Below are 57,671 nucleotides of genomic sequence, written 5' to 3'. Positions count from 1 at the left end.
CGCAGCATCGGGCTGGACATGCTGAAGCAGCGAGGCGAGCACCTCGTCCGGCCGGCCCGCCTGCCTGCGGTCGAGGCCGATCAGCCCGAAGGCGTCGTCCGCGGCATGCATGGAGTCGAAATCCCGGCGGCCGGGCTGGCCGGTTCCCGCCAGGTCACGCAGGTCGAATGCGCTGTCGTCGATCGGCGCCTCCCTGGCCTGCGGCGCCATCGGCGCCCAGGCCTCCGGAACGACGGCCGCCGGCCACACCTCTCCCCGCTCAATGGCCAGGCGCAGCAGGCCGACTTCCAGGATGTCACCCGGTACCAGGCTGCGCAGCACGCCCGGCCGCAGGCGCCGTCCATTCAAGGTGCAGACGAGCGCAACGCCCTCGTCGCACCATTGCCACGCATCCTCGGCGGCATTCCAGCGCAGATGGCAGGCCCCCGGCAGCGCCAGTTCCGCATCGTGCGCCGGCTCGCCGAGTGCGTGCAGCAGGTCCACCAGGGCCATGCCGTCGACGCCAAGGTCGACCGCCGCGTCGCGCGCTTGCCCGAAGCTGTGAAGCAGCCGAACGCGCAGCGGCATGGGGGCCACGTGATGCGGCCAGGGGGTGGCCTGCGATGTCATGAGGCCACCTTCCACAGAGGTTGCAGGCGTTCCGCGGCCATGACGATGCGCCCGTGTGCATCCTGCTGCCAGAACGCCGCACGTGGTTGGGCGCCATGGAGGCGCTGCGGCCAGTCAGGCCAGGGCAGATGCTGCACACCGTGCAGACTCGCGGCCGGATCGTCCGCCAGCACTTCGCCGTCTGTGCCCGGGTGCATGGCGGTTGTTTCGGGAACCGGTGGACGCACCTGGCCTGGGCTCCGCCCAGAGCCGCCAGACCACAGGCGCCACTGGTCTTCGACCTCTTCCGCCAGCAGGCTCAGCGTGCAGCCGGCGTCGGACCGTGTGCGGCGGGCCAACAGGCGCGCCAGCATCCACTGCCAGCCAAGCGCGCCGCCATCCGCCTGCGAGAAGTGCCGCACCAGCCACTGGCGGGACGCCCGCCGGTACACGATCAACGGGTGCTGGCGCCCCACCTTGTCCTGCGACGCCACCATCGCGCCCAGCACGGCGCCACCGGCACCCAGGCCCAGGCTGGCGGCAGGAAGCACGAAGGCGATCGGCAGCCCGGCGATGCCGGCCCGCGTCACGCCGAGGCCATCCGGTGGCGCTTCCGAAGGCGCCGGCTGCACGGCGCGCAACCAGCCCTCCCAGGCCTCGGCTTCGCGATGGCGAACGCCGCTGCGCACGAAGTCGGCATGCGCGGGAAGACGGCCCCAGATGGCCGGCGGGCTGATCCGCGCAAGAAAGAAACGGCCCCACATCTCAGCCGGCCACCCCGGGGCAGCGAAAGCCGCTCAGCAGATCGCTGTTGAAGGGATTGGGTTGGCTGCCGCTGCTGACATCGAGCACGGCCCGGCGGCCGTCCAGGTTGTATTCCACCGCCGTGTGGCCCGGCGTCGCGGTGCTCACGATCCGCCCCTTGCGCAGCAGACGGACGATGGCCCAGGGGCCCTGGGCCAGGATGGTCGAGCCGGCGGCGGAAATGCGCGGCTGCGCCGTGATCTGCGCCGACACACCCCCGCGCGGCCCCGGCCACTTGACCGCCAGCGGCTCTACCGGCCCGTGCACGTAGCGCTGCGCCTGGCCGTCGATGTCGATGATGAGTTCAGTGATGCTGGGTTCGAGCTCCGTCACGCGCAGATCCATCTTCCAGGACAGCCGGCGCCCATCCGCATCGCGGAACAGCAGATCGCGGACCTGCTGCGCGCGCTGGAAGAACGCCAGGTCCGGGCCGCCCTGCGCCAGCAGCTTGAGCAGTTCGCCCAGCAGCGTGGGGCCTGAGACGGCCGGCGCCGGCGCCACACCGGCGGCGGCGTTCTCCACCCCGACGAGCGCGTTGCCCGTTGCAGGATTCTTGTAGCGCCAGGGGCGCACGCTGGCGTCGACGAACGGCGCCAGGTACTTGGTGAAATAGCTGTCGACGGCGCCGCCCGCACTGAACATCAGCGACACGTCCTCGGCCGACGCGTCCTCGCCGGCGTCGACGAAGGGATAGCGCCCCTGGATGCCGCGCCGGCAGGGCTCGGTGACGTTCAATGCGAACAGGCCCATCAGCCGGTCGAACTGCTGCTGGGCCTGTTTGCGCAGAATGGCCGTGGTGCCATCCAGGACCTTGTCGGCGGCGTTGGTCGCGAGCGCGGTGAGCACCTCACGAAAAGGGGCCGGCAATTTGCCGGCCTCCAGCTTCATGCGTGCGCCCACGTCGGCGCCCCCTGGCGGCAGGCTGCCGGCAGTCATGGCCGTGTCGGCCACCACCAGCACTGTGTAGAGCTCGTTGATCACGCCCAGAATGCTGTCCAGGCTCGCGCGGCCGGTGCCCGGGCCGGTGGCCACCGCCGTCAGGTCGGGCTGGCCGGTCACGATCTCGCGCAGTGCCGCGAACCGGTCGTCGACCAACTGGCGCTCCAGGCGCTCTTCAGGACGGATGCCCAGGTTGCGGGTGAGCTCGCGCGTCTGGCGGTCGATCTGCTCGGTGGCCTTGTCCAGCAGGCCCTTGTTGTCCTGCGGCCCGCCCCCCAGCGGTCGCGACAGGCTGGTTTCTCGCGCCGCGGCACGCGCCAGGCGGGCCAGGGGCGAATCGGGCGCGGCCAGCTGACGCAGCACACTGAGGTCGAAGCCGAGACTGCCGCCGCCCCCCTGGGCACCCACGACGCGGACCGATTCGAGGAAGGTGGTCCAGCGGGCGGCGTACTCGCTCAGGTACTGCCGGCGTACATCCTCCAGCAGCGCCGCATCGCGCGGCGGTCGGCCATCGGCGCCCAACGCCTCGGCCTTGCCATTCGCCATGCTCCGGCCCATCACCCATGCGTCGTCCTGCTGGGCGCGGGCCACGAACTCGGTCAGCCGTTTGTCGAATACCCCGTGGTAGCCGTCATAGGTGAAGAGGCCGGGAATGCCGCTCTCCAGCGGCTCGCCCTCGGCCCTGGCAAAGACTGTGCCGACCTGCGGGCCCACCGCCCGGACGAGGGTGAACTCGGCAGGCGCTTCCAGCGCCATGGCCGACTTGGCACGCTCGTAGACCCGCTGGCTCGAGGTGCTGCTTCCCAGGAAGGCCTGGACTTCGCGCACCAGCACCTCCTTGGGCAGCGATGGCGACTGCACGAGCCGCGCACCCGAGAAGAGCCGCTCGACATGGCCCACCATGGCAGCCCGGCCGCCGAACACTGCTGCGCTCTCGCGTGTTTCCCAGTCCTTGAGCACCCAGGCCCGGACCTCGGCCGCGCCGCCCTGCATGTAGCGCTGCGGATCGTGCAGCAGCTTGTAGGCCCGCAGCGCGGCATAGGCGGCGCGCGCATCCTGCTCCCGAAGGCTGCGCGACAGTTCGTCCTCCATGCGGCCGAGCACCAGCGGCAGCAGCAATTCGTCCTCCAGGCGTGCATACAGCTTGCCGGAGGCATCGACGACCGGCGACGCGCTGTAGAGACCGTACTGGTAGGTCGACGGCGGATTCGACAGGTCCAGCCCTGGATAGGCCGGCAGATCGTAGGCGTCGTCCAGCACCTGCGGCATGGCGGCAGGCGGCACCGGACGGCCGGCCTGCGCAAGCGTGGCGGACAACGCCTTGGCCTTCTGCTCGATGGTCTGCAGGTAGTTGCCGTTGCTGCGGAAGCTCAGTGCGAGGGCTGCCGCGATCCAGAGCAACACGACCACCGACAACGCATGCCCCAGCGTCTGCAGCAGGCGGAAGCGCACTTCCCACCGCAGGTTTGGACGGACGAGATGGGCCTCGGGGATGACGATGCGTGCGAACAGGTCCTGCAGGAAAAAGCCGCGATGGACAAAAGTGCCTGTGCCGTCGGGCGGCACCGGCGCTGACCCGGCGTCCTGCTCCGTCGTTTTTTTCTGGTCGACGGTCCCCTGCCCTTGCTTCTGCCTTTCTTTCTCGGCGGCCTTGATCGTGGCGATCCTCGCGAGCAACCGCTTGAGAATGCCACCCTCCGGCAAGGGCATCGACTGCACCTGGGCGGCACTGGTGAAGTAGACCCCCCGCAGCATGGCCCCGGCCTGGGTGTCGTCGAAGCGAGAGTCGAGGAAGATGCCGTCCAGCACCTCGAACAGTGGCTCGCGCAGTTGCGCGAGTTCCTGCGGCAGGGCGAAGAGCCGCCGCCGCCGCTGGACGTCGAACTCCTCCACCAGCCGGCCGCGCAGCCCGTCGGCAACCCGGCGGTGGATGAGGTCGAACTCGGCCTCCACCTGCTGTCGAATCGCCGAGCGGCCATCCTCCGCGTCGGACGTCCGGCGAGCCGGACGGGCCGCGGCAAAGGGCAAGGTGAAGCCCCAGACCTGTGCGCGGCCTTCGCTGGTGAGCGACTGGAAATATTCCTCGAAGCCACCGAGCTGATCCGCCATGGTGACCATGACATAGACCGGGAAACGGATGCCGAGCTCGCTGCGCAACTCGGCAAGCCGGTCGCGCAGCTGGGCCGCATGGTCGATGCGCTCGTCGGGACTGAGGCGCCTGAGCTCCTTCACGCTCAGCACCACGATGACGCCGTTGATCGGCGCACGGGGCCGGTGCTTGCGCAGCAAGGCGAGGAAGCCGCCCCACTCCGCCGCATCCCGCTGCCTGTCGCTCTGCTGCGTCGTGTAGCGGCCGGCGGTGTCGATGAAGACCGCCTCGTTGGCGATCCACCAGCTGCAGTTCATCGTCCCGCTGTTGGCACTCAGCGCCGCGGCCCGTGTGATGTGCCCCGTCTGTCGCGAGGCAGGGAACTGCAGGCCGGCGTTCAACAGCGCCGTGGTCTTGCCGGCGCCCGGACTGCCCACGATCATGTACCAGGGCAACTCGTAGACGAATCGCCGGGCCTCGAAGACGCGGCGCAGGAAGCCGCCGCGCAACTGCAAGCCCTTGAGCTGTCGCAGCGCCTGGTAGACCGATTCGTTGACCGCCTTCAGCCCTTCGGTGCCCTGCTCCGCCGCACTGGCGCCGGAGCCGAAGTTCAACACCTTCTTCAGGAACTCGGTGTCGGTCCGCATGGCCTGCCAGAGCCGATAGATGCCGTACAGCAGGCACAGGCCAAGGATCAGCCCGATGAGGCCCAGCCTGGGCCCTACGGCCTTCAACGGCGCCACGTTGCCAAGGGCGAGCAAGGGTCCGACTTCCCACACGAGCAGGCAGAGCGCGGGAATGGCTGCCAGCCTGACCGGCCAGGCCGCCAGCCACAGGCCGAGCGTGAGCAGCAGCATCAGGATGAGCGCCACGCGCAGCATGGGCGATGCCAAGGGGCGGGCACCGGCGAAGACCAGCAGCGGACCGACGAACCAGATGGCGAGCGCCAGCGCAGCCACCACGAGGAAGCCGAGGACCTGGCGGCTGACCAGGAACTTGAGAAACTGAATGAGCTGTTGCATGGATGTGGATGTCTTTTTCAGCGCGGGACCGCCGCGGGTGCCAGCCCTGCGGCACTGCCCGGCACCGGGCCGGTCGTACGCACCGTGGAACCCGACGCAGGCGTCTTCGTAGTGACCGATGCGGCGGATACTGGCGTCCGCGCTGCGTCGGTGGCGGGCGCCGTCGCCGTCGGCACCCGCACTTCATCCACCACGATGTCGACCCGGCGGTTCTTGGCCCGGCCCGAAGGCGTGGCGTTGTCCGCCACAGGCTGGCTGTCGCCACGGCCCTCGACGCGGATGCGGGCGGACTCGACGCCGCGCTGCTTGAACAGCGCGGCCACCGCCTGTGCGCGCCGCTCGCTGAGCACCTGGTTGCTGGCGAATTCGGAGGTGCGGATCGGCACGCTGTCCGTGTGGCCGATGATCTGCACCGTGCCGGGCACGCGCCGGATCTCGTCGGCGACCTTGTTCAACACCGGCTGGATCTGCGCCGTCAGCAGGGCCCGGCCGGGCATGAACATGCCGTCGCCGGCGAAGCTCACGGCACTGTGGTTGCGCTCCTCCTGGACGCTGACGAGGCCCGCGGTGATCTCCGAAGCCAGAAGCTGCCGCAGCCGCAGCGGCGCCACGGCCGGCACCCCCGGCTGCGCGGCGGCCTCCCCCTCGGCCACGCGCACGGACGAGATGCGCTGCTCGACCGCCTGGATGCGGTGCTCCAGCTGGTAGCGGTACCACGCGAAAAGCCCCATGGCCGCTGCACAGGCTGCCATGGCCGTGAGCCAGACGGGAATCCGGCGCAGAAGGCCAAGCTGGCCGGCAGCCTCGCCACGCCAGTGCGGGGACAGCGCCTGAGGCACTTCGCCGCGGGTCGCCGTCAGCTGGCTGTACAGCCGCTGGCGGATGGTCTCCAGCTGCCGCGGCCCGTTGCCGGGCGTGCTGAAGCGGCCTTCGAAACCCAGTCCGAGCAACTGGTACATGAGTTCGAGCAGATCGGCATGGTCCTGCGGACTCGCCGCCAGCCGGCCGATGAGCAGGAAGAACTTGTCGCCGCCCTTGGTGTCGCCATGGAACTGGTCGGCCAGGGGGTCTGCGGCCCATACGCCGGCGTGGCTCGTCACGGCACCGCCCCAGGCTGTGCTGCTGGCCGCTTCGTCCAGCGCCGTACAGAGCGCATAGCTCGCCGCCACCGCATGCTCGTGCCGGATGCGCGCATCGCTGCACAGCGCCTGAAAGCTTGCCACCTCGCGCTCCAGCAGCTTGCGCAGAAGGTCCACGCCTTCAGGCTCGAGCGTCTCGGGCATGTCCGTGAGCATGCGAAGCAGCGGCTGCGCGGCTTCCAGCAGCGGGTTGGGCGCGGAGCGCACGGCATGCAGACGCTCGGCAGGCACGGGCCCCGGCTCGAAGCCGACGAAGGCGTCGGACGCGCGGCCCGGTTCCTTGCCTCGGCCCGGCGCAGCACCGTCGCTGTCTGTCTCGGCATGCCGAACGTCATCAGTCTCTGGAAAGGAATCGTTCGATTGCATAAATCACGGATCAACGGAAGAAAGGAGCGCGCTACAGTGCCGGCCCGACAACTCGAGGGTCATGCAGCGCATTCGGAGCCGTCATTGACGATCCGACCGAAACGGCTGTTGCGGATGTGGCTGGTCTTCATGCGGCCCTCGACCATTCGCCAGAGCCCGCTGCCTTGGCAGCCGTCGATCACCAGCGTCGCCGCCAGCGGGGCCCCGCGCCCTGCCCGACGACCTATGGCGAAGCTCATGTCCGAGAAGCGGCAGCCTTCCAGCGACATGGCCGTCCCTCCGACCAGCACCTCGCCGCTGCCTGTGCAGTTGCGAAAGACGACTTCGCCGGTGCAGCCGATGCCGCGGAAAGACTGCGGTGCCGCTGAGCCGCCGTTGAAACTGCAGTTCTGGAACAGGACATCGCTGCTGCCGTCGCGGCCGCAGAAGACCGAACGGCCCTGGCTGCTGCAGTCCATGAACTTCACCGCCGTCATGACGCCGAAATCGTGGTCCGGGCCGGTGAAGCGGCAGTTCATGAATTTGCAGCCGCTCATGGCCGCGAGGGCCACATTGCCGTCGCCCCCGAAGACGCAGTCGACGAAGCTGATGTCGCTCCAGGCGATGCCGGAGAACATGCCGGGCGTCATGTCGGCACCAGCCACGGTGATGCCGCCGCCGCCGGCAGACAGCACGGCATATTCCTTGGCCATGGCCGTGATGGGCGTGCTCATGCGCCGCCTCCGCGCTGCGACCGGGCGTGAGGAGCGTGGTGCCGGACCATCAACGCTCCCGAACGCCCCACAACTCGAGCTGCAGCCCAGGGAACTCACCCGCCAGGTGCAGCGCCAGGCCGCCCGACTTGAGCAACTGGTCCCACAAAGGTCCTCTGCCGTCGAGTTGGAAGTAGACGAATCCCGCGTTGAACGGGATCTGGCGCGGCGCAACGGGCAAGCCCTGCAACGCGATACCCGGCAGATGCGAGCGCAGCAACTCGGTCAGCCGGTCGCTCGGCCCGACCTTGCAGCGCGCCGCGAACTGCGCGGCCAACTGGTCGGCGGGCAGGTGCGCCGCCACGGCGAGGACCAGGGCCGCGTATTCCTTCAACTGCGTCGGCTCGATGCTCGCCACCCGCACGCCGTTGGGCCGCGGCTCCAGCGCGATGCTCTGCGCGCTGCGCACCAGCACATCGTTGAGCTGCGACTGCAGGTCCGAAATGAGGTGGCGGAACGACGCATAGGGCTGCAGATGCGCATACGACGGCAGTACGGCCGGCCGGCGCGTCGCGCCACGCACATAGGTCGACAGCTCGCCGCTCATCATCCGCAGCGCGGTGTGAATCTGCTCCGGCGCGGTTTCGCGCACCAGCGTCCAGTGCTCCAGCAGCGGCTCGTAGCGGTTGAGGATCTGCAACAGCAGGAAGTCGGAAACCTCGGCCGCCTGCGACGCCTTGCCATCGCTGGCCGTCAAACGGTGGGCCAGCGATTGCGCGCGCAGCCGGCACAGTCCATGCAGGTGAACGATCCAGTCGGTCAGCAGGCCGCTGGCGCCGTAGCCCGTCACCGGCGGAATGAGGTCGGGATCGAGCGCGATGCTGCCGTCCGAGCGGATCTGCGTGACACGGGCGAGCGGCAGGCCGATCCAGCCTTCGGTAAGTTCGCGCTCGGGCAGCAGGCGCAGCCGGAGATGCGAAAGCTGGACCGTCTTCGGGCCCTGGCCGAAGGAATTGGAATCACGCAGTTCGGTGTCGAAGACCGCGAAGCGAGCGAGCGACGTCCCCGCGTTGCCTGGGTCCTCGAATGCCGTCTCCTCGCCATTGGGCATGCGGATGGGAACGGCCAGATGAATGACCTGCTCGAGGTGCTCAGGCCGGATGGTCAGGGGCGGTGGCAGCGGCGCATGCGCCGGTGTCTCGAACGGCGTGCCATCCGCAAAGACGCCACTCGCGCCCGCGAGCACCACTTTGCCCAGCGCCAGCGATTCGCTGTCGATGGCGAAATGGCTGAAGCCCCAGAAGAATGCAGTCAGCGTCGCCGCGCGGCGGTGCGCCACATGCTCGAGGTAACGCTCCTGCTGCTGAAACAGCTGGGGGCGAAGAAACAGGCCTTCGCTCCATGCGACCTTGTTGTACCAACTCATCGGGACATCCGTGAAACTTTGGGGGAGCCGCTAGTCCAGCGGAACGATGCGGATGCCGCGGGCCTGCAACTGGATCTGCAGCTTGGCCTTGTTGGCGGGCAGCACGGCCCGATACCACGCGGCTTCGGGGGCCGGGTCGATCTTCTGGACGGCTCGCCAGTCGGACTGCGCCAGGTTCTTGTAGCCCGCGATCACGCCGATGGCGGCGACGTCCGGGTGCGACCAGCGGCGCACCACACGCACCTCGCCAGGGCGCATCACGAATTCGTCGCGCACCAGCAGGTCGTCCCCGAGCACGGCCTTGTCGTTCTTCTGCAGCGAGAAATAGTCGGTGGACTGAAAAGTGCCCTCCGACTTGAGTTCGTAGATGCGCACGGCAATGGGCGCGCCCTGCCCTTTCTCGTCCTGGTTGACGTCGTCCGCCGCAGCGATGCGCAGCTCGAGGCGGGTCTGTTCGCGGGCATGGGCGAACTGGGCAGTGGCCGTACCGGCCAAGGCCAGAAGAAGTGCGCCGCCCAGCAGGCGCGCGCGCAAAAGGAAGAACGCAGGAAATGCGAGCATGTGATACCCATTGCTGTCTACGAGACGGCCCCAGGCGCAGGAGATGCAGCATCCCCACCGCCCAGGACCGCGGCAGCGCCGCCACGTGCCGTGGCGGCGCCGTTCTCCGGGCCTTACATTTCCTTGTTGGCCTTGATGTCATAGCCCGCGGTAACAGCGCCGCCGCTGCCACCCTGCGCGTTCTGCACGGCGTACTCCTGCTTCACCTTGGTGAAGGACAGGCCAACGCGCTCGCGCACGCGCAGGTCGTCCGTGTTGGAGCCGTGGGGCTGCACGCTCGTGATGATCACGTCGGTGAAGGTGAACTTCAGGTACTCGAGCGGACTGCCGCCCGCCTTGCGAACTACCAGTTTGGCCTCGGGCACGTGCTTGCCGGTCAGGCAGTACTTCATGAGGTTGGGACTGGCGCGGTCGACATAGTGCGTGAACTCCAGGTCTTCGACCGTGGCCTTGCCTGCACCACCGCCGGAGCCCGAATGCATCATCGATTCCTGCATCACCTTCCATTCGAAGGCGAGCACCTCGATCTCGTTCTTGTGGTCGGCGTCGAGGGCCTCGCCTTCGATGCCGTTGATCTTCAGAAAGATGTCCTGAGACATGGTTTACTCCCTGGGCGATTTCGCCCTGTTGTGAAAAACGAAAGACGACGAAAGGGAAAGCGCGCGTGCTCAGCCGGCCTCGCGCAGTGACGGCAGCTTCGCCACCAGCCGCAGCGACACCGTCAGCCCCTCCAGCTGGAAGTGCGGCCGCAGGAAGAACTTGGCGTTGTAGTAGCCGGGGTTGCCCTCCAGCTCCTCAACCACCACCTCGGCAGCAGCCAGGGGTCGGCGGGCCTTGGTGTCCTGCGAGGAGTTGGACGGGTCGGCGTCGACGTAATTCATGATCCAGCCGTTCAGCCAGCGCTGCATGTCGTCGCGCTCCTTGAAGGTGCCGATCTTGTCGCGCACGATGCACTTGAGGTAATGCGCGAAGCGCGTGGTCGCGAACAGGTACGGCAGGCGCGCCGACAGGTTCGCGTTGGCCGTCGCATCGGGGTCGTGGTACTCCTGCGGCCGCTGCAGCGACTGCGCGCCGATGAAGGCCGCGTGGTCGGTGTTCTTGCGGTGCACCAGCGGGATCAGGCCGGCCTTGGCCAGTTCGGCCTCGCGCCGGTCGGAGATGGCGATCTCGGTCGGGCACTTCATGTCGATGCCGCCGTCGTCCGTGGGGAAGGTGTGGCAGGGCAGGTTCTGCACGGTGCCGCCCGACTCCACGCCGCGGATCATGGTGCACCAGCCGTAGAGCTTGAAGCTGCGGTTGATGTTGACGGCCATGGCATAGGCCGCATTGCTCCACACGTAGTGGCGGTGATCGGCACCGTCGGTCTCTTCCTCGAAATCGAACTCATCGACGGGGTTGGTCTTGGCGCCGTAGGGCAGGCGCGCCAGGAAGCGCGGCATGGCCAGGCCGACGTAGCGCGAGTCCTCGGTGTCGCGCAGCGAGTTCCAGGGCGCATGCTCCAGGTTCGACGTGATCTTGGCCAGGTCGCGCGGATTGGCCAGCTCCTGCCACGACTCCATGCCCAGCAGCGAGGGCGAGGCGCCGGCGATGAAGGGCGTGTGCGCTGCGGCCGACACCTTGGCCATGGCGCTCAGCAGTTCGACGTCCGGCGGCGTGTGGTCGAAGTAGTAGTCGGCCACCAGGCAGCCGTAGGGCTCGCCGCCCAGCTGGCCGTATTCCTCTTCGTACACGCGCTTGAAGATGGGGCTTTGGTCCCAGGCCACGCCCTTGTGGCGCCGCAGCGTGCGCCGCACCTCGTCCTTGGAGATGTCGAGGAAGCGGATCTTCAGCTTCTCGTCGGTTTCGGTGTTGGAGACCAGGTGGTGCATGCCGCGCCAGGCCGACTCCAGCTTCTGGAACTCCTCCTTGTGCAGCACCAGGTTGATCTGCTCGGACAGCTTGCGGTCGATCTCGGCGATGACGGCCTCGATGCTGCTGTAGGCATCGTCGGAGATGGTGACGGCGTTGACCAGCGCCTGCTCGGCCAGCGTGCGGACGGCGGCTTCGACGGCCTCGCGGGCCTCGTCGGTCTTGGGCTTGAATTCGCGGTCCAGCAGCGAGGCGAATTCGTTCGGGTCGGCCAGCAGCTCGCGCGTGCCGGCGGGGGATTCGAGGGTGGCGGTACTCATGGCGATGGGTTCTCCCTGAGGGTTCTTGGCGAAGGTGTGGAAAACGGGCGGTGGCTCAACGCTCGGCGGCGGGTTCGGCCTCGGTGCGCTTGGGCGCGGCCACCAGGGCCTTGAGCAGCGCCGGGTCCTGCATCAGCTGGTTGATCAGGCTTTCGGCGCCGGCCTTGCCGTCCATGTAGGTCTGCAGATTGGCCAGCTGGGTACGGGCCTCCAGCAGGCGGCGCAGCGGTTCGACCTGGCGCGCCACGGCGGCCGGCGAAAAGTCCTCGATGCTGTCGAAGCTGATGTCGACCATCAGTTGACCTTCGCCCGTCAGCGTGTTGGGGACCGAGAAGGCCACGCGCGGCTGGATGGCCTTCATGCGCTCGTCGAAGTTGTCGATGTCGATGTCGAGGAACTTGCGCTCGCCGACGGCGGGCAGCGGCTCGACCGGCTTGCCGGAGAGGTCGGCGAGCACGCCCATCACGAAGGGCAACTCGACCTTCTTCTCGGACCCGTAGATTTCCACGTCGTACTCGATCTGCACGCGGGGCGCGCGGTTGCGCGCGATGAACTTCTGGCTGCTGTTGCTCATAGGCTCCCTTGAGGGTTGGTGACGAAGCGTCGGTGGGTGGAAGAAAAGCGGAAGACGGAATGCGGCGCGTCGCGCGCGTCAGCCGGGCACGTCGGCGTAGTGCGGCATGCAGCGGATGCGCGGCATGGCCGTTGCCGTGTCCTGGGTCGGGGCTTCGGCCAGGCCCAGGGCGATCGCTTCGAGCGCCCGCCCCTCGGCCAGGGCCTCGAGCCAGCAGCGCGCGAGTTCGGGCAGCAGGTCCTGCTCGATGAGCGTGATGAGCCGGCGCACGCCGGTCTCGTGGGCGCCGCAGGCGCGCACCAGGTGCGCGGCCACGTCCGCGTCGTGCCTCAGGGCGATGCCGTGCTGCTCCTGCAGGCGCCGTGCGACGCGCGCCAGTTGCAGGCCGACGATGGTGTCGAGCGCGGAATCCTCCAGCGGCCGGTACGGGATGACGGTCGTGCGGCCCAGGAAGGCCGCGGGAAACACGCGGCGCAGCGAGGGCAGCACCAGGTCCTGCAGTTCGCGCTGCGGCCGGTCGAGGGCGCCGCGTTCGTGGGCGTCCATCAATGCCTCGGCCCCCGCATTGCTGGTCAGCAGGATGGTGCAGTTGCGGAAGTCGATGCGCCGGCCCTCGCCATCTTCCATCCAGCCTTTGTCGAAGACCTGGAAGAACAGCTCGTGCACGTCCGGATGGGCTTTCTCCACCTCGTCGAGCAGCACCACGCTGTAGGGCCTGCGGCGCACGGCCTCGGTGAGCACCCCGCCTTCGCCGTAGCCCACGTAGCCCGGCGGCGAGCCCTTGAGCGTGGAGACGGTGTGCGGCTCCTGGAACTCGCTCATGTTGATGGTCACCATGTTCTGCGGGCCACCGTAGAGCGCGTCCGCGAGCGCCAGGGCCGTCTCGGTCTTGCCGACACCGGAAGGGCCGACGAGCAGGAACACGCCCACGGGCTTGTCCGGGTCGGTGAGCCCCGCCTTGGCGGCCTGCACCCGGTCGGCGATGGCGCGCGTGGCGGCAGGCTGGCCGATGACACGGGCCTCCAGTTGCGGATGCAGCCCGAAGACGGCCTGCACGTCGTCGCGCACCATGCGGCGTACCGGGATCCCGGTCCAGTCCGCGAGCACATCCGCCACCACCGCCTGCCCCACTTCCGCCAGGGCGAGCGGCTCGCCGGACACGGCGTCGCGCCATTGCCGTTCCAGATCGGCCAGCATGGTGCGGCTGCCGGCAGCGGCCGTCCTGGTGTCCGGCTGCGGCGTGGCTGGACTGTCCAGCAGGGTCTGGCGCACGGCGGCGATGCGGCTGGCCAGATCGGCCTGCTGCTGCCAGCGGGCATGGGCCTGGGCCAGTTCGGTGCGGACGGCCACCAGGGCCTGTTCGGCGACGCCGAGCGTCGCGGCCGCTTCGGCACCGCCCAGACCCAGCGCCGCCTGCTGGCCCAGCAAGGCGGTCTCGGCTTCGAGCGCGGCCACGCGGTGGCGCAGGCGCTCCACGGCGGCGGGCGGCGCATGGACCGACAGGGCCACGCGGGCGCAGGCCGTGTCAAGCAGGCTGATCGCCTTGTCGGGCAGCTGCCGCGCTGGCAGGTAGCGGCGCGAGAGCGTCACCGCGGCGCGGATCGCTTCGTCCAGGATCAGCACCCCATGGTGCGCGGCGAAGGCGCCGGTAAGGCCGCGCACCATCTCGATGGCCAGCTCCTCCCCGGGCTCGGCCACCTGGAGCACCTGGAAGCGCCGGGTGAGCGCGGGATCCTTTTCGATGTGGCGCTTGTACTCGGCCCAGGTCGTCGCCCCGATGGTGCGCAATGCGCCACGCGCCAATGCGGGCTTGAGCAGGTTGGCCGCGTCGCCTGTGCCGGCCTGGCCACCGGCGCCCACCAGCGTGTGGACCTCGTCCACGAACAGGATCACCGGCGGCACGGCCTGGGTCGCGGCTTCGAGCAGAGCCTTGAGGCGGGACTCGAATTCGCCGCGCACCCCGGCCCCGGCCAGCATGGCGCCCAGGTCCACGCCCAGCAGGCGATGGTTGGCCAGCGCGGGCGGCACCTCGCCGCGGGCGATGGCTAGCGCCAGCCCTTCGACCACGGCCGTCTTGCCCACACCCGCCTCGCCGGTGAGCAGCGGATTGTTCTGCCGGCGCCGCAGCAGGATGTCGACGAGGCCGCGCACCTCCAGCTGGCGCCCGATGACGGGATCGATCCTGCCCTCACGGGCTCGCGCGGTGAGGTCGGTGCAGTAGCGGTCCAGCGCCGAGGCGCCACCGCCCGTGGCGCCGGCCAGCGCCGGGCCATCCGCAGCGGCGGGCTCGGTGGCCGCAGCCCCGCCGGCCTGCGCGCCTTCGCGGCTCTCGGGCGAATCTTGCGTGATGGCCGGCAGCGCCTCGACCAGCCGCTGTGCATCGATGCGGCGCAGCGCCGGCACGATGCGCAACAGCTGGGCACGCCGCTCCGGCGCCTGGAGCATGGCCACCAGCAGCCAGGCACTGCGGATGCTCTCGCCGCCGAATTCCAGGCTGGCGACCACCCACGCCTGTTCGACCGCCTCGCTCACGTGGTGCGAGATGTCGGTGAGCGAACTGGCGCCGGCGGGCAGCGCGGCGAGGGCGGCGGCCAGCCCCGCATCCACTTCGTCGGGCCGGATGTCGAAGTGCCGCACCACCCGGTGCATGTCGCTGTCCGCCGCCTGCCAGAGCTGGTGCAGCCAGTGCGTCACCTCGACGTAGGGATTGCCGCGCAAGCGGGCAAAGGCCGCTGCCGACTCGATGGCGCGGAACAGCGTGGTGTTCAGCTTGCCGAACAGGGCGCGTCGGGAGATGGCCATCAGCGTGCCCCGCCTTCGACACGCGCCCGCCCAGGCGGGGACATCCGGCACCCGGCGTCCGACCGCGGGCCATTGCGCGACACGGGCCGGTGATCGACACCGGCTTCTGCGACGGCCACGGCCGCCCGCACGAGGACCTCCACGATCCTGGTTGAAGCACGCACCTGGTTTTCTCCCTGATTTGTTGTTGCCGCTCTTCGGCGACGCCACGATTTAAGCGGAGAAGAAGGCGCCTTCAGCCCTGGCCGCTGAAGAATCCAGGCATCCCGTGACTTAATGCACGGCTTTAACAATCACCACTTGGTGTCCCACTCAGCAGCATGTTGAACACCGTTTCCCATTCGTGAAAACGCACGGAAATGACTCACGAGGCGGCGCAGAAGCGTCATGAAAAAGCCCGTTGCCGGCGCCAAAACAAAAAGGCCGCCGGCCCTGTGGGACCGGCGGCCTTCGCTGGCGCGAGCACGCAGACTTCAGTATTTCAGCGTCGCACTTTCCCGCAGTTCCTCGGCCGTTGCCGTGCCGAAGCCGAAGAACTCCAGGTAGGCCGGAATCATCTCGAACAGCATGTCCGTGCCCACCTGCACCTGGCAACCGCGCGCCATGGCGGCCTTGAGCAGCGGCGTGTATTCGGTCTTCATCACGACCTCGCCGACGAAGGTGGTGGGCGCGATGCGCTCGACGTCGAAGGGCAGCGGGTCGCCTTCCTTCATGCCGAGCGGCGTGGCGTTGACCACCACGTCGTAACCCGCCGGGTCGTTGGAGCCGGTGCTCACCGTCAGTTGGGGATAGTGCGCTCGCAGCCGTTCGGCCAGGCCTTCGACCGAGGCCGTGTTCAGGTCGAACAGCGACAGGTGCGCCGCACCCGCTGCAGCGATGGAGGCAGCGATGGCGCAGCCCACGCCACCCGAACCCGAGACCAGCACGCGCGCACCGCGGAAGCTTCGGCCCTTGCGCTCCACGCCGCGCACGAAGCCGGCCCCATCGAACTGGTCGCCCAGGAGCGTGCCGTCCGCACGCAGCAGCACGGCATTGCACGCACCCGCGATTCGCGCGGTGGGCGTGGTCTCGTGCACCAGCGACATGGTCGTGACCTTGTGCGGCATGGTGACCAGCGCGCCGCGGATGTTGCTCATGCGGAACAGCAGCGGCAGGAAGGCCGCATAGTCCTCGGGCTTCACGCCCATCGGCACCACCACCGCATCGATGCCCTTCTTGTCGAACCAGGGGTTATAGATCATCGGAGCCTTGAAGCTCTCGGTGGGATAGCCGATGTGGGCGATGAGGGTGGTCTTGCCGGAAATCATGGATGCAGTCGTGGGGGGGCGGAAAACGCTGAAAGCGATCAGCCCTGGCGGCCCCGGGGCGCCTGGGCGATCTCGGCCTGGAGTTCGGCCGGGTAGATGATCTGCCGCAGGAAGCCGGCGTCCTCGCGCACGAGGGCCGCGGCCTGCGGCAGGTCGAAGTAGTCGAAGTAGTGGGCCATCTGCTGGATCAGCATCTCGAAGCCCGGCTGCGCCTGCAGCCCGCGCGCACGCGCGGCGCGCACCAGGGGCGTGGGCTGGCCGCGCAGCAGGATGTCGAAGACGGCCGCATGCGGCGCCAGGCGGGCCACGTCGCAGGGCAAGGTCTCTTCGCCCTGCAGGCCCACCTGGGTGGCATTGATGACCAGGTCATAGCCCGACGGATCGGCCGAGGCCGCAGCGACCACCTCGGCATCGAAGGCGGCGTCGATGCGCGCCGCGGTGCCCGCCGCCTTGCCCGCCGCCGGGTCGTAGAAGGCGATGTGGCGTGCGCCATCGTCGCCGCCGCCTTCCGCCAGCGAGACCCCGATGGCGGCCGCGCTCACGCCCGCGCCCAGGATCAGCACGCGCTGCCCGCGGAAGGGAATGCCGAACCAGTCCAGCGCACCGACGATGCCTTCGCCGTCGAACAGATCGCCTTCGAGTTCGCCGCTCTTCGTGCGCCGCACGATGTTGACCGAGCCCGCCACGCGCGCGAACAGGCCGCAGCCGTCGAGCAGGTCCACCGCCAGCGGCTTGTGCGGCGGCGCGATCAGCATGCCGCGGACGTTGTGGCCCAGGAAGCTTGCCTTGAGCCACACCGCGAAGTCGCGTGCGCGCACCTGCACCGGCACCATCACGGCGTCGATGCCGCAGCGCTCGAAGACGGCGTTGAACATGCGCGGCAGGCGCACGTTGGTGACGGGGTCGCCAGGGATGAGGTAGAGGTCGGTCTTGCCGGTGATGGAAGCCATCGGGTCGTTCACTCCAGGGGTCGGGATGCGCCAGTGGAAACGGGATCACGGCCGCAGAACAACGGCCGCGACTGTAGAAGGCAGGTCGGCCGCGCGTCAGGCAGCGGCGGGGTATCGCGTTCGATAATCGCCCAACACTGAACGATCAACGAACGTCTTAAGGGTTTGTACGTGGTCTCCCAACGCCGTGCACCTGCACCCGCCGCCGAATCGCTGCACGCGGACGACAGCGTCGATTCTCCGCCCTCCGCCGACGCCCTGGGGCAGGACGAGCACGCGCCCGCCGGCCTCGACCGCCGCGACTGGATCGCCGGCCTGGAGCGCGGCGTCGGCATCATCGAAGCCTTCGACGACGCCCATCCGCGCATGACCGCCAGCGAGGCCGGCCAGCGCACCGGGCTCACCCGCACCGCCGCGCGCCGCTACCTGCTGACGCTGCAGCACATGGGCTACGTGGCGAGCGACGGCAAGCTGTTCTGGCTCACGCCACGGGTGCTGCGGCTGGGCCAGTCCTACCTGGATTCGGCGCGGCTGCCGCGCATCGCGCAGCCCTTCCTGCAGCGCGTGGCGGTGGGCACGCACGAGACGGCCTACCTCAGCGTGCTGGACGGCGACGACGTGGTCTACATCGCCCGCAACGGCCCGCAGCGGCAGATGAGCACCGGCTACGTGCTGGGCGCGCGCGTGCCGGCGCAGACCACGGCCGCGGGCCTGCTCATGCTGGCCTTGCTGCCGGACGCCGCGGCGCAGGCCTGGTGGGCGGGCCGCAAGCTGCAGGTGTTCACCTCGTTCACGCTGGCCGACCCGGACGCCCTGCAGCGCGAGATGGCGCGCATCCGTGCCCAGGACTGGGCCCTGTCCGAGCAGCAGCTGGACCTGAACTCGCGCGGCATCGCCGTGCCGCTGCGCGACCACCACGGCGAGGTGCACGGCGCACTCAACGTCACGATGCCGATGGGCCAGGAGGGCAGCGAGGCCGCCGTGGCCCGCGTGCTGCCCGTGCTGCGCGAGGCGGCCCAGGCGATGCGCAACCTCATCTGACGGCAGCTCGCACGGCCCCATGAAAAACGCCCGCCGGCCGGAGCCGGCGGGCGGGCGCGTCGATGCGGGAGCGACGTCGGGTCAGGCCACCAGGCGGCGGCGCGCGTCCTCGTACTCCTTGCGCAGCTGCGCGATGAAGTCGGCCGCCGGCTGCACCTTCTTGATGGCGCCGATGCCCTGCCCCGAACCCCAGATGTCCTTCCAGGCCTTGGCCTTGCTGCCTTCGCCGGTGGCGAAGTTCATGGTCTTGACGTCGCCTTCCGGCAGATTGGCCGGGTCCATGCCGGCCGCCACGATGCTGGGCGCCAGGTAGTTGCCGTGCACGCCGGTGAACAGGTTCGAATAGACGATGTCGTCCGAGGTGCCGTCGACGATGCCCTGCTTGTAGGCCTCGCTGGCGCGCGCTTCCTCGGTGGCGATGAAGGCGCTGCCGATGTAGGCGAAGTCGGCACCCATGGCCTGCGCGGCCAGCACGGCACTGCCCGTGGCGATGGAACCCGACAGCGCCACCGGGCCGTCGAACCATTCCCGGATTTCCTGGACCAGCGCGAAGGGGCTCTTCACGCCCGCATGGCCGCCGGCACCGGCCGCCACGGCGATCAGGCCGTCGGCGCCCTTCTCGATCGCCTTCTTCGCGAAGCTGTTGTTGATCACGTCGTGCAGCGTCACGCCGCCGTAGCTGTGCACCGCGTCATTGACGTCGGTGCGCGCGCCGAGGGACGTGATGATGATCGGCACCTTGTACTTCACCACCAGTTCCATGTCGTGCTCGAGCCGGTCGTTGCTCTTGTGCACGATCTGGTTGATGGCGAAGGGCGCGGCCGGCTTGTCGGGGTTGGCCTTGTTGTGGGCCGCCAGCGCTTCGGTGATCTCGGCCAGCCATTCGTCCAGCTGCGCCGCCGGGCGCGCGTTGAGGGCGGGCATCGAGCCGACCACGCCGGCCTTGCATTGCGCGATCACCAGCTGGGGATTGCTGATGATGAACAGGGGCGAGCCGATGATGGGCAGCGGCAGGTGCGCGAGCGCGCCGGGCAGTCTGGACATGGGAAGTCTCCTCTCGGGTGAATCGATGGTTCGGGGCAAGTTATAGGGGCCGGCCGCCGCGCCTGCCGTCCGATGGGCGACAGGCGGGCATCGCCGGCGGCGGACTCAGAAGGCGTCGAGCGGCAGGGCCGTGACGCTGGCGGCGCCGCCGACGATGGCATCGCGCGTGGCGCCGGCCTTCACCAGGATGTGCTCGGCATAGAAGCGCGCGGTGGCCACCTTGGCCTGCATGAAGGCCGCGTCCTGCGCCTGCGCCTCGGGCGTCAGCGCCACCAGCAGCGAACGGGCGAGCTGCCAGCCCGCCACCAGGTTGCCGGCCAGCATCAGGTAGGGGACGCTGCCCGCGTACGCGGCATTGGGGTCGGCCTTGGCCTGGCTGGCGATGAAGTCCACCACGTCCAGGTAGGCCTGGCGGGCGGCCTTCAGGCGCAGGGCCACGGCCTTGGCATCGTCGCTGGGGCTGGCCAGCAGCTCGGCCTCGGTCGTCTCGACCTGCGCGGCGATGGCGCGTGCGGCCTGGCCGCCGTCGCGGGCCGTCTTGCGGCCCACCAGGTCGTTGGCCTGGATGGCGGTCGTGCCTTCGTAGATGGTCAGGATCTTGGCGTCGCGGTAGTACTGGGCGGCGCCCGTCTCCTCGATGAAGCCCATGCCGCCATGCACCTGCACGCCCAGGCTGGTCACTTCCAGGCTCATCTCGGTGCTGTAGCCCTTGACCAGCGGCACCAGGAATTCATAGAAGGCCTGGTTCTGCCTGCGCACCTCCGCGTCTTCATGGTGGTGCGCGGCGTCGTAGGCGGCGGCGGCCACGGTTGCCATGGCGCGGCAGCCTTCGGTGAAGGCACGCATGGTCATCAGCATGCGGCGCACGTCGGGGTGATGGATGATCGGCGCGCTCTTCATCATCGACCCGTCGACCGGCCGGCTCTGTACGCGTTCGCGCGCATAGGCCACGGCGTGCTGGTAGGCCCGCTCGGCCACCGCGATGCCCTGCACGCCCACGGCATAGCGGGCGGCGTTCATCATGATGAACATGTACTCCAGGCCGCGGTTTTCCTCGCCGACCAGGTAGCCGATGGCACCGCCGTGGTCCCCGTACTGGAGCACGGCGGTGGGGCTGGCCTTGATGCCCAGCTTGTGCTCGATGCTGACGCAGTGAACGTCGTTGCGCGCGCCCAGCGAGCCATCGTCATTGACCATGAACTTGGGCACCACGAACAGGCTGATGCCCTTGACGCCCTCCGGCGCGCCGCTCACGCGGGCCAGCACCAGGTGCACGATGTTCGGCGCCATGTCGTGCTCGCCGTAGGTGATGTAGATCTTGGTGCCGAAGACCTTGTAGCTGCCGTCGGCCTGCGGCTCGGCGCGGGTGCGCACCAGCGCCAGGTCGCTGCCGGCCTGGGGCTCGGTCAGGTTCATGGTGCCGGTCCATTCGCCGCTCACCAGCTTCTCGAGGTAGGTGCTCTTGAGCTGGTCGGAGCCAGCAGTGAGCAGCGCCTCGATGGCGCCGTCAGTCAGCAGCGGGCACAGCGCGAAGCTGAGGTTGGCGCTGTTGACCATCTCGCCGCAGGCCGCGCCGATGGTCTTGGGCAGGCCCTGGCCGCCGAAGTCGACGGGATGCTGCAGGCCCTGCCAGCCGCCCTCGGCGTACTGGCGGAAGGCCTCCTTGAAGCCGGGCGTGGTGCGCACCGCGCCGTCCTTGAAGGACGAGGGGTCGCGGTCGCCCGCCACGTTCAGCGGCGCGATCACGTCCTGCGTCAGCTTGGCGCATTCCTCCAGCACGGCGGCGGCGGTGTCCAGGCCCGCGTCGCCGAATCCCGGCATCCGGGCAATCTCGTCGATGCGCGCCAGATGCTGGATGTCGAACAGCATGTCCTTGATGGGCGCGGTGTAGCTCATGGTGTCTCCTCGAATGGCGATGGCGGATGGAAGCGTCGGCCGAGCATTCGGACGACGAAGCTGCACGCGGCGCCCGTCGGCCCGCAGCGAAGAAAAAAGGGCATCGCGAACGATGCCCTTGCGTCAGTGCGCTGGCGCGGGGCCGGGCCTCAGAGCGCCTTCACCAGCTCCGGCACGGCCGTGAACAGGTCGGCTTCGAGGCCGTAGTCGGCCACGCTGAAGATCGGCGCCTCGGGGTCCTTGTTGATCGCCACGATCACCTTGGAGTCCTTCATGCCCGCCAAGTGCTGGATGGCGCCCGAGATGCCCGCGGCCACGTACAGTTGCGGCGCCACGATCTTGCCCGTCTGGCCGACCTGCAGGTCGTTGGGCGCGTAGCCCGCGTCCACCGCGGCGCGGCTGGCACCGATGGCAGCGCCCAGCTTGTCGGCCAGCGGCGTCATCACTTCCTGGAACTTCTCGCTGCTGCCCAGGGCGCGGCCACCCGAGACGATGATCTTGGCGGCGGTCAGTTCGGGGCGGTCGCTCTTGCTCACCTCGCGGCCCACGAAGGCGCTCTTGCCGCTGTCGGCCGCGGCGTCCTTGGTCTCGACCTGCGCGCTGCCGCCGGTGGCAGCCGCCGCATCGAAGCCGGTGGTGCGCACGGTGATCACCTTCTTGGCATCGGCCGATTGCACGGTGGCGATGGCGTTGCCGGCGTAGATCGGGCGCTCGAAGGTGTCGGGGCTGTCCACCTTGGTGATGTCGCTGATCTGGGCCACGTCCAGCTTGGCGGCCACGCGGGGGGCCACGTTCTTGCCGGCGGCGGTGGCCGGGAACAGGATGTGGCTGTAGTCGCCGGCCAGCGCCAGTACCTGGGCCGCGACGTTCTCGGCCAGGCCGTCGGCCAGACTCGCGCCGTCGGCATGGATCACCTTGGCCACGCCGGCGATCTGCGCGGCGGCCTGGGCGGCGGCGCCGGCGTTCTGGCCGGCCACCAGCACGTGCACCTCGCCGCCGCAGGCAGCGGCGGCCGTGACGGTGTTCAGCGTGGCGGGCTTGATCGACTGGTTGTCGTGTTCGGCAATGACGAGTGCGGACATGTTCAGATCACCTTGGCTTCGTTCTTGAGCTTGTCGACCAGTGCGGCGACGTCGGGCACCTTCACGCCGGCGCCGCGCTTGGGCGGCTCGCTGACCTTCAGGGTCTTCAGGCGCGGCTTCACGTCCACGCCCAGGTCCTCGGGCTTGACGGTGTCCAGCGGCTTCTTCTTGGCCTTCATGATGTTGGGCAGCGTGACGTAGCGCGGCTCGTTCAGGCGCAGGTCGGTGGTGACCACGGCCGGCAGGCCGATGCTCAGGGTTTCCAGGCCGCCGTCGACTTCGCGCGTGACCTTGGCCTTGTCGCCTTCGACCTCGACCTTGCTGGCGAAGGCGGCTTGCGGCAGGTCGGCCAGGGCGGCGAGCATCTGGCCGGTCTGGTTGGCGTCGTCGTCGATGGCCTGCTTGCCCAGGATGATGAGCGAGGGCTGCTCCTTGTCGACCAGGGCCTTGAGCAGCTTGGCGACGGCCAGGGGCTGCAGCTCTTCGGTGGTCTCGACCAGGATGCCGCGGTCGGCACCGATGGCCATGGCGGTGCGCAGGGTCTCCTGGCACTTGGCTTCGCCGCAGCTGACGGCGATGACTTCTGTGGCCACGCCCTTTTCCTTCAGACGCACCGCCTCTTCCACGGCGATCTCGTCGAAGGGGTTCATGCTCATCTTGACGTTGGCGATGTCCACCCCGCTGCCGTCGCTCTTGACGCGCACTTTCACGTTGTAGTCGACGACCCGCTTGACGGGGACCAGGATCTTCATTGGTTTGACTCCGTTGATGGCAAAAGGCGTGTTGCAGTGCAACCCAACTCAACATTCTAGGACTCGCCCTTGCGCGCATGCCCGATGCGGGTCGGGCTGCTGCCGAGCGAGTGCGACGGGCAACAATCGAAAAAGAACGATCGTGCTTTTTTGAAGATTATAGTGACGCAATCGCCTGGCGCTGCAGCATTGGCGACAGGCGCCGAGGGGCAAAGCCCGAAAGGCGGCGCGCCTGGCGCTACGCCGCCTCCGCGCGGCTGCCGCTTCCGTCCGCCGCGTCACGCATCGGCAAACCAGCGCCCGGCGGCACCGACGCCACATGCACCACGCGCTGCGGATAGGGAATGTCCACCCCCGCCTGCCGCAAACCCTGCAGCACCGCGACGTTGACCGCCGAGCGCACGCTGTCCTTGCCCTTGTCCGGGTCGCTGATCCAGTAATTGAGCGTGAACTCCAGCCCGTCGGCCGCGAAGTTGGTGAGAAAGGCCACGGGCCTGGGGTCCTCCAGCACCCGGTCCTGGGCGGCGGCTGCCTCGCACAGGATGGCCTGCACCTGCGCCACGTCGCTGTCGTAGCCGACGGCGATCACGGTGTTGAGGTTGGTCTTCAGGTCGGCCTGCGTCAGGTTCTCGACGCGGTTGGTGATGATCGTCTCGTTGGGCACGATGGCTTGGCGGCCGTTGCCCGCGCGGATGAGCGTGTAGCGGGTCTTGATGTCCGTGATGCGGCCCTCGAAGGTGTCCACCTTCACGCTGTCGCCGATGCGGATGGAGCGCTCCAGCAGGATCACGAAGCCGCTCACGTAATTGGCCGCCAGCTTCTGCAGGCCCAGGCCCAGGCCGACGCCCAGCGCGCCGCCGAGCACCGACAGCGCCGTCAGGTCCACGCCCACGGCCGACAGCGCGAACAGCAGGCCGATCAGCAGCAGGCCCGCGCGCACCGCGTTCGAGGCCACCTTGCGCATCGACAGGTCGCTCACCGCCGGCGTGAGCAGCCGCTTCTCGATGGTGGACGAGATCCACAGCGTGATCATCAGCACCACGCCGCACGACAGCACGCCTTCGAACAGCGTGCGCAGGCTGACGCGCGTCTTGCCGAAGCCCAGGTTGATGGCCTCCAGTTCGGCCAGCACCGGCGGCAGCAGCCCGACGATCCACAGGATGGCCGCCGCCCAGGCGACCCAGGAGATGGTGCGCTCCACCAGCCGCACCAGCGCCGAAGCCGGAAACACGCGCCGCAGCACCCGCGCGAAGAGGCGGATGGCGAGCAGCGCCAGGAAGATCGACACCGCCACCCGCAAGAGCAGCGTGGGCTGCACCGTGAGCAGCAGCCGGCGGGCCAGGTCGGTGAAGGCCAGCGCCAGCAGCGGGAAGAGCAGGCCGTCGAAGCTGCGTTCGCCGAACCAGATCGAGTCCGCCGGCTGGTCGCGGCCGAACCAGCGGGTCACGCCCCAGGCCAGCAGCAGGCACAGGGCCAGGGCGGCGATCTCGATCCACAGCGTGCGGGCATGCACCTCGGAGAGGCGCTGTACGAATCCATTCCAGTCGAGCATGCGCTGGCGGCTTTCCCTCCAGGGGAAAGGTCACGGGAGTTGCGGAATCGGCGAGGGTACCAAGCCGTGTCGCCTGCGCCATCGAGCGCCGACGGCCGGCCGCGCCGCACGGCACGGCGCCGACGCACAATCGCCGGCCCATGCCGCGCCGACGCTCACGCGACCACCACCACGTCTACGTCGTGCTGCTGTCCGAGCGCGTGTGGAACGAGCCGGCCTTCCGCCGCGCCAATCCCGACCACGACATCCTCAAGCCCTGCGTCTACGTCGGCATGACGGGCCTGGACCCGGACCTGCGCTTCGACCGGCACATGGCCGGCGTGCAGGCCAACCGCTTCGTGCTGAAGTACGGCGTGCGGCTCATGCCCGAGCTGTACGAGGCCTACAACCCCATGCCCTACCGGGCGGCCGCCGAGATGGAAGTGGAACTGGCCATCGGCCTGCGCGAGGCGGGCTACGGCGTGTGGCAGGCCTGATGCGATGCCTGAAACTCAGAGATCGGCCAGCACCCGCACGTGCGCCTCGACGCTGCGCGCCAGCGCGTCGAGGTTGTAGCCGCCTTCCAGCAGCGAGACGATGCGGCCCTTGGCATGCCGGTCGGCCACCTCGCGGATGCGGCTGGTGATCCAGACGTAGTCGTTCTCGTTGAGGCCGAGCTGGCCCAGGTCGTCCTCGCGATGGGCGTCGAAGCCGGCGCTCACGATCACCAGCTCGGGCCGGAAGGCCTCCAGCCGGGGCATCCAGACGGCCTCGATCATCTCGCGCACGTCCATGCCGCGGGTGTAGGCCGGGATGGGCACGTTGACCATGTTGTCGGCCGGATGGTCGGTGCCGCTGAAGGGGTAGAAGGGATGCTGGAAGATGCCCACCATCAGCACCCGCGGGTCGCCGGCCAGGATGTCCTCGGTGCCGTTGCCGTGGTGCACGTCGAAGTCCACCACCGCCACGCGCGAGATGCCATGCTCGTCCAGCGCATGGCGGGCGGCAATGGCGACGTTGTTCAGGAAGCAGAAGCCCATGGCCTGCTCCCGGCAGGCATGGTGGCCGGGCGGACGCACGGCGCAGAAGGCGTTCTGCAGCCGGCCGGCCATCACCGCGTCGGTGGCGGCAATGGCGGCGCCGGCCGCGCGGCGTGCCGCCAGCAGCGTGCCGCGGCAGAGGGAGGTGTCGGGGTCCAAGGGCGCGTGGGCAGGACCGCCGGCGGGCGCATCGGCCACCAGGCGCTGCGACAGCGCTTCCAGCGTCTCCATGTGGTTGGCGCTGTGGGCCCGGGTGATCTGCGCCAGCGTGGCCAGCGGGATGTCGTCGTCGTGGCGCTCCAGCGCATCGGCGACGCCGGTGGCGAGCAGGCGGTCCTCGATGGCGTCGAGGCGCTCGGGGCATTCCGGGTGGCCGCGCCCCATTTCATGCTTCCAGAAATCGCGGTGCGTGTAGTAGCCGGTGTTGCCCATGTCTCGTCTTCTCGTGCATGGCCCCAGGCGGCGGCCGGCCGGGGCGCATGCGCTATCTTCTGCGGATGGATACCAAAATGGACGTGGCCGCCAAGCTCGCCGCCTTGCTGAATCAGCTTAACACGGTGATCGTCGGCAAGCCCGCCCAGGTGCGCGACGGCGTGGCCTGCCTGCTGGCAGGCGGCCACCTGCTGATCGAGGACGTGCCTGGCGTGGGCAAGACCACGCTGGCCCATGCGCTGGCCCACACCTTCGGGCTGCAGTTCTCGCGCGTGCAGTTCACCGCCGACCTGATGCCGGGCGACCTGTCGGGCGTGTCCATCTACGACCGCGGGCAGCAGGGCTTCGTCTTCCACCCCGGACCGGTGTTCACCCAGGTGCTGCTGGCCGACGAGATCAACCGCGCCAGCCCCAAGACGCAGAGCGCGCTGCTGGAGGCCATGGAGGAAAAGCAGGTCACGCTCGAAGGCCAGACGCGGCCGCTGCCGGAGCCCTTCTTCGTCATCGCCACGCAGAACCCGCTGGACCAGCTGGGCACCTTCGCCTTGCCGGAATCGCAGCTGGACCGCTTCCTCATGCGCATCTCGCTGGGCTACCCGGATCGCGCGGCCGAGCTGGCGCTGCTCTCCGGTGCCGACCGGCGCCAGATGCTGGGCAGCCTGCCGGCGCTGCTCACGGCGGACGAGCTGCGGGCCATCCAGCAGCGCGTGCAGCAGGTGCATGCGGCGCCGCCGCTGCTGGCCTACCTGCAGGACCTGATCGAGGCCACGCGCTCCGGCCGGTGGTTCCTGCAGGGCCTGTCGCCGCGCGCCGGCATCGCCGTGCTGCGCGCCGCCAGGGCGCAGGCGCTGCTGGCCGGGCGCGACTACGTGGCGCCCGACGACGTCCAGGCCGTGCTGCCGCAGACCATCGCCCATCGCCTGAATCCCGTGGGCGATGCCGGCCGCGGCGCCGTCGAGCAGGTGCGCGCCATGATGGCCGCGGTGCCGCTGCCCTGAGTCCCCCGACGCCGATGCCCATCGCCCTGCGCCAGCGCGTGGAGACCTGGCTGCTGGCGCGCCGTCCGCCCAGCGACCAGCTCACGCTCACCCAGCGGCAGGTCTACATCCTGCCGACCCGCGCCGGGCTGATGCTGGCGGCCACGCTGCTGGTGCTGCTGGTGGCCGCCATCAACTACCAGCTCAACCTCGGCTACCTGCTGACCTTCCTGATCGCCGGCTGCGTAGCGGCCGGCATGCACGTGGGCCACGCCACGCTGCGCGGCCTGCAACTGCACCTGCTGCCGCCCCTGCCCGGCCACGCCGGCGCGGCGGCCACCCTGCGCGTGGTGATGCACAACCCGGGCCGGCGCACCCGCTTCGGCATCGGCCTGGCAGTGCGCGGCAGCGGCCACTGGGCCTGGACGGACGTGCCGGCGCAGGGCGAGGCCACGGTGGACATCGCCTTCCTGCCGCCGCGCCGTGGCCTGCACGCCGTGCCCACGCTCACGGCAGAAACCCGCTTCCCGATGGGCGCCTTCCGCGTCTGGACCGTATGGCGGCCAGCGGCGCAGCTGCTGGTGTGGCCCGCCCCTGAAGTCGGCGCGCCGCCGCTGCCCACCGGCCCGGCCGATGCCGACAACACCAGCCCGGCGCGGCGCCAGGCCGGCGGCAGCGGCTTCGAGGGCGTGCGCGCCTACCAGCGGGGCGATCCGCTGCGCCAGCTGGTGTGGAAGCGCGTGGCGCGGGCGCAGGCGGCCGGCTCCGAGGAACTGGTCAGCCGCGACAGCCAGCAGTCTTCGCGCCATTCGCTGTGGCTGGACGCCGCCGCCACCGGCCTGCCCGATGCCGAGGCGCGGCTGTCGCGCCTGGCGGCCTGGGTGCTGCAGGCCGACCGGCTGGAGCTGGACTACGGCCTGCGCATCGGCGGGCGCAGCCTGGGGCCGGCACGCGGCGAGGCGCACCGGCGCGCCTGCCTCGAAGCCCTTGCCCTGGCACCCTGAGAAGACGCCGCCATGACCGCCCTGCCCTCGCGCCTGCGCACCCGCGCCGCCAGCCTGCCGCGCGATGCGCGCGACACGCTCTTCCTGCTCGCCGTCATCGCCGTCGTGCTGCTGCCGCAGCTGCCCACCCTGCCCCTGTGGACGGGCGCGCTGGCCGCCGTCGTGCTGCTCTGGCGCGGGCGGCTGGCCGGGCGTTCGGCGCCGCTGCCGGGCCGGGGGTGGCGCATCGGCATGCTGGCGCTGGCCATCGCCGCCACCTGGCTCAGCCACCGCACGCTGATCGGCCGCGAGGCCGGCGTCACGCTGGTGGTGGTGCTGCTGGCGCTCAAGACGCTGGAGCTGCGGGCCCGGCGCGATGCCTTCGTCGTATTCTTCCTCAGCTTCTTCGTCATGCTCACCAGCTTCTTCCAGTCGCAGTCGCTGCTGACGGCGGTGCTGATGCTGGTGGCGCTGCTGGGCCTGCTCACCGCCCTGGTCAACGCCCACATGCCGGTCGGCCGGCCGCCGCTGGCGCAGGCCGCGCGCATCGCCGCCTTCATGACGCTGGCGGGCGCGCCAGTCATGCTGGCGCTGTTCCTCTTCTTCCCGCGCCTGTCGCCGCTGTGGGGCACGCCCAACGACGGCATGACCGGCCGCAGCGGCCTGTCGTCCAGCATGCGGGTGGGCAGCGTCGCGCAGCTGGCGCTGGACGACGGCATCGCCGCCCGGGTGCGATTCGACGGGGGCGAGGCGCCGCCACGCAACACCCTCTATTTCCGCGGCCCGGTGCTGTCGCGCTTCGATGGCGCCGAATGGACGCAGCCCCAACCCTGGGAGCGCGGCCTGCCACAACTGCGCCCGCGCGGCGAACCGGTCGGCTACGAGCTGACGCTGGAACCCAGCAACCGCCCGTGGCTGCTGGCGCTGGACGCCATGCGCACGGCCCCCGCCCTGCCCGATGGCCTGCGCGCCCTGCAGGGCGGCGACCTGCAATGGAGCGTCAACCGCCCCATCGGCGACCTGCTGCGCTACCGCGGCCAGAGCTACCTGGACTTCGACAGCGGCCCGGTGCGCCGCAGCGGCCTGCTGGGGGTCGGCCTCGAACTGCCGCCGGGCAGCAATCCGCGCACCGTCGAACTCGCCCGCCAGCTGCAGGCGCAGACCGGCGGCAGCACGCCGGCGCTGGTCGACGCCGCCCTGCAGCGGCTGCGCACCGGCGGCTACGTCTACACGCTGGAGCCGGGCGTCTACGGCGCGCAGACCGCCGACGAGTTCTGGTTCGACCGCAAGGCCGGCTTCTGCGAACACATCGCCTCGTCCTTCGTCATCCTGATGCGGGCGGCAGGCGTGCCGGCGCGCATCGTCACCGGCTTCCAGGGCGGCGAGATCAACCCGGTGGACGGCTACTGGACGCTGCGCAACAGCGACGCCCATGCCTGGGCCGAGGTGTGGGAGGAAGGCAAGGGCTGGTGGCGCGTGGACCCGACGGCCGCCGTCTCGCCCGAGCGGGTGGGCCAGTTCCGCCGCCTTTCGCCGCCGCCCGGCTTCTTCGCCGGCGCCATCGGCGCCATGAGCCCCACGCTCATGCAGCATGCCCGCGCGCTGTGGGAGGCGGTCAACAACGCCTGGAACCAGCGGGTGCTCAACTACACCCAGAGCCGCCAGTTGGACCTGCTCAAGGCCCTGGGCATGGACAGCCCCAGCCCCGCCGATCTGGCGCGGGTGCTGCTCTTCGCGCTGGTGGCGGCCAGCCTGGGCGGCGCCGCCTGGGCGTGGCGCGAACGCCGCCGCACCGATCCCTGGCTGCGGCTGCTGGCCCGGGCACGCGCCCGGCTCGCAAGCGCCGGCGTGGCCGTGCCGCCCGACAGCGCGCCGCGGCGCATGGCGGAACTGCTGGCGGCGCGTTTCGGCGACGCCGCCGCGCCGACGCACGACTGGTTGCTGCGGCTGGAGGCCCAGCGCTACGCACGCGATCCCGCCGAAGGCCTGGCCGCGCTGCGGCGCGACTTCCGGCGCCTGCGCTGGCCGGTGTGAGGCCGCGCGCCGCCTGGCCCCGTCTTCACCCTTCGGCACAATCGCCCCGATGCGCCCCTTCCCGTTCCTGCCGCTCGCGCTGTGCGCGTCGCTGGCCCTGCCGGCCTTCGACGCCGGCGCCACCTCCAAGCGCGGCGAAGCCCCACGCACCGCCAAGCAGGGCGGCAAGCAGGCCGCCACCAAGCGCACCGCCGCCACGGGCGACAGCTACGCCGGCCGCGCCGAGGCCATGGCCTTCGCCGACGAGATCGCCGCACGCCAGAACCTGGACCCGGCCTGGGTCCGCGCCACGCTCGGCCAGGCCCGCATGCTGCCCAACGTGCCGCGGCTGATGCTGCCGGGTCCGCCCGGCAGCGGCGCCAAGAATTGGGCCGCCTACCGCAGCCGCTTCGTCGAACCCATCCGCATCGGCGCCGGCGTGCGCTTCTGGCGCGACAACGCCGCCACCCTGGCACGCGCCGAGCGCGACTTCGGCGTGCCGGCGGACATCATCGTGGGCATCATCGGCGTCGAGACCATCTACGGCCGCCAGATGGGCGGCTTCCGCGTGCTGGACGCGCTGGCCACCCTGGCCTTCGACTTTCCGCAGGCCCATCCGCGCGCGGCGCAGCGCGAGGCCTTCTTCCGCGGCGAGCTGGAGAACTTCCTCACCCAGGAAGGCCGCACCCATGCCGACCCCACGGCGCCCCTGGGCAGCTACGCCGGCGCCATGGGCATGCCGCAGTTCATGCCCAGCAGCATCGCCAAGTACGCGGTGGATTACGACGGCGACGGCCGCATCGACCTCGTGAACGACCCCGAGGACGTGATCGGCTCCGTCGCCAACTACTTCAAGGCCTTCGGCTGGCAGCCGGGCCTGCCGGCCACCTACGGCGTGCGCATCGACGCGGCCCGCGCCCAGCTGCCCGTGCTGCTGGCGCCGGACATCGTGCCCAGCTTCAGCACCGACGCCTTCGTCGCCGGCGGCGCGCAGCTCGACGCCGACGGGCTGCGCCACCGCGGTCTGCTGGCGCTGATCGAGCTGCAGAACGGCCCCGGCGCACCGCCCAGCTATGTGGCGGGCACGCAGAATTTCTACGTCATCACCCGCTACAACTGGAGCAGCTACTACGCCATGGCCGTGCTCGAACTGGGCGCGGCGGTGCGCGCCGCCATGGCGCCCTGAGGCGCGCTTCCAGGCCCTGGCCCCCATGACCGCCGACACCTTCCTCGCCCGCCATGCCGACGGCTGGCACCAGGCCTGGGCCGGCCTCGGCGCCCAGCCGCCGGCTGCGTTGCTGCCCCGGCTGTGCGCCGCCTACGCAGAGCCCCATCGCCACTACCACACGCTGCAGCACCTGAACGAATGCCTGACGCTGCTGGCCGAGCACTGCGGCCAGGCCGCCCACCCGCATGAGGTGGCGCTCGCGCTCTGGTTCCACGACGCGGTGTACGACGTGCAGGCCGCCGACAACGAAGCCCGCAGTGCCGACTGGGCCCGCGATGCGCTGCAGGCGGCCGGCGTGGCCGCGGCGGAGGCTGGACGGGTACATGCCCTCGTCATGGTCACCTGCCACGGCCGGCCGGAAGCCGCGCCGCCGATGGACGCCGACACCCGACTGCTGCTGGACATTGACCTCGCCATCCTGGGCGCGCCGGCCGGGCGCTATGCCGAGTACGAGCGGCAGATCCGCGCCGAATATGCCCACGTGCCCGCCGCGGTGTTCGAGCCCCGCCGCCGCCAGCTGATGGCCGGCTTCCTGGCCCGCACGCCGCTCTACCGCACCGCAGCCCTGCGGGCGCGACGCGAGGCGCAGGCCCGCATCAACCTGGCCGGCGCCCTCCGCTGAGCGCCACCGGCCCGCCGCGATGTGCGCGACGGCCTGTTGTCCCACTCGAACTTTGGTTCTCAACGGCCTGCGCGCGTACGCGGCCCACGGCATCCTCCTACATGGAAGTGAGCCATTTCTCACCAGGAACCCCGCCGATGAGCACGCCAGCCCCGTCTTCCCTCATGCCCGAACGGCCGCCCGAGCGCATCAGCGGCGACGTGGCCGCGGGGCTGTGCCCGTCGGAAGACGCCCTCGACGGCGTCGTCCGCACGCCGGCACGCCTGGCCCTCACGGCTGCCCTCGGCCTGCTCGACCGCGACGTGGACGAGGCCGTGCGCCATGCCGTCGCGCTCGTGCGGCGGCTCACCGGCGCCCCGGTGTCCTTCTTCGGCGCCGTCGGCCCGGAGGCGGACCACTACAAGGCCATCGAAGGGGCCGGCCCGCCGCTGGCCGACACGCGCGTCATCGCCGGCCGTACCTTCTGCCACTACACCCATGCGCTGGGCCGCACACTGGCCATCGAGGACACGCGCGCGGCCTCGCCCTGGCGCGACGTGCCCACGGTGCAGAGCCTGGGCGTGACCGCCTACCTGGGCGTACCGGTGCGCCATGGCGGCCACGTGGTGGGCAGCCTGTGCGCCATCGACATGCAGCCGCGCCGCTGGGGCGACAAGGAAATCGACCTGCTCGAGGCCATGGCCCAGTCCATCGAGCGCGAACTGGCGCTGCGCGCCGCGCTGCAGGCCGCCCGCGCCGACGCCGAGCGCCAGGCCGAGCTGGTGCTGCAGCGCGAGACGCTGGTGGCCAACGTGCTGCACGACCTCGCCACGCCCATGCTGTCGCTGCAGCTGAGCCTGGCGATGCTGCGCAAGCGCCATCCCGGCGAGGCCGAGGCGCTGGCCGGCCTGGGCCATGCCACCGAGATGCTGCGCGAACTGGTCAGCGGACTCAACGGCCGCCAGCTGGGTCGCGCCACGGCGAATGCACCCGATGCCGGGGGCAGCCTCCTGCCGGCCGGCATGGGCACGCCGGCCGGCGACGGTGCCTGGCCAGGCGCCGGGACCAGCGACACCTCGGTGCTGGACCTGGATGCCGTGCTGGTGGACGTGGCCCGCATGGTCGAGCCCATCGCCGCGCGCGACGGCCTGCGGCTGCACACCGTGCTGGCCAGCGGCGGCCAGGTGGCGGTGGGCCGGGGCGAGCTGCTGCGCGTGGCGGGCAACCTGCTCAACAACGCCATGAAGTTCAGCCGGCAGGGCGGCACCGTCACGCTGGCCAGCGGCCGCGACGCGCAGCCCGGCTGGGTCTGGATGTCGGTGCGCGACGAAGGCGTGGGCATGACGCCCGACGAGGTCGCCCGCTGCACCGAGCGCGGCTACAGCAACGGCAAGGGCCGGGCGCACAGCACGGGGCTGGGCCTGGCCATTGCGCAGCAATTCGCCAACGAGGGCGGCGGCGAACTGCGGGTGAACAGCCTGGTGGACGTGGGCACGGAGGTGCTGATCCGCTGGCCCGACCGGCGCCCGCGGCGAAGAAGTGCGGCGGCGCGCACGCGCCCGGCGGCGGGGCACGACGCCGGATCGGCCGCCTCCTGAACACAGGCTGCCATCGCCGGCGCGCTGGCGCCCGCGCGCAGCTCCGGCAACGATGGGGCCGCGATCAGGCCGCGTCGCTCAGGCTCGGTGCCGGCGCATGGGCCTGCATCCAGGCCGCCACCTGCGCCCGCTGCGCCTCCGACAGCCGCAGGCCCAGCTTTGAGCGGCGCCACAGCACGTCCTCGCCGGTGCGGGCCCATTCCTCGTCGCACAGGTAGCGCAGTTCGCGCTCGAACACGCCCGGTGCGACCTCCGCACCCAGGTCCTGCGGCCCGGCCGCATCGCCCAGCAGCAGTGCCACGCGCGTGCCGTAGGCGCGCGCCCAGCGGCGGGCCAGCGTCGCATCCAGCCAGGGATGGCGCCGCTGCAGTTCCACGACGAAGCGCTCGAACTGGTCCGCGGGCAAGGCGCGCCGGCCGGCCTCGTCCAGCCAGGTGCGCAGGTCGCCACCGGCGAGGGCCGCGCCCTCGGTCCAGGCCGGGCGCGGGTCGCGCAGCATCTGGCCGATGGCGTCGGCCGCGTCCTCGGCCAGCTTGCGGAAGGTGGTGATCTTGCCGCCCCACACCGACAGCAGCGGCGCGGCGTCGGTGTGGCGCTCCAGAAAATAGTCGCGGGTGACGGCCGAGGCATTGCCCGAGGCGTCGTCGAGCAGCGGGCGCACGCCGGAATACGTCCACACCACGTCGGCCGGCGTCACCGGCCGCTCGAAGTAGCGGCTCGCCTGCTCGCACAGGTAGTCGATCTCGCCCGGCGTGATGCGACCGGCGCGGGGGTCGCCGCCGTCCAGTTCCAGGTCGGTGGTGCCGATCAGCGTGAAGTCCTGCTGGTAGGGGATGGCGAAGATGATGCGCTGGTCGGGGTTCTGGAAGATGTAGGCATGGTCGTGCGCGAACAGCCGCGGCACGACGATGTGGCTGCCCTGCACCAGGCGCAGGCTGCGCGTGGCCAGCGACTCGCCGTGCGCGGGGCGGGCGGCGCCGCGCAGGAAGGACTCGGCCCAGGGGCCGGCGGCATTGACCAGCGCCCGCGCCCGCACGGCGCGCGACGCATGGCCGGCCGTCTCCAGCGTGCAGTTCCAGCCGTCGGCGCCGCGGCGCGCCTGCACGCAGCGCGCGCCGGTGAAGATGCGGGCGCCGCGCTCGCGCGCGTCGAGCGCGTTCAGCACCACGAGGCGCGCATCGTCCACCCAGCCATCCGAGTAGACGAAACCGCGCCGGTACTGCGGCTTGAGCGGCACGCCGGCCGGATGCTGGCGCAGGTCCACGCCATGGGAACCCGGCAGCACCTCGCGCCTGGCCAGGTGGTCGTAGAGGAAGAGGCCCAGCCGGATCATCCAGGCCGGCCGCATGGCCGGGTCGTGCGGCATGACGAAGCGCAGCGGCCACATGATGTGCGGCGCGCTCTTGAGCAGCACCTCGCGCTCGGCCAGCGCCTTGCGCACCAGCGAGAACTCGCGGTACTCCAGGTAGCGCAGCCCGCCGTGGATCAGCTTGGTGGAGGCCGAGGAGGTGTGCGCCGCCAGGTCGTCCTGCTCGCACAGCACCACGCTGTAGCCGCGTCCGGCCAGGTCGCGCGCGATGCCGCAGCCGTTGATGCCGCCGCCGACCACCAGCACGTCGCATTCGATGGCGTCGAGGTCGAAGCTCGCGCCTTGAGCATGTTCGGATTCGTTCATTTCGATTCCTTTTTGCGCGATTTTGCCGCATATTCTTGCCCTTATCATTTCGCTTGTTTTCGGATCGACGCGCGTGAACCACTCCAATCCTCGCCAGGTGACCTTGCTGGACACCGTCCGCGCCCGCGGCAGCGTGACCGTGGAGCAGCTGGCGGACGAATTGGGCGTGACGCTGCAGACGGTGCGCCGCGACGTGCAGCGCCTGGCGGACGCCGGCCTGCTGGCGCGCTTCCACGGCGGCGTGCGGGTGCCCGTGTCCACCATCGAGAACATCGCGCATCCGCAGCGGCAGATGCTCCATGCCGAGGCCAAGGCCCGCATCGCGCGCGCCGTGGCGGCGCAGGTGCCGCACGACTGCTCGCTGATCCTCAACATCGGCACCACGACCCAGGCCATCGCCCATGCCCTGCTGCGGCATCGCGGCCTGCGCGTGATCACCAACGACCTGCACGTGGCCCACATCCTGGCCAGCAACGCGGCCTGCGAGGTCACCGTGGCCGGCGGCACCGTGCGCGCCCGCGACCGCGCCGTCGTCGGCGAGGCCACCATGGATTTCATCCGCCAGTTCAAGGTCGACATTGCCCTCATCGGCTGCTCGGGCATCGAGCAGGACGGCACCGTGCGCGACTACGACCTGCGCGAGGTGAAGGTGGCGCAGGCCATCATCGGCCAGGGCCGCGAGGTGTGGCTGGCGGCCGATGCCAGCAAGTTCAACCGGCCGGCCATGGTGCAGGTGGCGCCGCTCGCGGCCATCGACCGGCTGTTCACCAACGCCGAGCCGCCGGCGCCCTTCCCCGCCCTGCTGGCGCAGGCGCAGGTGCGCTGCGACATCGCCTGACGGCACGGCGACACAATCCCACGACGGCTTCGCGCCACTCATCACGACGGAGACACCGATGGCATCCCGCACCGACTACCTGCTCGCCCTCGACCAGGGCACCTCCAGCTCGCGCAGCATCGTGTTCGACCGGGGCGGGCGCATCGTCGCCATGGCCCAGCGCGAGCTGCCGCAGATCTATCCGCAGCCCGGCTGGGTGGAGCACGACCCGATGGAGATCTGGCGCGGCCAGCTCGCCACCGCGCGCGACGCCCTGGCCAAGGCCGGCCTGCAGGCCACCGACGTGCGCGCCATCGGCATCACGAACCAGCGCGAGACCACCGTGCTGTGGCACCGCCGCACCGGCCAGCCGGTGCACCACGCCATCGTCTGGCAGGACCGCCGCGCCGAGCCGCTGTGCGCCGAACTGCGTGCGCGTGGCATGCAGGACGTGATCCAGCGCAAGACCGGCCTGGTCATCGACGCCTACTTCTCCGCCACCAAGCTGCGCTGGCTGCTGGACGAGGTGCCCGGCCTGCGCGCCCAGGCCGAGGCCGGCGACCTGGCCTTCGGCACCGTGGACAGCTGGCTGATCTGGCAGCTGACCGGCGGCCGGGTGCATGCGACGGACGTGACCAATGCGTCGCGGACCATGCTCTTCGACGTGCACCGCAACGCCTGGGACGACGAGTTGCTGGCCGCGCTCGACATTCCCGCCGCGCTGCTGCCGCAGGTGCAACCCTCCAGCAGCCTGTTCGGCGAGACGGATGCGGCCCTGCTGGGCGGCGCCCTGCCCATCGGCGGCGTCGCCGGCGACCAGCAGGCCGCCCTCTTCGGCCAGGCCTGCTTCAACGCCGGCATGGCCAAGAACACCTACGGCACCGGCTGCTTCCTGCTGATGCACACCGGCGAGCGCTTCCAGCCCTCGAGCAACGGGCTGGTGGTGACGAGCGCGGCGCAGCTGGCCTCGCCCTTCGCCGGCCCGGACAACGCATCGCGCGGCATCGAGATCCAGAACGGCTTGGCCGGCGCCGCGGCCCAGTACGCCATGGAAGGCAGCGTCTTCGTCGGTGGCGCCGTGGTGCAGTGGCTGCGCGACGGCCTGCAGGCCATCAAGGGCAGCGCCGAAGTCCAGGCCCTGGCCGAGAGCGTGCCCGATGCCGGCGGCGTGATGATGGTGCCGGCCTTCACCGGCCTGGGCGCGCCCTACTGGCATGCCGAGGCCCGCGGCACCATCACCGGCCTGACCCGCGGCACGACCGTGGCCCACATCGCCCGCGCCGCGCTGGAGAGCATCGCCTACCAGAGCGCCGCCCTGCTCGCCGCCATGAGCCTCGACGTGGAAGCCGCCGGCGGCACCCCCGTCGCCGAACTGCGCGTGGACGGCGGCGCCTGCGTCAACGACCTGCTGATGCAGTTCCAGGCGGACCTGCTGGGCATTCCGGTGGTCCGCCCTGCCGTGGTCGAGACCACGGCCCTGGGCGCCGCCTTCCTGGCGGGCCTGTCGAGCGGCGTCTACGCCGGCACCGACGAACTCTCGGCCCTGTGGAAGGCCGAGCGCCGCTTCCTGCCCACGCTCAGCAGAACGCAGGCCGAAGCGGCGATGCAACGTTGGGAACACGCCGTGCGGCAGGCGACGGCGGATTGAGCGAACGCCTCGAATCGGCGCGCCAGGGAGCGACGCAAATCAGTTGATCCAAGACCGTTCGGGCTGAGCCCGTCGAAGCCGGGACGCAAGCCCTTCGGCAGGCTCAGGGCGAACGGGCCAACGGCCTGCGATCGGCATCGGCGTCGGCGTCGGCGTCGGCGTCGGCGTGACTTTCAGTTCGTCGGCACCAAAAAGTCCTGGCTCACGCGCATCCCCAATTCGTTGATGCGGTCCAGGAACTGCGTCAGGTACGCATGCAGCCCGGTGGCGAGGATCTCGTCCACGCGGCCGTACTGCAGCTCGGCCAGCAGCTTGCCGGCGCGGCGCAGGGTCTCGGCGCTCTGGTCGTTGGCCACCTTGCTCAGGTTGTTGACCACCTCGACCAGGCTGGCGTGCAGCGAGCGCGGCATGTCTGCGCGCAGGATCAGCAACTCAGCCACGCGCTCCGGCTTGATCACGTTGCGGTAGACCTTGCGGTAGACCTCGAAGGCGGAGACGCTGCGCAGGATGGCGCTCCAGTGGTAGAAGTCGTACTCCTGGTGTTCCTCGGTGCCGCCGCCGAAGAACTCGCTGTTCATGGCGTGGAACTTCACGTCCACCAGCCGGGCCGTGTTGTCGGCACGTTCGAGGAAGGTGCCCAGGCGCAGGAAGTGGTAGGCCTCGTCCTGCAGCATGGTGCCCTGCGTGACGCCGCGCGACAGGTGCGAGCGGAACTTCACCCATTCGAAGAACTGGCCCGGGTCGCGTTCGAACTCGCCCTGGCGCAGCATGCGCACCACGTCCAGCCAGGTGGTGTTCTGCGTTTCCCACGACTCGGTGGTCAGCGCGCCGCGCACGGCGCGGGCGTTCTCGCGCGCAGCCTTGAGGCAGGACACGATGGAGGACGGATTGCTCTCGTCCTTCACCATGAACTCCATGACGCCCTCGGGCGTGATGGCGTCGTGCTTCTGGAAGTAGGCGGGCCGCAGTTCGCTGATGGACAGCACGCCCTGCCAGCCCAGCTGGGCCACTTCGGCCGACTGGGGCAGCAGGGAGGTCTGGTAGTTGACGTCGAGCATGCGCGCCGTGTTCTCGGCCCGCTCGGTGTAGCGCGACATCCAGTAGAGGTGGTCGGCGGTACGGGACAGCATGGGTCTTGTCTTTCTGGAATCGGGTGGTGCTGCCTCAGGCCGTGGGGGCCGAGTTCGTCGAGGACGTCTGCGACTGCGATTGCGTCTGCGACTGGCCGGTCTGCGTCTGCGACTGGCTCTGGCCGTTCTTGCCGGCGAAGCGGCGGTCGGACTCCAGCACCCAGGTGTCCTTGGTGCCGCCGCCCTGCGAGGAGTTGACGACCAGCGAGCCTTCCTTGAGCGCCACGCGCGTCAGGCCGCCGGGCACCATCTGCACCTCCTTGGCCGACAGCACGAAGGGCCGCAGGTCGATGTGGCGCGGCGCGATGCCGGCGTCCACGAAGGTGGGCGAGGACGACAGGCTCAGCGTGGGCTGCGCGATGTAGCCGTCGGGCTTGGCGCGCACCACCTCGCGGAACTCGTCGATCTCGGCCTTGGTGGAGGCCGGGCCGATCAGCATGCCGTAGCCGCCGGCGCCGTGCACTTCCTTGACGACCAGGTCTTCCATGTGCGCGAGCACGTAGTCCAGGTCGTCCTTGTTGCGGCACATCCAGGTGGGCACGTTCTTGAGGATGGGCTTCTCGCCGAGGTAGAACTCCACCATCTTCGGCACGTAGGGATAGATGGACTTGTCGTCCGCGATGCCCGTGCCCACGGCATTGCAGATGACCACATTGCCGGCCTTGTAGGCGCGCATCAGGCCGGCGCAGCCGAGCGTTGAATTGGGGCGGAAGACCTCGGGATCCAGGAAGTCGTCGTCCACCCGGCGGTAGATGACGTCGACCCGCTTCGGGCCGCGCGTGGTGCGCATGTAGACGAAGTCGTCCTTGACGAACAGGTCCTGGCCCTCGACCAGTTCCACGCCCATCTGCTGGGCCAGGAAGGCATGCTCGAAGTAGGCGCTGTTGTACATGCCGGGCGTGAGCACCACCACCGTGGGCTCGGCGGTGGCCGGCGGCGCACTGGCGCGCAGCGTCTCGAGCAGCAGGTCGGGATAGTGGGCCACCGGCGCCACGCGGTTCTGCGCAAACAGCTCGGGAAAGAGCCGCATCATCATCTTGCGGTTCTCGAGCATGTAGCTCACGCCACTGGGCACGCGCAGGTTGTCCTCGAGCACGTAGTACTCGCCCTTGCCGGCGCTGTCGGGCGCGCGGACGATGTCGATGCCGGCGATGTTGGAGTAGATGTCGTTGGGCACCGTCACGCCCATCATCTCGGGGCGGAACTGGGCGTTGCCCTGGATCTGCTCGGCCGGGACGATGCCGGCCTTGACGATCTCCTGGTCGTGGTAGATGTCGTGGATGAAGCGGTTGAGCGCCGTGACGCGCTGCACCAGCCCCTTCTCCATCGACGCCCATTCGTCGGCCGGGATGATGCGCGGCAGCAGGTCGAAGGGAATCAGGCGCTCGGTGCCCGAGCCGTCCTCGTCCTTGGCGCCGTACACGGCAAAGGTGATGCCGACCCGGCGGAAGATCATTTCCGCCTCTTCACGGCGCGAACGCATCACCTCGGGAGGTTGCTTCGCGAGCCATTGGTCGTATCGCTGGTAGTGCTGTCGGATCGCGGCCCCTTCGTAGGGGAGCCGCTCATACATTTCATCGAACTTGTGCATGGAACGACCAATCTCCTTGAGCCATAGCTTAGCAAGTTCAAGGCCATCTTCCGGGCCCATCGCAAGCAAAAGTTTTCATTCCTCACCGGCCGGCGGCGACGGGCGGTGGTGCCAGTAGCGCGCCGCGGCCTGCCGCTCGCACACCAGGGCGGCGGGCGCACGGCTGCGCCACTGCGCGGCACCGCAGACCGCCGACTCGTGCAGCGGAATGCCGAGCCGGCGGAAGCGCGCGCGCACCTCCGGCGCCGGATGGCCGAAGGGATTGCGCCAGCCGTTCTGCGCCACGGCCACGGCGGGCCGCACCGCGCGCAGCCAGGGCTCGGCGGACGAACTGCGGCTGCCGTGGTGGGCCACCAGCAGCAGGTCGGCCCGCAGCGCTTCGCCGTGGTCAGCAACGAGTTGCAGTTCCTGCGGCTGCTCGATGTCGCCGGTCAGCAGCGCGCTCGCCCGGCCGTTGCCGATGCGCAGCACGCAGGAGGTGGCGTTGTGCGGGGCGAGGGGCCGGGCGTCCTCCGGCGCGGGATGCAGCACCTCGAAGTCCACGCCGTCCCACTGCCAGCGAAGGCCGCGCGCGCAGGGCGGCCCGGCCTCGCCCACGGCCGGATGGGCGGCGCGCACGGCGGCGGCGCCGCCGGTGTGGTCGGCATCGCGGTGGCTGAGCAGCAGGCGGTCGAGCCGCAGGCCCTGTGCCCGCAGCAGCGGCACCAGCACGCGCGTGCCGGCGTCCGCGCGTGCGCCGTAGCGCGGGCCGGCATCGAAGAGCAGCACATGGCCGGCGGTGCGCACGATCACCGCGCCGCCCTGCCCCACGTCGGCGGCCAGCACCTCGAACTCGCCCGCCGCCACCGGCTCGGCCCGCCACAGCAGCACCGGCAGCAGCAGCGGCAGGCCCATCAGCCGCCAGGCCAGCGGCCCGGGCGCGGCCATCAGCGCGCCGCCGGCCACGCCTGCTGCTGCCGCCCACAGCGGCGGTGCGGCGGCGCTGAAGGTGGCACCGGGCATCTGTGCCGCCCAGGCCAGCCCACCGCGCAGCGCCTCCACCACGAAGGCCGCGGCGTCCCAGGCCGGCGGCAGCACGATGCCGAGCATGCCCAGCGGCGTGACGACCAGCGTGACGACCGGAATGGCCAGCAGGTTGGCCGCCAGCCCCACCAGCGAGACCTGCTGGAACAGCAGCAGCCCGAGCGGTGCCAGCGCCAGCGTGACCACCATCTGCTCCCGCAGCAGTCGCCGCACGGCCCCGCCGCGCTTGCTGGCCGCGGCACCGGCGAGCGGGCCGGCGTCGGTGGCGAACAGCGCCGCGACGGCCACGAAGCTCAGCCAGAAGCCCGCCTGCAGCAGCCCCCACGGGTCGAGCGCCACCACCAGCGCCAGCACCACCAGCCAGGCGACCGGCCACGGCCAGCGCCGCGCCGACAGCCGCAGCAACACGGCCACCGCCAGCATCCACACGGTGCGCTGCGAGGGCAGTCCCCAGCCGCTGAAGCCGGCATAGAGCGCCGCCAGCAGCAGCCCGCCGACCAGGCCGGCATGGGGGGCCGGCCAGCGCAGCATCAGCCGCGGGCTCAGCCGCCAGAGCCGGCCGACGACGGCGGCGGCCAGCCACGCGAACATGGTCACGTGCAGGCCCGAGATGCTCATCAGGTGGGCCACGCCGGTGGCGCGGAACACCTCCCAGTCGGCGGGGGCGATGGCGGACTGGTCGCCGGTCACCAGGGCGGCCACGACACGGCCGGCGCTGCTGCCGTCGGTGCGGGCCAGGATGCGGTCGCGCACCCATTCGCTGGCGCGTTCCAGCGGCAGCGCCCAGAAGTCGGGTCGGGCCAGTCGCTCGGGCGCGGGCGAGGCACGCACGGTGCCGGTGGCCTGGATGTCCTGTTCGTACAGCCACAGCTCGTAGTCGAAGCCGTGGGGATTGAGGTTGCCGTGCGGCGCCCGCAGGCGCACCGCCAGGCGCCAGCGCTCGCCGGCGTGCGGCGCTTCGGCAGCGGGCACGGCCTCGGGCCAGAACAGCATCGCCCGGCCCGGCAGGCCGGCGGCGCCGTCCAGGTCGAAGGCGAAGCGCAGGCCGCCGTCGCGGTGCTGGGGCATGCGGTCGATGCGGCCTTCGACGACGATCTCGCGGCCTTCCAGCGCCGGTGCCAGCGCGTCGTGCGCCCGCAGACCGGCCCGCGCGCCGGTCTGGCCGGCGCCGAGCAGCAGGCCGACCAGCATGGCCAGCACGAGGCCCGGCATCCGGTGGCGGCCCGCGGCCAGTCCTGCGCACGGCCAGAGCAGCAGGCCCGCGATCAGGCTGGCCGCGTAGATGCCCGCCGGCCACAGCGCCGCCTGCTGCAGCTGCAGCGCCACGCCGGCCACCGAGCCGGCCAGCGCGGCCAGCACGCCACCCCAGCCGGCGCCGCGCCATGCCCTCGTCACGACGCGCGGGCATGCTGCGTCCGGCGCCCTCGTCTCGCCTGTGTTCAAGCTGTTGTTTCCCCCTGAATGGCGCAGCCGAAGGGGCGGCCGATGGCGCAGTCCTTGCTTCCTTCTCGGCTAGCATGCGCCCCCGGGCCCGTCATCGCTGAACGCGCGCCGTCACCAGAATAAGCCCAAACCACCGAGCCACATGTCGATCCACGCCGCCCTCCATCACGTCACACGCTACAAGTACGACCGGCCCGTCCAGCTGGGCCCGCAGGTCGTGCGGCTGCGCCCCGCGCCGCACTGCCGCAGCAACGTGATCTCGTATTCGCTGCGCGTCGAGCCGGCCGAGCATTTCGTCAACTGGCAGCAGGACCCGTTCGCCAACTACCAGGCGCGGCTGGTCTTTCCCAAGAAGACCACCGAGTTCACCGTGACGGTGGACCTCGTGGTCGAGATGGCGGTCTACAACCCCTTCGACTTCTTCCTCGAACCGCACGCGGAGACGGTTCCCTTCAAGTACACGCCGGCCCAGGCGGAGGAGCTGGCGCCCTACCTCGTGACCGAGCCGGTCACGCCGCTGGTGGCGGCCTACCTCGAAAAGGTCGACCGCCGCGAGCAGCGCACCATCGACTTCCTGGTCCAGCTCAACCAGCAGGTGCAGCAGGACGTCAAGTACCTGATCCGCATGGAACCGGGCGTGCAGACGCCCGAGGAGACGCTCGAGAAGGCCAGCGGCTCCTGCCGCGACTCCGGCTGGCTGCTGGTGCAGCTGATGCGCCACCTGGGCCTGGCGGCGCGCTTCGTGTCGGGCTACCTGATCCAGCTCACGCCCGACGTCAAGTCGCTCGACGGTCCGAGCGGCACCGAGGTCGACTTCACCGACCTGCATGCCTGGTGCGAGGTCTACCTGCCCGGCGCCGGCTGGATCGGCCTGGACGCCACCTCGGGCCTGCTGGCCGGCGAGGGCCACATCCCGCTGGCCTGCACGCCCAGCCCGTCGAGTGCCGCGCCCATCGAGGGCCTGGTCGACGAGGCCGAGGTCGAGTTCGACCACGAGATGGTGGTCAGCCGCATCTACGAATCGCCGCGCGTCACCAAGCCCTACACCGACGACCAGTGGGCCGACGTCCTGGCCCTGGGCGACGCGGTCGATGCCCGCCTGGCCGCCGGCGACGTGCGCCTGACCATGGGCGGCGAGCCCACCTACGTGGCCAACAGCGACCGCGACGCCGCCGAATGGAACACCGACGCGCTCGGCCCCACCAAGCGCGGCTACGCCACCGAGCTGGTCGACCGCCTGCGTGCCGAATACGGCGAGGGCGGCTTCCTGCACTTCGGCCAGGGCAAGTGGTACCCGGGCGAGCAGTTGCCGCGCTGGGCGCTGTCGATCTTCTGGCGCGCCGACGGCCAGCCGATCTGGCACAACCCGGCCCTGTTCGCCGACGAGCGCCAGCCCGCCAGCTACACCAGCGCCGACGCCGACCGCTTCACCCGCACCCTGGCCGGCAAGCTCGGCCTGTCCGAGCGCTTCATCCAGCCGGGCTACGAAGACGTCTACTACTACCTCTGGCGCGAGCGCCGCCTGCCGGTCAACGTCGACCCCTTCGAGTCCAAGCTGGACGACGAACTGGAGCGCGCCCGCCTGCGCCGCGTGTTCACGCAGAAGCTCGACGCCGTGATCGGCTACGTGCTGCCGCTGGAGCCCTCGTCCAACGCCAGCGGCAATCCTCAGCTGGCCGGCGCCGGCTGGAAGACCGGCCCCTGGTTCATGCGCGACGACCGCCTGTACCTCGTGCCCGGCGACTCGCCCATGGGCTACCGCCTGCCGCTGGATTCGCAGCCCTGGGTGGCCAAGGGCCAGTACCCCTTCCTGATCGACCGCGACCCCCACGGCCCGCAGGATGCCCTGCCCGCCGCCGCCGACCTGCGCGCCCGCTATGCGGCCGCCTGGGGCCAGGGCGTGGGCACGGGTGACGTCCCCTACGGCCAGGCCATGCCCAGCGCTGCGTCGGCCACCGTGCGTCTGCAGCCACCGGGCGCGGCCGGCACGACCGGCGACGACGTGGCCCCCGGCGACGGCAGCGCCCGCCATGTGGCGGACGGCGCCAACGTGCGCTTCCCCTCGCGCGGCGAATCCGCCCACTGGATCACCCGCACCGCGCTGTGCGTGGAAGCGCGCGACCCGCGCCGCGCCAACGGCCCGGCCGCCGAGAAGGTCGGCAATGCCTCGGGCGTGCTCTACGTCTTCATGCCGCCGCTGGCCTTCCTGGAGGACTACCTCGACCTGCTCGCGGCCGTCGAGTCCACAGCCGAGGAGCTGGGCATGCAGATCGTGCTGGAAGGCTACCCGCCGCCGCGCGACGCCCGCCTCAAGCTGCTGCAGGTGACGCCCGACCCGGGCGTGATCGAGGTCAACATCCACCCCGCGCACAACTGGGGCGAGCTGGTCCAGCACACCGAGTTCCTCTACGACGCGGCCTTCCAGACGCGCCTGACGGCCGAGAAGTTCATGACCGACGGCCGCCACACCGGCACCGGCGGCGGCAACCACTTCGTGCTGGGCGGCGCCACGCCGGCCGACAGCCCCTTCCTGCGCCGGCCCGAGCTGCTGGCCAGCCTGGTGCTGTACTGGCACAACCATCCCTCGCTGTCGTACCTGTTCTCGGGCATGTTCATCGGCCCGACCAGCCAGGCGCCGCGCGTGGACGAGGCCCGCAACGACCAGCTCTACGAGCTGGAGATCGCCATCAAGGAGATCGTGCGCAACCGCGAGCTCTACGGCCAGGGCATGCCGCCGTGGCTGGTGGACCGCACGCTGCGCAACATCCTGATCGACGTCACCGGCAACACGCACCGCAGCGAGTTCTGCATCGACAAGCTCTACTCGCCCGACGGTCCCACCGGCCGCCTGGGCCTGCTGGAGCTGCGCGCCTTCGAGATGCCGCCCCATGCCCGCATGAGCATCGTGCAGCAGCTGCTGCTGCGCGCGCTCATCGCCCGCTTCTGGGACACGCCCTACCAGGCGCCGGCCACCCGTTGGGGCACCGAGCTGCACGACCGCTTCCTGCTGCCCACCTTCGTGAAGATGGATTTCGACGACGTGATCGCCGAGATGCGCCAGGCCGGCTTCGCCTTCGAGGCGGAATGGTTCGCGCCGCATTTCGAGTTCCGCTTCCCGCTCGTGGGCGAGGTGCAGGCCATGGGCGTCGAGCTGTCGCTGCGCAATGCGCTGGAGCCCTGGCACGTGATGGGCGAGCAGGGCGCCATCGGCGGCACGGTGCGCTACGTGGATTCTTCGCTGGAGCGGGTCGAGGTGCGTGTCACCGGCCTCAACCAGAGCCGCTATGCCGTCACCGTCAACGGCAAGGTGCTGCCGCTGCAGCCCACCGGCGTGGCCGGCGAGTACGTGGCGGGCGTGCGCTACAAGGCCTGGAATCCGCCGTCGTCGCTGCACCCGACCATCCATCCGCACGCGCCGCTCACCTTCGACATCGTCGACACCTGGATGAAGCGCTCGCTGGGCGGCTGCCAGTACCACGTCGCCCACCCGGGCGGACGCAACTACACCACCTTCCCGGTCAACGCCTACGAGGCCGAGAGCCGGCGCCTGGCGCGCTTCTCGCGCATGGGCCACACGCCCGGCGTGCTGCGCACGCCGCCGGCCAACATCGAGGTGGTGGGCAGCCGCGAGTTCCCGTTCACGCTGGACCTGCGGCGGTGAAGCCACTGGCCGCGCCCGGGCGCCACCGGTGCCAGGTGCAGCGGCCAGGGCACGGCACAGGTCGCCCGCCGGCCGCGCGGGTTGTGCAATCGTTCACGGTCGGCGCCGGGTCTTCGGGCCTCTGCCGGATGGCCATGAATCCGATGTGACAATCCGCCGGCTGTGGACCCGCTGAACGACTCCCTCTTCGACGCCCAGGCCGCGGAATCGCCGGCCGCCTTCGCCGCCGCCCTGGCGCCGTCGGCGCAGCCTGGCCATTTCGACGAGCTGCGCGGCCTCGCCAGCCCGGCCGTGGCGCCGGCGGCCCCGGCTGCGCCCGCCGCGCCGGTGCTGGCCGACGCCAGCCTGCCCGCGCCCGATATCGATGAAGGACCCGCGCCCGCCGCGGCACCCGCCGGCCCGCTCACGCCCGCCTGGACGCAGTTCTTCGAGGAACTGGGCCCCGAGGGCTTCGCCGACCTGCCTCGCCGCGCCCTGAGCCTGGAGCGGCAGATCCGCGACAACGGCGTCACCTACAACGTCTATGCCGACGCCGACGGCCAGCAGCGGCCCTGGTCGCTGGACCTGTTCCCGCTGATCGTGCCGCCCGCCAGCTGGGCGCAGATCGAGACCGGCGTGCTGCAGCGCGTGCGCATCCTCGACCGCGTGATGGCCGACGTCTACGGCCCGCAGGCGCTGCTGCGCGAGGGCCTGCTGCCCGCCGCCCTGGTGCGTGGCCATCCCGGCTACCTGCGCCAGATGCACGGCGTGCAGCCGCCCGGCGACACCTGGCTGCGCATCGCCGCCTTCGACCTGGCGCGCGGGCCGGACGGCAACTGGTGGGTGGTCTCCCAGCGCACCCAGGCGCCCTCGGGCCTGGGCTACCTGCTGGAGAACCGGCTGGCCGTGTCGCGCCAGTTCCCGCAGGCCTTCGAGTCGCTGCAGGTGCAGCGCCTGGCCGCCACCTACACCGCCATGATGGAAGGCCTGCAGCGCATGTGCCCGGCCGGCGCGCCGCCGCACATCGCGCTGCTCACGCCCGGCCCCTACAACGAGACCTACTTCGAGCATGCCTACCTGGCGCGCTACCTGGGCGTGACGCTGGTCGAGGGCAACGACCTCACCGTGCGCGACGAGCGCCTGTACCTCAAGACGCTGCAGGGCCTGCGGCCGGTGCACGGGCTCATCAAGCGGCTGGACGATCCCTTCCTCGACCCGCTGGAGCTGCGGCCCGACTCCACCCTGGGCGTGCCCGGCCTGCTGCAGGTGATCCGCGCGGGCAACCTGCTGGTGGCCAACATGCCGGGCTCGGCCTTCCTCGAATCGCCGGCGCTGCTGGGCTTTCTGCCGGCCCTGGCCTGCCGGCTGATCGGCGAGGAACTGGCCCTGCCCGCCCTGCCCACCTGGTGGTGCGGCGAGCGCGCCGCCATGGAGGCCGCGCTGCCCCGGCTGGGCGAATGCGCCATCAAGCCTACCTACACGGGCTCGGACATCCATCCCAGCTTCGAGGCCGTGCTCGGCACCCGGCTGGACCGCCGCGCGCTCGACGAATGGGCCGGCCGCATCCTGCGCCAGAGCGATGCCCATACCGTGCAGAGCTACCTGCCGCTGGCGCAGATGCCCACCTGGTCGCAGGAACTCGGCCCCGGCCGCATCGCGCCCAAGGCCGTGCTGCTGCGCGTGTTCGCCGTCAACGACGGGCCGCAGAGCTGGCGCGTGCTGCCCGGCGGCCTGGCGCGGCTGGCGGGGCCCGATGCGCAGATCGCCTCCATGCAGCGTGGCGGCAGCAGCGCCGACGTGTGGGTGCAGACCCCGGGCGAGGTGGATCGCAGCACCCGCCTGGCGCCGCAGGCCACGCCGGCCTCGCTGCAGCGCCACCGCGCGCCCGTCACCAGCCGCGCGGCCGAGAACATGTACTGGCTGGGCCGCTACACCGAGCGGGCCGAGAACACGCTGCGCCTGGCGCGCCTGACGCTCGAGAACCTCAGCGGCGAGGACCAGTTCTCCCGTCCGCTGGTGGCCTGGCTGCACGAGATGGCGCTGCGCAATTCGCTGGTGCCGCGCGAGGTGCCCGGCCTCGCGCGTCCGCAGGAAGGCGCGCGCGCGGCCCACAGCCGGCGCCTGTTCGAGCGCGCGCTCATCGCCCAGCTCGGCGACACGCAGAACGGGCGCAGCGTGGGCTTCAACCTGCGCTGCCTGCGCGAGGCGGCCCAGGCCGTGCGCGAGCGGCTGTCGCAGGAGCACTGGAACCACATCGTGCGCGCCGAGGCCGACCTCGTGCGCCGCAGCCAGGAGCAGGCAGGCGAGAGCGGCGAGGGCCGCTATGCCGTCGGCGCCATGCTGCGCACGCTGGAGGCCACCAGCGCGATGCTCAGCGCCATCACCGGCGCGCAGACCGACCGCATGACGCGCGACGACGCCTGGCGGCTGCTGTCCATCGGCCGCCACATCGAGCGCCTGTCCTTCCTGGCCAATGCGCTGGCGGCCGGCTTCGAGCACGGCAGCGTGCACGAGGCCAGCGGCTTCGAGGCCGTGGTCGGCCTGTTCGACAGCACCATCACCTTCCATGCCCGCTACCAGCAGCGGCGCGACGTGGCCTCGCTGGTGGACCTGCTGGTGCTCGACGGCGACAACCCGCGCTCGCTGGCCTGGGTGGCGCACACGCTGCGCAAGCGCATCGCCAAGCTGGCCGGCAGCGCGCCCGACCGCCTCACGGCGCTCTCGCACGAGCTGCCCGATCCGGACCACTGGTCGCTGGAGACGCTGTGCGCGCCCGGCGAGGACGGCCGCTATGCCGCCCTGATGCAGACGCTCAACCGCTGCGCCAGCGCCGCCTACCACGTGTCCGACGCCATCGGCGTGCGCTACTTCACCCTCACCTTCGAGACCGTGCGGTCCGTCGGCGTCTGAGAGGCCAGCACGCCCCATGCTGCTGCACGTCACCCACGAAACCTGCTACGACTACGCGCCGGCGGTGCAGACCGCCCAGCATCTGGCCCACCTGCGCCCGCGCGAGCTGCCCTGGCAGGCGGTGCTGGACCACCGGCTCGCCATCTCGCCCGAGCCCGCGCACCGACGCGAGTCGGACGACCTGTACGGCAACCGCCGCACCTTCTTCGCTTTCGAATCCACGCACGAACAGCTGGTGGTGACGGCCCGCAGCCTGGTGCGCACCGCCGTGCCCGACGCGCCCGCCGCGGCGCTGGCGGCCATCGCCTGGGAGCCGGTGCGCGAGCGCTTCCGCTACCGCGCCGGCCGGCACGACGACCCGGCCTCCGACTTCGTCTTCCCCTCGCGCCACGTGCCGCAGCACGACGACTTCGTCGCCTATGCCCGCACCAGCTTCGGCGCCGGCCGGCCGCTGTTCGAGGCGGCCATGGACCTGACGCTGCGCATCTACCGCGACTTCGACTACGACAGCGGCAGCACCGAGATCAGCACGCCCGCCGTCACCGCGCTGGCGCAACGCCGCGGCGTGTGCCAGGACTTCGCCCACATCATGATTGCCTGCTGCCGCGCCCTGGGCCTGCCGGCGCGCTACGTCAGCGGCTACCTGCTGACGCAGCCGCCGCCCGGCCAGCCGCGGCTGGTGGGCGCCGATGCCTCGCACGCCTGGGTCGAGGTCTACCTGCCCGGCCCGGGCGACGAGGCCGGCGTGCCGGCCGCCGGGGTCGGCGAATGGGTGGGCTTCGACCCCACCAACGGCCGCCAGCCGGGCGAGGACTATGTCGTGCTGGCCATGGGCCGCGACTTCGCCGACGTGTCGCCGATGCGCGGCGTGCTGCACGGCGGCGCGCGCCACGTGCTGGACGTGGGCGTCACCGTCCAGCCCTTCGACGAGCTGCCCGCCGCGCAGCGCGAGCGCCTGGCACCGGCCCTGGTGCCGGCCGACGGCGCGCCGGTGCCCGGCCCGGGCCGCTCCGGCGCCATGCCGGACAATCGCTGATCCGCCGCCGCCCTCCGGCGGCTGCCGGCGGCGCGCCCCGCGCCGCCGCTTCTTTTCACCCTCTCACGAACGACTTCGGAAAGCCTTCCATGTCCATCCAAGCCAAGCTCCAGCAACTCGGCATCGAACTGCCGCCCGTGGCCGTGCCCGCCGCCGCCTACGTGCCCTTCGTGCGCACCGGCAACCTGGTGTTCCTGTCCGGCCACATCGCCAAGAAGGACGGCAAGGTCTGGGTCGGCCAGCTGGGCGTGAACCTGGGCACCGACGAAGGCAAGCAGGCCGCGCGCGCCGTCGCCATCGACCTGCTGGGCACCCTCCAGGCCGCCCTGGGCGACCTGGAGCGCGTGCGCCGCATCGTCAAGGTGATGAGCCTGGTCAATTCCGCCCCCACCTTCACCGAGCAGCACCTGGTGACCAACGGCGCCAGCGAGCTGTTCGCCGAGGTCTTCGGCGAGCGCGGCGCCCATGCCCGCAGCGCCTTCGGCGTGGCGCAGATCCCCATGGGCGCCTGCGTCGAGATCGAACTCGTCGCCGAAGTGGACTGAGCCCATGCACGCGCCCACCCGCGTTCTGGCCCTGGCCGCCATGGCCGTCCTCGCGGCGAATCTCGCCGCCTGCGCCGCGCCCGAGGAAGGCCCGCCGCCCGTGGCCCCGGTGCCGCTGGCGCCGCCCCCGCCGCGCATCGTCGGCAACGACGGCGACCCGCTGGCCACCGAGGGGCCGGCCAGCTGCAAGCCCTCCACCGGCTACATCTGGTGCGACAGCGCCAGGCGCTGCGTGCGGCCTTGGGAGCTGGCACGCGAGAAGGGCTTCCCCAACACGCTCGAAGGCTTCCAGGCCTTCTGCCGCCCCGCCCCCAAGTAAATGAGTCATTTCACCGACGACGACACCGGCCGCGGCTGGCTGCAGGGCGCCATGCGCCGCATCGAGGCCGACTACCAGCGCAGCGCCGACACCCACCTGATCCCGCTGCCGCTGCCCGCCTTCGAATGCGCGGGCATCGACCTCTACCTCAAGGACGAATCGACCCACCCGACCGGCAGCCTCAAGCACCGGCTGGCGCGCTCGCTGTTCCTGCATGCGCTGGTCAACGGCTGGGTGCGCGAGGGCACGACCATCATCGAGGCCTCCAGCGGCTCCACCGCCGTGAGCGAGGCCTACTTCGCCCGCCTGCTGGGCCTGCCCTTCGTGGCCGTGATGCCGCGCAGCACCTCGGCCGAGAAGGTGGCGCAGATCGCCTTCTACGGCGGGCGCTGCCATTTCGTGGACCATGCCTGGGAGGTTTACGAGGAAGCGGAAGACCTGGCCCGCGAATGCGGCGGCCACTACATGGACCAGTTCACCTACGCCGAGCGGGCGACCGACTGGCGCGGCAACAACAACATCGCCGAGAGCATGTTCCAGCAGATGGGCGAGGAACGGCATCCGGTGCCGGCCTGGATCGTGGTGGGCGCCGGCACGGGCGGCACCAGCGCCACCATCGGCCGCTACCTGCGCTTCCGCGGCCATCCGACGCAACTGGCGGTGGTGGACCCGGAAGGCTCGGCCTTCGCCGAATTCCACGCCACCGGCGACTGGGACTGCGAGGGCGATGGCTCGCGCATCGAAGGCATCGGCCGCCCGCGCGTGGAGCCCAGCTTCATTCCCAGCGTGGTCGACCGCATGATCCCGATGCCGGACGTGGCCTCCATCGCCGGCATGCGGGTGCTGTCGACCCTGCTCGGCCGCAAGGTGGGCCCGTCGACCGGCACCAACTTCGTCGGCATGCTGGCGCTGGCGCACGAGATGCGCGAGCAGGGCCGGCGCGGCTCGGTGCTGTCGCTGCTGTGCGACGCGGGCGAGCGCTACCTGGGCACGTACCACGACGCGCGCTGGGTGGACGAGCGCTTCGGCGATTGCGCCGAGGCGGTGCGCGGCATCGAGGCGGCGTTGAACGGCTGAACGAAGGGGGCATGCGCCATCGGCGATCATGCGCCGATGCCGCCCGCCCTCTTGCCGCACTTCGCCCTTGCCGCGCCGCCGCTGCGCCGCCGGCGGCTGCTCGGCGCCCTGGCGGCCGGCCTGTTGCCTGCGCTGCCGGCCCTGGCGCTGGCGCCGCGCACGCTCCGGTTCCCGCGCGACCACGGCAGCCACCCCGAACTGCGCACCGAATGGTGGTACGCCACCGGCCGGCTCGAGGCCGAGGATGGCGCCGTCTTCGGCTTCCAGCTCACCTTTTTCCGCTCGCGGGTGGACGGCACCCAGGCCCTGCGCTCGGCCTTCGCCGCCAGGCAACTCATCTTTGCGCATGCCGCCCTGAGCGACCTGCGGGCCGGCCGGCTGCACCACGACCAGCGCATCGCCCGCGCCGGCTTCGGCATCGCCGAGGCGGCCGAGGACGACGCGCGGGTGCGGCTGCGCGACTGGTCCCTGCGCCGCGATGCGGCCAGCGGCGCCTACGCGGCCGAGGCGCCGGGCGCCGACTTCGGGCTCTCGCTGCGGCTCGCACCCACCCAGCCGCCGCTGCTGCAGGGCCAGGCCGGCCTGTCGCGCAAGGGGCCCGATGCCAGCCAGGCCAGCTACTACTACAGCCAGCCGCAGCTGGCGGTGCAGGGCCGCATCGCCGTCGCCGGCCAGCCGCCGCGCCCCGTGCGCGGCCGCGCCTGGCTGGACCACGAATGGAGCGAGGCCCTGATGCATCCCGAGGCCGTCGGCTGGGACTGGATCGGCATGAACCTGGACGACGGCGCGGCCCTCACCGCCTTCCGCCTGCGCCGCGCGGACGGCAGCGCGCTGTGGGCCGGCGGCTCCTGGCGCGCGGCGGGCGATGCGCCGGTGCAGGCCTTCGGCGCCGACACCGTTCGCTTCACGCCGCGGCGCCGCTGGACCAGCCCGGCCTCCCGCGCCACCTATCCCGTCGCCTGGACGGTGGAGACGCCCGCGGGCCGCTTCGAGGTCGCCAGCCTGCTCGACGACCAGGAGCTGGACAGCCGCGGTTCCACCGGCGCCATCTACTGGGAAGGCCTGAGCGAACTGCGCGACGCCCAGGGACGGCGGCTGGGCGCCGGCTACCTGGAGATGACGGGCTACGCCCAGGCCCTGCGGCTCTGAGCTGGCCGCGCACCGGCCCGCCCCGCGCCTGCGGTAGCGCGCTTTAAGTCGAAGGTATGCACACCCCCGGTCGACCCGCGTCGCCCGGCCCGCGCCCGTTACAACCCCGTCGCAAATAGCGCTTCAGAAACGCGCCGATCCGACGAAATAAGGCTTAACGAAATGTAAGCAGTGTTTCGCCAGCCGGGGAGGCCGCCGCCGCCCGACCGGGGCCGGCGCGGTGCCGAAGGCCCGCTTGTTCAACGACATACCAAGACCGCCGCATGCGGCGACAGGGGTGCACATGAAGATACTCATCGCAGACGACAGCCGGGCCATGCGCATGGTGGTGGCCCACGCCATCCGCCAGGCCGGATTCCGCGGCCACGAGACGATGGAGGCGCCCGATGGCGCCAAGGCCCTGGAGCTGGCCACCAGCGAACACTTCGGCCTGATCATCTCGGACTGGAACATGCCCAACATGACCGGCATCGAGTTCCTGCAGAAGCTGCGCGAGGCCGAAATCGACACGCCCTTCGGCTTCGTGACCACGGAAGTCAGCAGCGAGATGCGCCAGCAGGCGACCGCCCTGGGCGCCAAGTTCGTGATCGGCAAGCCTTTCTCGCCCGAGGACTTCGAGAAGGCCCTGGGCCCGATCCTCGACTGACAAGAAGAACCGAGGAGACGCCATGCTGCCCACCGCCATCGAAATCGAACGCCATCTGCACAAGCTGGTGCACCGCGAGGTGAGCTGTGCCGCCAAGCCGCCCAAGAGCCCCATCAAGCCGGTCGCCGCGGGCCTGTACCACGGCGGCGACGGCCGCGTGATCGCCGCCTGCGCGGCCGACCTGCCGCTGGCCGCATGCCTGGGCGCCTGCCTGTCGATCATGCCCTCCGAGGTGGCGCAGGATGCGATCCGCGCCGGCCGCCTGGACGAGATCCTGGCCGAGAACTTCGCCGAGGTGCTCAACGTCATCTCGCGCCTGTTCACCCGGCCGCTGGACGGCCGCGTGGCGCTGCTCAAGGCCATCGTCGACCCGGCCGCCGTGCCGGGCGAACTGGCGCCGCTGGCCACCGGCACCAAGCAGGCCCTGTTCTCGGTGGAGATCGAGGGCTACGGCAGCGGCATGTTCTCGCTCTGGGCGGTGGCATGACGCAACCGGCGCCGACCGACCTGGACACGGACGGCCTGGCGTCGCAACTGCAGGCGAACGCGGCCGAGCTGGCCCAGCTGCGCACCGACCTGGATGCCACCCTGTCCGTGCTGCGGGAGGACTTCATGTCGCTGATGGCCCTGGCGCCCGCCGGGCTGGACGACGGCCGCGTGACGCGCACCCTGGTCGCCCTGCAGTCCGAGGACACGCTGGGCCAGCGGCTCACCGCCCTGTCGCTGCAGCAGGGCCGGCTGGCCTGCCGCCTGCGCGCCGGCCGGCCCGGCACGGCCGCCGCCCCCTCCGAATCGAATGCTTGACAACAGGTCTGCCATGTCCCTGAACAATCTCTCCACCGGCCGCCGGCTGTGGCTCGCCTTCATCCTGGTGCTGCTGATCACGGCACTGATCTCGGTCGTCTCGCTGCTGCGCATGGGCCAGCTGCGCGACGCGCTGGACTACGGCGCGGAGGTGGTCACGCCGCGCGTGCAGGCCGCCAACCAGTGGGCCGACGAGATCCACACCGAGGTGCTGCTGGCCGAGGCCTTCATCCACACCAACGACCCCAACTACGAGCGCAACGTGGTCGCCGAGATCAACGGCGCCAAGGAGCGCGCGGCGCAGGCGGTGCGGGCGCTGTCGGGCATCAACGACGACCCGGCGGTGCGCCAGGCGCTGGACAAGGCCGAGGCCCGCCGCGCCGAGTTCCTGCCCTTCCTGAACAACATGCTGGCCGCGCGCGCTTCCGGCCGCGACCTGCCCGAGGAGCAGGAAAAGCGCCTGCAGGCGCTGGGCGGCAGCTACACCGAGGCGGTGGGCGAGGTGCAGCGCGTCATCACCAGCAGTGCCGCCACCGGCCGCAGCGAACTGGTCGGCCTGCTGACGCAGAGCAAGTGGCTGATCGTGGCCGGCGCCCTGCTGGCGCTGGGCATCGGCACGGCGGCGGCGGTGGTCGTCACCCGCTCCATCACCGGCCCGGCCCACAAGGCGGCGATGGTGGCCCAGGCGGTCTCCACCGGCGACCTGACGCGCGAGGTGCAGGCCACCGGCCGCGACGAGATGGCCCAGCTGCTGGGCAGCCTGTCGCAGATGCGCCTGCGCCTGGTGGAGGTGGTGGGCGAGGTGCGCCGCAATGCCGACGGCCTGGCCGTCACCAGCCGCGAGATCGCCGCCGGCAGCGGCGACCTGGCCTCGCGCACCGAGCAGCAGGCCTCGGCCCTGCAGCAGACCGCCGCCTCGATGGAGGAACTCAACACCACGGTGAGCCAGAACGCCGAGCATGCCCGCCGCCTGCACGACCTGGCCCAGCAGGCCACGGGCGTGGCCCAGTCGGCCGGCGCGCTGGTGGCGCGCGTGGTGGAGACCATGCACACCATCGACGACAGCTCCAAGCGCATCTCGGACATCATTGCCGTGATCGACGGCATCGCCTTCCAGACCAACATCCTGGCGCTCAACGCCGCCGTCGAGGCGGCGCGTGCCGGCGAGCAGGGCCGCGGTTTCGCCGTGGTGGCCGCCGAAGTGCGCCAGCTGGCCCAGCGCTCGTCGCAGGCCGCCAAGGAGATCAAGGACCTGATCACCGCCAGCGTGCAGCGCGTGCGCCAGGGCTCGGCGCTGGTCGACCAGGCCGGCCAGACCATGGAGCAGGTGGTCAGCGCGATCCAGGGCGTCTCGCAGATCACCCACGAGATCACCACCGCCAGCAAGGAGCAGAGCGTGGGCGTGGCCCAGGTCAGCGAAGCCGTGACGCAGATGGACCAGACCACGCAGCAGAACGCCGCCATGGTCGAGCAGCTGTCGGCCGCCGCCGCCGGCCTGCAGGACCAGGCCGAGCAGCTGGTGCGCAGCGTGTCCACCTTCCGCCTGAGCGCGAACGACAGCGCCGCCGCGGCCCATGCCATGCCCGCGCCCGACATGCTGGCCGCCCGGGCGCACGTGGCGCAGGCGCAGCCGGCCATGGTCTCGCATGCCCATTCGCACGCGCACATGGCCGGCGCAGGCGCCGCCCCGCGCACGCCGCGCCTGGCGCCCGCCGGCGGCGGTGCACTGCAGGAAGGCTGGGAATCGTTCTGAGCCACGCCGCCCCACCCATGCAAGCCATGACCAAGACCATCATGACGGTGGACGACTCGCCGTCCATCCGCCAGATGCTGACCGTGACCCTGCGCCTGGGCGGCTACAGCGTGCGCGCCGCCGTCGACGGCGAGGACGCCCTCCAGCAGCTGAGCCAGGACGCCACGGTGGACCTGGTGCTGACCGACCAGAACATGCCCAACATGGACGGCCTGACGCTCACGCGCGAGCTGCGCGCCAAGCCGGAGCATGCCGGCATGCCGATCCTGATGCTCACCACCGAATCCAGCGCCGAGATGAAGGCCCTGGGCCGCGCCGCCGGCCTGTCGGGCTGGATGGTCAAGCCCTTCGAGCCGCAGACGCTGCTGTCGGTGGTGGAGCGGCTCCTCAACACCCCCCGCTGACGCGCTGACGCACGTCCCGACTGCCATGGACCTGGACCTGAGCGAATTCGTCGCCCTCTTCGTCGAAGAGGCGCGCGAGCACCTGTCGGCGCTCGAAGGCGAGCTGCTGTCGATCGACATCGCGGCGCCCGGGGCCGAGGCGCTAAACGCCGTGTTCCGCGCCGCGCATTCCATCAAGGGCGGCGCGGCCACTTTCGGCCTGAACGACGTGATCGGCCTGGCCCACGTCATGGAGTCGCTGCTGGACCAGATGCGCCGCGGCGAGCGCCCGCTGAACCAGCAGGCGGTGGACGTGCTGCTGCAGGCCGCCGACGTGCTGCGCGACCAGATCGACGCCACGCAGGGCGGCGCCGCCGTGGACGCGGACCGCGTGGCGGCCATGCATGCGCAGCTGACGGCGCTGCAGGCCGGCGACG

46 protein-coding genes (1 of these 46 running past the window's edge) are annotated in these 57,671 nt (G+C 70.8%); 23 read left to right on the top strand and 23 right to left on the bottom strand.

Annotation, left to right across the window (positions count from 1 at the left end; translation table 11 throughout):
* The 13 genes from NS331_RS19245 to NS331_RS19185 all read right to left on the bottom strand — a co-directional run.
* Window positions 1-609: the 5' portion of a TagK domain-containing protein gene (locus NS331_RS19245; protein ID WP_058643570.1), read on the bottom strand. 495 nt of this gene lie to the left of the window's left edge; the window shows 609 of its 1,104 coding nt (coding positions 1-609); the start codon lies at window positions 607-609; its stop codon lies off the left edge, out of view.
* Entirely contained in the window at window positions 606-1,352 is a 747-nt protein-coding gene (gene tagF / locus NS331_RS19240; RefSeq protein WP_058643569.1) for a type VI secretion system-associated protein TagF, read from the bottom strand. Before tagF ends, NS331_RS19245 begins: the two co-directional genes overlap by 4 nt.
* Window position 1,353: 1 nt before the next feature.
* Window positions 1,354-5,442 (bottom strand): type VI secretion system membrane subunit TssM, encoded by a 4,089-nt coding sequence (gene tssM, locus NS331_RS19235; RefSeq protein ID WP_058643568.1) that lies wholly within the window; start codon window positions 5,440-5,442, stop codon window positions 1,354-1,356.
* 17 nt (window positions 5,443-5,459) lie between these two features.
* Window positions 5,460-6,812: a type VI secretion system protein TssL, long form gene (tssL, locus tag NS331_RS19230; protein WP_242873822.1), complete on the bottom strand. Its 1,353-nt coding sequence runs from the start codon at window positions 6,810-6,812 to the stop codon at window positions 5,460-5,462.
* A 194-nt stretch (window positions 6,813-7,006) separates the two neighbouring features.
* Window positions 7,007-7,660 carry a hypothetical protein gene (locus NS331_RS19225; protein ID WP_058643566.1) on the bottom strand — a complete coding sequence of 218 codons (654 nt, stop codon included), beginning with the start codon at window positions 7,658-7,660 and terminating at the stop codon, window positions 7,007-7,009.
* Window positions 7,661-7,709: 49 nt separating this feature from the next.
* Window positions 7,710-9,065, bottom strand: coding sequence for a type VI secretion system baseplate subunit TssK (gene tssK / locus NS331_RS19220; protein ID WP_058643565.1), 1,356 nt, complete (start codon window positions 9,063-9,065; stop codon window positions 7,710-7,712).
* A 30-nt stretch (window positions 9,066-9,095) separates the two neighbouring features.
* Complete coding sequence (gene tssJ, locus NS331_RS19215; RefSeq protein ID WP_082702622.1) at window positions 9,096-9,626, bottom strand: type VI secretion system lipoprotein TssJ; 531 nt, start codon at window positions 9,624-9,626, stop codon at window positions 9,096-9,098.
* A 113-nt stretch (window positions 9,627-9,739) separates the two neighbouring features.
* On the bottom strand, window positions 9,740-10,225 hold the full coding sequence (locus tag NS331_RS19210; RefSeq protein ID WP_058643563.1) for an Hcp family type VI secretion system effector: 486 nt from the start codon (window positions 10,223-10,225) through the stop codon (window positions 9,740-9,742).
* A gap of 69 nt (window positions 10,226-10,294) precedes the next feature.
* Window positions 10,295-11,794, bottom strand: coding sequence for a type VI secretion system contractile sheath large subunit (gene tssC / locus NS331_RS19205; protein WP_058643562.1), 1,500 nt, complete (start codon window positions 11,792-11,794; stop codon window positions 10,295-10,297).
* A gap of 55 nt (window positions 11,795-11,849) precedes the next feature.
* Entirely contained in the window at window positions 11,850-12,368 is a 519-nt protein-coding gene (gene tssB / locus NS331_RS19200; RefSeq protein WP_058643561.1) for a type VI secretion system contractile sheath small subunit, read from the bottom strand.
* 78 nt (window positions 12,369-12,446) lie between these two features.
* Entirely contained in the window at window positions 12,447-15,170 is a 2,724-nt protein-coding gene (gene tssH / locus NS331_RS19195) for a type VI secretion system ATPase TssH (protein ID WP_082702621.1), read from the bottom strand.
* Between the two features lie 473 nt (window positions 15,171-15,643).
* The gene (locus NS331_RS19190) at window positions 15,644-16,477 is read right to left on the bottom strand and encodes a shikimate dehydrogenase family protein (RefSeq protein WP_058643560.1); all 834 of its coding nucleotides are present in this window, start codon (window positions 16,475-16,477) and stop codon (window positions 15,644-15,646) included.
* 38 nt (window positions 16,478-16,515) lie between these two features.
* Window positions 16,516-17,427, bottom strand: coding sequence for a shikimate dehydrogenase family protein (locus NS331_RS19185; RefSeq protein ID WP_058643559.1), 912 nt, complete (start codon window positions 17,425-17,427; stop codon window positions 16,516-16,518).
* A gap of 258 nt (window positions 17,428-17,685) precedes the next feature.
* Here NS331_RS19185 and NS331_RS19180 point away from each other — a divergent pair, with 258 nt between their 5' ends.
* A complete protein-coding gene (locus tag NS331_RS19180) occupies window positions 17,686-18,468 on the top strand; it encodes an IclR family transcriptional regulator domain-containing protein (protein WP_058643579.1) in 783 nt (260 codons plus the stop codon).
* A gap of 81 nt (window positions 18,469-18,549) precedes the next feature.
* Here NS331_RS19180 and NS331_RS19175 read toward each other — a convergent pair whose 3' ends face one another.
* From NS331_RS19175 to NS331_RS19155, 5 genes are all read right to left on the bottom strand, one after another.
* The gene (locus NS331_RS19175; protein ID WP_058643558.1) at window positions 18,550-19,512 is read right to left on the bottom strand and encodes an NAD(P)H-dependent flavin oxidoreductase; all 963 of its coding nucleotides are present in this window, start codon (window positions 19,510-19,512) and stop codon (window positions 18,550-18,552) included.
* A gap of 105 nt (window positions 19,513-19,617) precedes the next feature.
* On the bottom strand, window positions 19,618-21,408 hold the full coding sequence (locus NS331_RS19170; protein ID WP_058643557.1) for an acyl-CoA dehydrogenase: 1,791 nt from the start codon (window positions 21,406-21,408) through the stop codon (window positions 19,618-19,620).
* Window positions 21,409-21,557: 149 nt separating this feature from the next.
* On the bottom strand, window positions 21,558-22,490 hold the full coding sequence (locus NS331_RS19165; protein ID WP_058643556.1) for an electron transfer flavoprotein subunit alpha/FixB family protein: 933 nt from the start codon (window positions 22,488-22,490) through the stop codon (window positions 21,558-21,560).
* 2 nt (window positions 22,491-22,492) lie between these two features.
* Entirely contained in the window at window positions 22,493-23,242 is a 750-nt protein-coding gene (locus NS331_RS19160; RefSeq protein WP_058643555.1) for an electron transfer flavoprotein subunit beta/FixA family protein, read from the bottom strand.
* Window positions 23,243-23,480: 238 nt separating this feature from the next.
* Window positions 23,481-24,794, bottom strand: coding sequence for a mechanosensitive ion channel family protein (locus NS331_RS19155; protein WP_058643554.1), 1,314 nt, complete (start codon window positions 24,792-24,794; stop codon window positions 23,481-23,483).
* Between the two features lie 140 nt (window positions 24,795-24,934).
* On the opposite strand from NS331_RS19155, the gene NS331_RS19150 reads away from it, so the two are divergent.
* On the top strand, window positions 24,935-25,270 hold the full coding sequence (locus tag NS331_RS19150) for a hypothetical protein (RefSeq protein WP_058643553.1): 336 nt from the start codon (window positions 24,935-24,937) through the stop codon (window positions 25,268-25,270).
* 15 nt (window positions 25,271-25,285) lie between these two features.
* Here the strand turns inward: NS331_RS19150 and NS331_RS19145 are convergent, their stop codons facing one another.
* Entirely contained in the window at window positions 25,286-26,245 is a 960-nt protein-coding gene (locus NS331_RS19145) for a histone deacetylase family protein (protein WP_058643552.1), read from the bottom strand.
* Window positions 26,246-26,322: 77 nt separating this feature from the next.
* Here NS331_RS19145 and NS331_RS19140 point away from each other — a divergent pair, with 77 nt between their 5' ends.
* From NS331_RS19140 to NS331_RS19115, 6 genes are all read left to right on the top strand, one after another.
* A complete protein-coding gene (locus tag NS331_RS19140) occupies window positions 26,323-27,243 on the top strand; it encodes an AAA family ATPase (RefSeq protein WP_058643551.1) in 921 nt (306 codons plus the stop codon).
* 14 nt (window positions 27,244-27,257) lie between these two features.
* A complete protein-coding gene (locus tag NS331_RS19135) occupies window positions 27,258-28,226 on the top strand; it encodes a DUF58 domain-containing protein (RefSeq protein WP_058643550.1) in 969 nt (322 codons plus the stop codon).
* Between the two features lie 12 nt (window positions 28,227-28,238).
* On the top strand, window positions 28,239-30,239 hold the full coding sequence (locus NS331_RS19130; protein WP_058643549.1) for a transglutaminase TgpA family protein: 2,001 nt from the start codon (window positions 28,239-28,241) through the stop codon (window positions 30,237-30,239).
* A gap of 49 nt (window positions 30,240-30,288) precedes the next feature.
* The gene (gene mltB, locus NS331_RS19125; protein WP_058643548.1) at window positions 30,289-31,404 is read left to right on the top strand and encodes a lytic murein transglycosylase B; all 1,116 of its coding nucleotides are present in this window, start codon (window positions 30,289-30,291) and stop codon (window positions 31,402-31,404) included.
* A 25-nt stretch (window positions 31,405-31,429) separates the two neighbouring features.
* Entirely contained in the window at window positions 31,430-32,068 is a 639-nt protein-coding gene (locus NS331_RS19120; protein ID WP_058643547.1) for an HD domain-containing protein, read from the top strand.
* Window positions 32,069-32,205: 137 nt separating this feature from the next.
* A complete protein-coding gene (locus NS331_RS19115; RefSeq protein WP_193758155.1) occupies window positions 32,206-33,645 on the top strand; it encodes a sensor histidine kinase in 1,440 nt (479 codons plus the stop codon).
* 64 nt (window positions 33,646-33,709) lie between these two features.
* On the opposite strand, the gene glpD is transcribed toward NS331_RS19115, so the two are convergent.
* Window positions 33,710-35,320: a glycerol-3-phosphate dehydrogenase gene (gene glpD, locus NS331_RS19110; protein WP_058643545.1), complete on the bottom strand. Its 1,611-nt coding sequence runs from the start codon at window positions 35,318-35,320 to the stop codon at window positions 33,710-33,712.
* A gap of 73 nt (window positions 35,321-35,393) precedes the next feature.
* On the opposite strand from glpD, the gene NS331_RS19105 reads away from it, so the two are divergent.
* Together NS331_RS19105 and glpK are read left to right on the top strand one after the other, a co-directional pair.
* On the top strand, window positions 35,394-36,158 hold the full coding sequence (locus NS331_RS19105; RefSeq protein WP_058643544.1) for a DeoR/GlpR family DNA-binding transcription regulator: 765 nt from the start codon (window positions 35,394-35,396) through the stop codon (window positions 36,156-36,158).
* Between the two features lie 58 nt (window positions 36,159-36,216).
* Complete coding sequence (glpK, locus tag NS331_RS19100; RefSeq protein ID WP_058643543.1) at window positions 36,217-37,785, top strand: glycerol kinase GlpK; 1,569 nt, start codon at window positions 36,217-36,219, stop codon at window positions 37,783-37,785.
* A 173-nt stretch (window positions 37,786-37,958) separates the two neighbouring features.
* On the opposite strand, the gene NS331_RS19095 is transcribed toward glpK, so the two are convergent.
* The 3 genes from NS331_RS19095 to NS331_RS19085 form a co-directional block, all read right to left on the bottom strand.
* A complete protein-coding gene (locus NS331_RS19095) occupies window positions 37,959-38,915 on the bottom strand; it encodes an alpha-E domain-containing protein (RefSeq protein WP_017761237.1) in 957 nt (318 codons plus the stop codon).
* Window positions 38,916-38,949: 34 nt separating this feature from the next.
* Window positions 38,950-40,506: a circularly permuted type 2 ATP-grasp protein gene (locus tag NS331_RS19090; protein WP_058643542.1), complete on the bottom strand. Its 1,557-nt coding sequence runs from the start codon at window positions 40,504-40,506 to the stop codon at window positions 38,950-38,952.
* Window positions 40,507-40,581: 75 nt separating this feature from the next.
* Window positions 40,582-42,924 (bottom strand): ComEC/Rec2 family competence protein, encoded by a 2,343-nt coding sequence (locus tag NS331_RS19085; protein ID WP_242873821.1) that lies wholly within the window; start codon window positions 42,922-42,924, stop codon window positions 40,582-40,584.
* 190 nt (window positions 42,925-43,114) lie between these two features.
* On the opposite strand from NS331_RS19085, the gene NS331_RS19080 reads away from it, so the two are divergent.
* The 13 genes from NS331_RS19080 to NS331_RS19020 form a co-directional block, all read left to right on the top strand.
* A complete protein-coding gene (locus NS331_RS19080) occupies window positions 43,115-46,633 on the top strand; it encodes a transglutaminase family protein (RefSeq protein ID WP_058643540.1) in 3,519 nt (1,172 codons plus the stop codon).
* Between the two features lie 162 nt (window positions 46,634-46,795).
* A complete protein-coding gene (locus NS331_RS19075) occupies window positions 46,796-49,522 on the top strand; it encodes a circularly permuted type 2 ATP-grasp protein (protein WP_058643539.1) in 2,727 nt (908 codons plus the stop codon).
* Window positions 49,523-49,538: 16 nt separating this feature from the next.
* Window positions 49,539-50,558, top strand: coding sequence for a transglutaminase family protein (locus tag NS331_RS19070; protein WP_058643538.1), 1,020 nt, complete (start codon window positions 49,539-49,541; stop codon window positions 50,556-50,558).
* An 89-nt stretch (window positions 50,559-50,647) separates the two neighbouring features.
* Window positions 50,648-51,103 (top strand): RidA family protein, encoded by a 456-nt coding sequence (locus NS331_RS19065; RefSeq protein ID WP_058643537.1) that lies wholly within the window; start codon window positions 50,648-50,650, stop codon window positions 51,101-51,103.
* A 4-nt stretch (window positions 51,104-51,107) separates the two neighbouring features.
* A complete protein-coding gene (locus NS331_RS19060) occupies window positions 51,108-51,422 on the top strand; it encodes a hypothetical protein (RefSeq protein ID WP_058643536.1) in 315 nt (104 codons plus the stop codon).
* Entirely contained in the window at window positions 51,423-52,499 is a 1,077-nt protein-coding gene (locus NS331_RS19055) for a PLP-dependent cysteine synthase family protein (protein WP_058643535.1), read from the top strand. It abuts the gene before it with no gap.
* Between the two features lie 36 nt (window positions 52,500-52,535).
* Window positions 52,536-53,648: a lipocalin-like domain-containing protein gene (locus NS331_RS19050; RefSeq protein ID WP_058643534.1), complete on the top strand. Its 1,113-nt coding sequence runs from the start codon at window positions 52,536-52,538 to the stop codon at window positions 53,646-53,648.
* Between the two features lie 283 nt (window positions 53,649-53,931).
* Entirely contained in the window at window positions 53,932-54,294 is a 363-nt protein-coding gene (locus NS331_RS19045) for a response regulator (protein WP_058643533.1), read from the top strand.
* Window positions 54,295-54,316: 22 nt separating this feature from the next.
* Window positions 54,317-54,781 carry a hypothetical protein gene (locus NS331_RS19040; protein ID WP_058643532.1) on the top strand — a complete coding sequence of 155 codons (465 nt, stop codon included), beginning with the start codon at window positions 54,317-54,319 and terminating at the stop codon, window positions 54,779-54,781.
* Window positions 54,778-55,098 carry a hypothetical protein gene (locus NS331_RS19035; protein ID WP_058643531.1) on the top strand — a complete coding sequence of 107 codons (321 nt, stop codon included), beginning with the start codon at window positions 54,778-54,780 and terminating at the stop codon, window positions 55,096-55,098. Before NS331_RS19040 ends, NS331_RS19035 begins: the two co-directional genes overlap by 4 nt.
* Window positions 55,099-55,111: 13 nt before the next feature.
* Window positions 55,112-56,851, top strand: a complete 1,740-nt coding sequence (locus NS331_RS19030) for a methyl-accepting chemotaxis protein (protein ID WP_058643530.1) — start codon at window positions 55,112-55,114, stop codon at window positions 56,849-56,851.
* Window positions 56,852-56,877: 26 nt separating this feature from the next.
* Entirely contained in the window at window positions 56,878-57,255 is a 378-nt protein-coding gene (locus NS331_RS19025; RefSeq protein WP_058643529.1) for a response regulator, read from the top strand.
* A 25-nt stretch (window positions 57,256-57,280) separates the two neighbouring features.
* The coding region (locus NS331_RS19020) for an Hpt domain-containing protein (protein ID WP_193758154.1) at window positions 57,281-57,671 on the top strand (391 nt) is incomplete at its 3' end.

This window comes from Pseudacidovorax intermedius, from assembly GCF_001476815.1.
Lineage (GTDB): Bacteria > Pseudomonadota > Gammaproteobacteria > Burkholderiales > Burkholderiaceae_C > Xenophilus > Xenophilus intermedius_A.
The sequence above is the reverse complement of the archived record's forward strand: the minus strand, read 5'-3'. Positions and strand labels throughout refer to the sequence as shown.

Bases quoted from the DNA above. Each gene is read 5' to 3' on its own strand.
- tagF (WP_058643569.1), bottom strand. From the start codon at position 1,352: ATGTGGGGCCGTTTCTTTCTTGCGCGGATCAGCCCGCCGGCCATCTGG.
- tssM (WP_058643568.1), bottom strand. From the start codon at position 5,442: ATGCAACAGCTCATTCAGTTTCTCAAGTTCCTGGTCAGCCGCCAGGTC.
- NS331_RS19225 (WP_058643566.1), bottom strand. From the start codon at position 7,660: ATGAGCACGCCCATCACGGCCATGGCCAAGGAATATGCCGTGCTGTCT.
- tssK (WP_058643565.1), bottom strand. From the start codon at position 9,065: ATGAGTTGGTACAACAAGGTCGCATGGAGCGAAGGCCTGTTTCTTCGC.
- tssJ (WP_082702622.1), bottom strand. From the start codon at position 9,626: ATGCTCGCATTTCCTGCGTTCTTCCTTTTGCGCGCGCGCCTGCTGGGC.
- NS331_RS19210 (WP_058643563.1), bottom strand. From the start codon at position 10,225: ATGTCTCAGGACATCTTTCTGAAGATCAACGGCATCGAAGGCGAGGCC.
- tssC (WP_058643562.1), bottom strand. From the start codon at position 11,794: ATGAGTACCGCCACCCTCGAATCCCCCGCCGGCACGCGCGAGCTGCTG.
- tssB (WP_058643561.1), bottom strand. From the start codon at position 12,368: ATGAGCAACAGCAGCCAGAAGTTCATCGCGCGCAACCGCGCGCCCCGC.
- tssH (WP_082702621.1), bottom strand. From the start codon at position 15,170: ATGGCCATCTCCCGACGCGCCCTGTTCGGCAAGCTGAACACCACGCTG.
- NS331_RS19190 (WP_058643560.1), bottom strand. From the start codon at position 16,477: ATGATTTCCGGCAAGACCACCCTCATCGCCCACATCGGCTATCCCACC.
- NS331_RS19185 (WP_058643559.1), bottom strand. From the start codon at position 17,427: ATGGCTTCCATCACCGGCAAGACCGACCTCTACCTCATCCCTGGCGAC.
- NS331_RS19175 (WP_058643558.1), bottom strand. From the start codon at position 19,512: ATGTCCAGACTGCCCGGCGCGCTCGCGCACCTGCCGCTGCCCATCATC.
- NS331_RS19170 (WP_058643557.1), bottom strand. From the start codon at position 21,408: ATGAGCTACACCGCGCCCATCAAGGACATGCTGTTCGACATCCAGCAT.
- NS331_RS19165 (WP_058643556.1), bottom strand. From the start codon at position 22,490: ATGTCCGCACTCGTCATTGCCGAACACGACAACCAGTCGATCAAGCCC.
- NS331_RS19160 (WP_058643555.1), bottom strand. From the start codon at position 23,242: ATGAAGATCCTGGTCCCCGTCAAGCGGGTCGTCGACTACAACGTGAAA.
- NS331_RS19155 (WP_058643554.1), bottom strand. From the start codon at position 24,794: ATGCTCGACTGGAATGGATTCGTACAGCGCCTCTCCGAGGTGCATGCC.
- NS331_RS19150 (WP_058643553.1), top strand. From the start codon at position 24,935: ATGCCGCGCCGACGCTCACGCGACCACCACCACGTCTACGTCGTGCTG.
- NS331_RS19145 (WP_058643552.1), bottom strand. From the start codon at position 26,245: ATGGGCAACACCGGCTACTACACGCACCGCGATTTCTGGAAGCATGAA.
- NS331_RS19140 (WP_058643551.1), top strand. From the start codon at position 26,323: ATGGACGTGGCCGCCAAGCTCGCCGCCTTGCTGAATCAGCTTAACACG.
- NS331_RS19135 (WP_058643550.1), top strand. From the start codon at position 27,258: ATGCCCATCGCCCTGCGCCAGCGCGTGGAGACCTGGCTGCTGGCGCGC.
- NS331_RS19130 (WP_058643549.1), top strand. From the start codon at position 28,239: ATGACCGCCCTGCCCTCGCGCCTGCGCACCCGCGCCGCCAGCCTGCCG.
- mltB (WP_058643548.1), top strand. From the start codon at position 30,289: ATGCGCCCCTTCCCGTTCCTGCCGCTCGCGCTGTGCGCGTCGCTGGCC.
- NS331_RS19120 (WP_058643547.1), top strand. From the start codon at position 31,430: ATGACCGCCGACACCTTCCTCGCCCGCCATGCCGACGGCTGGCACCAG.
- NS331_RS19115 (WP_193758155.1), top strand. From the start codon at position 32,206: ATGAGCACGCCAGCCCCGTCTTCCCTCATGCCCGAACGGCCGCCCGAG.
- glpD (WP_058643545.1), bottom strand. From the start codon at position 35,320: ATGAACGAATCCGAACATGCTCAAGGCGCGAGCTTCGACCTCGACGCC.
- glpK (WP_058643543.1), top strand. From the start codon at position 36,217: ATGGCATCCCGCACCGACTACCTGCTCGCCCTCGACCAGGGCACCTCC.
- NS331_RS19095 (WP_017761237.1), bottom strand. From the start codon at position 38,915: ATGCTGTCCCGTACCGCCGACCACCTCTACTGGATGTCGCGCTACACC.
- NS331_RS19090 (WP_058643542.1), bottom strand. From the start codon at position 40,506: ATGCACAAGTTCGATGAAATGTATGAGCGGCTCCCCTACGAAGGGGCC.
- NS331_RS19080 (WP_058643540.1), top strand. From the start codon at position 43,115: ATGTCGATCCACGCCGCCCTCCATCACGTCACACGCTACAAGTACGAC.
- NS331_RS19070 (WP_058643538.1), top strand. From the start codon at position 49,539: ATGCTGCTGCACGTCACCCACGAAACCTGCTACGACTACGCGCCGGCG.
- NS331_RS19065 (WP_058643537.1), top strand. From the start codon at position 50,648: ATGTCCATCCAAGCCAAGCTCCAGCAACTCGGCATCGAACTGCCGCCC.
- NS331_RS19060 (WP_058643536.1), top strand. From the start codon at position 51,108: ATGCACGCGCCCACCCGCGTTCTGGCCCTGGCCGCCATGGCCGTCCTC.
- NS331_RS19055 (WP_058643535.1), top strand. From the start codon at position 51,423: ATGAGTCATTTCACCGACGACGACACCGGCCGCGGCTGGCTGCAGGGC.
- NS331_RS19050 (WP_058643534.1), top strand. From the start codon at position 52,536: ATGCCGCCCGCCCTCTTGCCGCACTTCGCCCTTGCCGCGCCGCCGCTG.
- NS331_RS19045 (WP_058643533.1), top strand. From the start codon at position 53,932: ATGAAGATACTCATCGCAGACGACAGCCGGGCCATGCGCATGGTGGTG.
- NS331_RS19040 (WP_058643532.1), top strand. From the start codon at position 54,317: ATGCTGCCCACCGCCATCGAAATCGAACGCCATCTGCACAAGCTGGTG.
- NS331_RS19035 (WP_058643531.1), top strand. From the start codon at position 54,778: ATGACGCAACCGGCGCCGACCGACCTGGACACGGACGGCCTGGCGTCG.
- NS331_RS19030 (WP_058643530.1), top strand. From the start codon at position 55,112: ATGTCCCTGAACAATCTCTCCACCGGCCGCCGGCTGTGGCTCGCCTTC.
- NS331_RS19025 (WP_058643529.1), top strand. From the start codon at position 56,878: ATGACCAAGACCATCATGACGGTGGACGACTCGCCGTCCATCCGCCAG.